This window comes from Lutibacter sp. (genome assembly GCF_041555395.1).
In the GTDB taxonomy this organism is placed as follows: Bacteria; Bacteroidota; Bacteroidia; order Flavobacteriales; family Flavobacteriaceae; genus Lutibacter.
On record NZ_JBFFKM010000012.1, the window covers coordinates 1 to 54288 of the forward strand.

The following is a 54288-nucleotide window of genomic DNA, read 5'->3' on the forward strand; positions in this document are numbered from 1 at the left end:
AAAAATAAGTCTGAGAATGACAACCTTAAGAGATTTAGACGGAACCGTTCACCATATTCCACATGGAGAAATTAAAGAAGTTTCAAATTATGCCAAAGATTTTGCCCGTGTAATTCTGGATATTGGTATTTCTTATGATGCCAATCTGGAACATGTAATTGGTGTGGTGAATGAAGTTGGAAATACATTGGCACAAGACACCCAATTTAGAGCATATATCATTAGTGCTCCCCAGTTTTTGAGGGTAAATAATTTTGCGGATTCCTCCATTATGATAAAGATTTTAGGAGAAACATTGCCACTTAAACAGTGGGAGGTAACAGGTGAATTGCGCAAAAGACTAAAAATTGCATTTGACAGGGAAGGAATTGAAATTCCGTTTCCTCAAAGGGTTATTCATCAAAGTTAAGAAGCTTAATTTTTAATTAAACAATAAAAGAGGGCATGCGCAATCAGAAAAAAATAGTCATAGAACAACTGGACCGCAAACTCAAACCATTTTATGAAATAAAAAACATAGAGGTTCCTGAGCGGGGATGGGTGTATACCATCAGAACTGCCCTAAATATGACTTTACAACAACTTGGACACAAATTAAAGATTACCATACAAGGCGTTAAAGACATCGAAAAAAGAGAATTATCAGGTTCAATTTCAATAAAATCGCTTAAAGAAGTCGCTAAGGCATTAGACATGCAATTTGTATATGGTTTTGTGTCAAACCATAACTCCATTGAAAAGTTCATCGAATTGAAAGCCATGGAATTGGCTAAAAAAATGGTGTTAAATAGTTTAAATGCCGCCAGTGAAAATAAGGAACTTAGTGAAGCGGACATACAGCGGGAAATTGAAGATTTTGCCAGTGAAATAAAAAGAGAAATTCCCAAATCTTTATGGGACTAAAAGTTTAATATTTAAATTTGCGCTTAAAGAAATTAAAGGTTGATAAAGTAAAAAATCAGGTTATGAAAATGGCCTGATTTTTTAGTAAAATTTAAGATGTAAGAATTAATTATTCTTACATAAACATTAACTTTTTGGTCAATAAAGTTATCCGTAACTTTGCAAACTAAAATTTGTTAAAAATGAAACGTGTAATTGTTGGACTTTCGGGCGGTGTTGATAGCAGTGTGGCAGCCTATTTGTTAAAAGAACAAGGCTATGAGGTGATTGGCTTGTTTATGAAAAACTGGCATGATGATTCCGTAACCATTTCTAATGAATGTCCCTGGCTGGAAGACAGTAACGACGCGATGCTGGTTGCAGATAAATTGGGAATCCCGTTTCAGGTAGTAGATTTAAGTGAAGAATACAAGGAACGGATTGTTGATTATATGTTCAATGAATATGAATTGGGGCGTACGCCTAATCCTGATGTGTTGTGCAACAGGGAAATAAAATTTGACGCTTTCTTAAAAATTGCCTTGGAATTGGGGGCCGATTATGTGGCAACAGGTCATTATTGCCGAAAAGGCGAGGAGTTGGTTCATGGAGAAACGGTGTGCAAATTGTTGGCTGGAAAGGACAAAAATAAAGACCAGTCTTATTTTTTATGTCAGTTGTCGCAGGAACAATTGTCGAAAGCCTTATTTCCAATCGGCGAATTGACAAAGCCTGAAGTTCGTAAAATAGCTGCCGAACAGGATTTAATCACTGCAGAAAAGAAAGATTCACAAGGCCTGTGTTTTATAGGAAAAGTGCGTTTGCCGGAATTTTTACAACAGAAATTAAAACCAAAAGAAGGTGTCATAGTTCAAATAGCACACGACTCGGAAATTTACAAAAGAGAAATACCAACTTTTGAAACAAAAGAGGAGGAACTGGCATTTTTCTCTAAAAAACACCGTTACCAAATTTCCGACGGAAAAATAGTGGCGAAACATCAGGGTGCCCATTATTTCACTAAAGGACAACGAAAAGGCCTTGCAGTTGGCGGCACCAAAGAACCCTTGTTTGTGATTGATACCGATGTAAATGAAAATGTAATTTACGTGGGCGAAGGCAAAGACCATCCGGGATTGTACCGCAATGTGTTGTTTGTAACCAATGAAGAATTGCATTGGATCCGACTGGATAGAACGTTGAAAAATGGAGAAAAGATGGATGTATTGGGGCGTATCAGATACCGTCAGGCCTTAGATGAAGCTGTTTTGTATAAAGCGGAAAGCGGCTTATATGTGGAGTTTAAAAACATGCAATCTGCCATTACTGAAGGTCAGTTTGTTGCCTGGTATATTAAAGATGAATTATTGGGCTCTGGCGTAATATCATAACTTTTAAAATTATACTTTCAATAAAAAAGAGTAATTTCGAATTGCATAAAATTTTTATTGTGAAAACAAAACTGCTTCTAACATGCTTATTTTTATTTACGCTCAATAATGCCATGGCTCAGGTTGAAGATGCCTGGATATATTTTAAGGACAAGCCAAATCAAACTGTATTTATTGCTTCGCCTTTAATGATGTTGTCGCAACGCGCTTTAGAAAGAAGAATGCGTTATCATATTCCACTCGATTTTAAAGATGTTCCTGCGGAAGCCACCTATATTACACAAATTAATAATGCCTCCGGAATTTCGGTTAAAGCCAAATCTAAATGGTTAAACGCGCTGTATATCCAAGGGACGCAAACGGATATCGCCAATCTGTTAGCCTTTAATTTTGTCGAGAGAGTTGACTATGCCAATAAATCTTTAAATACTTCAGGCAAAAACAGAAAGCAACAAATAGTCGTTCAAAAAGCAAATAAGTTAGATTTTACTACCGATCTTGACTATGGAAATGCTGCCAATCAAATAGAAATGTTGAAAGGAGAGGTACTTCACAAAAATAATTTTACCGGTGAGGGAATGCAAATTGCCATTATTGATGCCGGCTTTCCAAATGTTGATAATTTTGTGGCCTTTAAGCGGTTGCGTGACAACAATCAAATTTTAGGGGGCTACGATTTTGTAAATAGAAATGAAAATTTTTATACGGGTTCTTATCACGGAATGGCGGTGTTATCAACCATTGCTGGTTATGTGGACAATCAGTTTATTGGCACAGCACCGGATGCGAAATTTTATTTGTTTATTTCTGAAGATGCCGTAAAAGAAACACCTTTGGAAGAAAGTTTGTGGGTGGAAGCTGCTGAAAAAGCAGACAGTTTGGGTGTTGATGTGATAAACACTTCTTTGGGATATACCACATTTGACAATCCCAATTACAATTACGCGTATAGCGATATGGATGGCAAAACAACTTTTATTTCCAGAGGTGCGGAAATTGCTTTTTCTCGTGGAATGATTGTGGTAAACTCTGCTGGGAATGAAGGGAATGATCCTTGGCATTATATCAGCGCGCCGGCCGATGCCGTTTCTGTGTTAAGTATTGGTGCCGTGAATGCAACGGGTGCAATTGCCAGTTTTAGCTCTTTTGGACCAACGGCCGACAAGCGTATAAAGCCCGACATGTGCGCGCAAGGAGCAGGCGTTTATATTATTAATGCATCAGGAAGCATTGCGACATCAAACGGAACTTCATTTTCATCGCCCGTTTTGGCGGGGGTGGTTGCCTGTTTGTGGCAGGCTTTTCCAAATAAAACCAATGCCGAAATTGTTCAGCTTATAAAGGAGTCAGCACATTTATATGCAAATCCAACTGCGCAGGAGGGGTATGGAATTCCGAATTTTGCAACTGTTTTTAACATGCTGAATATAAATATAGAAGATGCAGAAGAAATTTTAGAAGTTGTGATCTATCCAAATCCATCAGAAAATGAAATAAGATTTAAATTTCCTGATCAGGTAACTGAAATGGAATTTGTTGTTTTTAGTGTTTTGGGGAAAAGAATAAGCTCAGAAAAAATTACGAGATCAAGTCCGGTAACAAATATTTCAAATTTACCCCAGGGCTTGTACTTTGTGCAATTAAAATTTGACGATAAAACAAAAACTTTTAAAATCCTGAAAAACTAAATGGAAAATAGCATCACCAAATTGTTCAACATTCAGTATCCTATAATTCAGGCCGGAATGGTTTGGAACAGTGGATGGAGATTGGCTTCAGCAGTAAGTAATGCAGGCGGATTGGGATTAATTGGCGCAGGCTCTATGTATCCTGATGTATTGCGCGAACACATTCAAAAATGTAAAAAGGCCACCCAAAAACCTTTTGGTATTAATGTGCCGATGTTGTACCCGAACGTTGAAGAAATTATGCAGATAATTGTGGAAGAAGGGGTGAACATTGTGTTTACTTCTGCAGGAAATCCGAAAACGTGGACCTCCTTTTTGCAAGAAAAAGGGATTACTGTGGTACATGTGGTGAGCAGCGTAGCTTTTGCTTTAAAATCAGAATTGGCGGGAGTAGATGCCGTGGTTGCTGAAGGTTTTGAAGCGGGCGGACATAATGGAAGAGAAGAAACAACCACTTTTACTTTAATTCCTATGGTAAAAGAAAAATTAAAGATTCCTTTAATTGCCGCAGGCGGCATTGCAACAGGAAGAGGAATGCTGGCCGCGATGGTTTTAGGTGCCGATGGTGTTCAGATTGGAAGCCGGTTTGTGGCGAGCAATGAATCTTCGGCACATATGAATTTTAAGGAAAAAGTTGTAAACACCAATGATGGAGAAACCTTGTTAACACTGAAAGAATTAGCACCTGTCAGGCTGATTAAAAATAAATTTTTCAATGAGTTACAAGAGTTGTATCAACAAAAACCAACGGTAGAACAATTAAAAGAAAAACTAGGGCGCTCAAGAGCTAAAAAAGGGATGTTTGAAGGTGATTTAGATGATGGAGAACTGGAAATTGGCCAAATTGCCGGATTGATACACGAAATAAAACCAGCCGCTGAAATAGTTAAAGAAATTATGGCGGAGTTTACTGAAGCAAAGAAATCTTTTTGTTAAAAGATAAAAAACACAGACTTATTAATAAATTAGGCCTCTTGTTCTTTAATTTTAAATTGCATTTGCTTTACAGTTAATGTTGCAGCATTATGACTCCAGCCAGGAGGTCCGAAAACGTACATAAATTTATGATACCAATTTTTAGACTTTTTTGTATCATGCCAAATATCTTTGTATTCATGGGTTAATATTACCCATGGATTGTATGAGTTTGGTGCAGTTGTAACACCAAATTCTATTTTTATATCTTCATCAAATTCTTTCCAGGTGCCAAATATTTTATCAAATATATTAAGAAACCCTCCGTGATTTTTATCCATATATTCCGCATTTTTAGCATGGTGAACCTGATGCATGGTATGGGTATTGAATATTTTTTCAATAATACCCATTTTAGGAATATAAACGGAATGAAGCTGAAATTGCCATAATGCTTCAATCCCTAAACATACAATGACCATTTCTGGCTGAAAACCAATTATAGGAAGCCATATGTAAAAAAACGGTTTGTATAAAACAGTAAACCAACCATTACGAACCGCTGTCCCTAAATTAAAATCTTCAGAAGAATGATGCACAATATGTGCGGCCCAAAAAAACCGCACCATATGATTTTGTCTGTGAAACCAGTAATAGGTAAAATCATCTAAAAGTTGGCATATTAACCAAACATACCAGGCATAACCAAAGGATTCCCATCCCAGAATATTTGTTCGGATACCATTAATTTCGGGATTAAATACTTCAAAGGCATAATTAAAAATGACAATTGCCGAAACGGTTTTAATTAATGCTGCAATTATGGCCGATCCAATCCCCATAATTAAGCTTGCTTTTAAATCCTTCCAATGATAAAGGTTTTTGTAATGATGAGTTTTGCTGTAAGTGAGTTCAAGTAAAATTAAAGCTAAGAAACAAGGAACTCCATAAACTAGAGGGTTGGTAAAATTCATTTATTTTTTTATTGGGTTGGAATATACTAATAATTTTAGGGAACCTCTAATGAATCATGAGTAATTGGAAAAAATGTCAGTTTAATACACGAAATAAAACCGGCCGCTGAAATAGTTAGAGAAATTGTGGTGGAGTTTACTGAAGCTAAGAAATATTTTTGTTAAAAAAGCACGATGTTTTATCATGCTGAACCTGCCGGCAGGCAGGTTTACTCAATGTTCTTTATTATTTGATTTTAAAAGTGTTCGTGAATCTTCGATTTCAGCATCTGAATATTTTAATTTTTGAATAGCGTGACTTATTTGTATTTCTTAGGAGGTGAAGTTTCCGGAACTTTTTTCGGCATGGGGCCTCTTAAATGAATAATCAATCCGTTTAAGAAATTTCGCAAAATTTGATCGCCGCATTCTTTGTATTTCTCATGGGTTTCATTTCTGAAAAAAGCTCCCAATTCACTTTTTGTAATTTCAAAGTCGACCAAGGCACATATTTTTACAATATCATCATCGCGTAATTTATGCGCTACACGAAGTTTTTTAAAAATGTCATTATTATTTAGTCCCATAGTTGCAAAGGTACTTGTTTTTTCGAATGGTTTTTATAAATTATTTATTTGGTGAAAATTAATTTAATGGCGACTAATAACATTAAAAATCCGAATACTTTTTTAAGTGTGCGCTGGTCTATTTGCAATGCTATTTTTGAACCTATAAATCCGCCAATAACAAAGAGTAAAGACACGATAAGCGCCACCCTCCAATCAATGCCTCCACCAGCTTTTTGATAATTATAAACAGCCAGAAATGTTACGGGAGGCAGCATGACGGCCAAACTTAAACCTTGGGCATTGTGCTGTGTCAATCCTAAAAATAACACAAATAAAGGAACCATTATGATACCGCCGCCAACACCAACCATGCCACTTAAAATTCCTGCCGACAATCCAATAATAATTAAAATGAGTATGGTAGTTACTGTCATTTTCATCAGTTTAAATTTTATTTTTTAGTGGTAACAGCTGCTGCCTGCCTGCCTGCCTGCCTGCCTGCCTGCCGGGAGGCAGGTTCGCTTTTATGTCAAAATTTGTTGTGCTCGTTTCATTTGATTTCAACTGGAATTTTTAATTGATAGGACTTTCCGGATTTATTGTTTAATGAATTTTCACGCAACCATGGATTGTGTAATTTCATAATTTTGTAATTAATGCCTAGGTCTTTCGAATACTGTGCAATATCAGTAATTGGCGTGTTCACCTCAATAATTTTGGTAGGTATTTCGGTATATAAATCTTCTTTTTCAAAGATAAATCCGTATTTCTCAGGATTTGACATGATTTCTTTAAGAGCAACGATTCTTAAAATATAGCGTTCTGTTTCATCTCCAAGAAGCAAATCGTAATAGCTGCTAACTTTTTGGGTTTCCATTTTGCTTGAAACACCTCTGTTTCCGGCATTGTATGCAGCAGCAGCCAATGTCCAGTTGCCAAAATTTTCTTTAGCGGCTTTTAAATAATTACAGGCAGCCTGTGTTGATTTTTCCATATGGTATCGTTCATCAACGTTGTCATTTACTTCCAATCCATTTTCTTTGGCAGTAGCATCCAATATTTGCCAAAAACCTTTGGCTCCGGCAGGGGAAGTTACGTTTTGCAAGCCACTTTCAATAACGGCTAAATATTTAAAATCGTTCGGTATACCATTTTTTTTAAGAATGGGTTCTATCACAGGAAAATATTTATGAGCCCTCTTAAAAAGTAGCATCGTATTGGATTGCCAATAGGTATTTACCAACAATTCTTTGTCTATTCGCTCTTTAATATCATCATTTTCAGTAGGCACACGTTCTCCTGCAAAATCTAAATTTTCAGGAATTTTCAACGCTTTAATCTGGTATGTTTCGCTGGTGTTTTTATCACCTTCTTTAAGATAATTCTTATTTTTTGAATCTGATTTTTTGACTGCAAAAATTAGCAATGAACTTATCATTATCACCGCAACTAATCCTAAAAGTTTAATTGACTTGTCCATGTTATTTTCGTTTTAAGGGATTGAAATGGTAAATTACAAATTAATTTGATGGGAACACAATGCACATGTTCATTTTAACATTTTAAGTGAATCGGTAATTATTTTACTGATTGTTTTTGCCTTGTTAATTACCATAATATGTGTGCCTTTTTCAACAGGAATACAGTTTTGTATATATTTATATGAAAAAATGGCGTCGTAAGTCCCGTGTATTTGCAGTACGTTCTCTAAGGGTTTGCTTTGCTGCCAATGCAATACATTGTAAATAGACCAGTTTAAATACTTCCTGTCTCTTACTGAAAAATATTTTTTGTATAATTTTAATCGTGTTTTGGAAGTATTTCCAAAGGCAAAAAACGAAAACAGTTCAATGTTTTCAATGACTTTTGAGGGAAATAATTCATAGATTTTTAATTTCTGAATGAATTTTAATGATTTTGATAATTCATTCCTGCTTTTTATGCTTGAGATGATAATCACTTTTTTAGGTTTAAGGAATTTACTCATTTCCTGAACCATAATTCCTCCAAAAGAAACACCCACCAAAACCGGATTTTCTTCAAGTACCAATTCGGACATTCTTTTAGCATATACTTCAATTGGCTCGTCTTCAGTAAAAGGAATCAGCCATTCCAGAAAATGAAGTTCAAATTCATCAGGAAATTGTAAAAATTCAAAAATATCCGGACTTGCAGCCAATCCGGGGACAAAATATATATGGGTTTTTGAGGTTTCCATTAACCGTTTAGGATCTCTAGAATGATTGGTTTTAATCCGCTAAAGAAAAATTCAACAGCAATTACCATCACAATTAATCCCATTAAACGCATCATAACCTTATTTCCTGTAACGCCAATTTTTTCAGTAATTTTACTTGCTCCTACAAGAATTATATAGGTTAAAAATAATATAAAAGCAATCGTAGAAATTAAAACTGCTTTTTGTGATATATCTGTTGCATCTTCCATTAAAATAATGGCATTGGTTATCGCCCCAGGTCCGCATATCATTGGAATGGCTAAAGGTGTTATGGAGATATCATCAACATATGCATCAATTTTTTGTTCATCATCGGTATGTTTTATGGATCCCAGTCGTGCCTGTAACATATCCCAACCCATTGCAAAGAAAATGACCCCACCAACAATCCGAAAGCTGTTTACTGAAATCCCAAAGAATTTAAATAGAATCTGACCCGAAAAAGCAAAAGCAATAATGGTGAAAAAGGCCACTAAAGTTGCTTTTTTAGCGGTTTGTTTACGTCGCTGTTTGCTTAAAGAGGCAGTCATCGACATAAATATAGGCATCGTGCCTAATGGATTTATCAGGGTAAAAAATGAGGTAAAAACCAGTAAGGCAAAAGGATATAAATCGGTCACAATATTTTTTTTAGGAGATAAATTTAGTCAACAAAAGTAGGGACTTTAATCCAATCAAAACGCACAATTCCGTCTTCATCTATCGCGGTCAGTTTTATTTCATGCAGTGTATTTACCAATTCCGGGTTCCATGGTGTTTTTACTTTAACGTAATTTTCTGTAAATCCGTAGATAAATCCGTCTTTGTTTTCACTTTCAAATAAAACAGTAAAGTCATTTCCCAACTGACTTTCATAAAATGCTCTGCGCTTTTTTACGGACAAACCTCTAAGCATTTTACTTCGTTTATTGCGGACATTTTTGGGCACAATACCATCCAATTCAATAGCTTCGGTATTTGGCCTTTCGGAATAGGTGAACACATGCAAATAGGAGATGTCCAATTCGTTTAAGTAATTGTAGGTTTCCAAAAATAATTCGTCTGTTTCTCCAGGAAATCCAACAATCACATCAACGCCAATACACGCATCCGGCATTTTGCTTTTAATGGATTCAACTCTGTCAGTGTATGTTTCCCTTAAATAACGACGCTTCATTAATTTAAGCAGGTGATCGCTGCCACTTTGCAGCGGTATATGAAAGTGTGGCACAAAACTTTTGGAATTGGCCACAAAATCGATGGTTTCTTTCTGAAGTAAATTGGGTTCAATGGACGAAATTCTGAAACGATGAATTTCGGCTACATCGTCAAGGGCTTTCACCAGGTCAAGAAAAGTGTTTTCATGCTTTTTATCCCCAAATTCTCCCTTGCCGTAATCTCCAATATTTACACCTGTCAGCACAATTTCCTTAATCCCTTTTTCTGAAATTTCTCGGGCGTTTTCCAACACATTTATCAACGTATCGCTTCTGGAAATTCCTCTTGCCAGCGGAATAGTGCAATAAGTGCATTTATAATCGCATCCGTCCTGCACTTTTAAAAAGGCACGCGTTCTGTCTCCAAAAGAGTAAGATCCTACATAAAAATTGGCATCTTCAATTTCACATGAGTGAACCTCGCCTATATCATTTTTGGCAAGATTGTTAATATAATCAGTTACTTTGAATTTTTCTGTAGCGCCCAAAACCAAATCAACTCCGTCAACGGCAGCGAGTTCTTCCGGTTTTAACTGGGCATAACACCCAATGGCAATTAAGAACGCTTTTTCGTTTAATTTTAAAGCGGATTTTATGATGGTTTTAAATCTTTTATCGGCATTGTCGGTTACTGAGCAAGTGTTAATGACGTAAATATCAGCCACTTCACTAAATTCAACACGTTCAAAACCTTCTTTTTGAAAGCTTCTGGAAATGGTAGAAGTTTCAGAAAAATTTAGTTTACACCCAAGTGTATAAAATGCGACTTTTTTTTGTGCGCTCATTCTTGTACATTTATCGGGTGCAAAAGTACAGAATTTTATTTTTATAACAATGATTGCAAAAATACCAAAACCACCTTATGATGTCTTAGTTTTTACCTCAATTAGGACTAAATTTAGTTTTTGGTTGTTGGTTTTTGGCTGTTTGTTGTTGGTTTCTTGTTCAACAAAAACAAAAGAACATAAAGATAATTTAGTTTTTAGGTACAATGAGCATGCCAATATTACCACATTAGATCCCGCTTTCGCAAAAGATTTACGAACTATTTGGGTTACAAATCAACTATTTAATGGATTGGTACAATTAGATGATCATTTAAATGTTCAACCTGATATTGCCCATTCCTGGGCCATTTCTGGTGAAGGGAAAACGTATTCATTCAATTTAAAAAAAGGAATTAAATTCCATAAACATATTTTGTTCGGTAAAGATTCTACAAGATCAGTAAAGGCAAGTGATTTTGAATACAGTTTTAATCGTTTGCTTGACCCTAATGTAGCTTCTCCAGGGAAATGGGTATTAGACTTTGTTGAAAAATTTGAAGCAGAAAATGACAGTACTTTTGTGATTCAATTAAAACAATCTTTCCCTCCATTTTTAAGTTTATTAAGTATGAAATACTGTTCGGTTGTTCCAAATGAAGCCATAACTTATTTTGGAGATACATTTAGAGCCAATCCAATAGGAACCGGACCTTTTCAATTTAAATTATGGGTTGAGAATACAAAGTTGGTTTTTCGTAAAAATATAGATTACCACGAAAAAGATGAAAACGGAGATCGCCTGCCTTATTTAGAGGCTGTTGCCATCACTTTTTTACCTGACAAACAGAGTGAGTTTTTGCAATTTATTCAGGGAAATATTGATTTTATGAGCAGTATTGACGCTTCTTATAAAGATGATTTATTGACTTCAGAAGGGCTGCTTAAGGAACATTACAAAGATCAGATTGATATGGTTTCAGGTCCTTATTTGAATACAGAATATTTAGGTGTTTATTTAGATGCAGCCGAGAAAGAAGTAAATGCCATAAAAATAAGGAAAGCAATTAATTATGGTTTTGATCGGGTAAAAATGATTAAATATTTGCGAAATGGCATTGGAACGCCTGCAATAAATGGTTTTATACCTAAAGGTTTACCATCATTTAATACAATGGAAGGCTATACCTATCAACCGGAAAAAGCGAAGGAATTGTTACAATCGTATATAGAAGAAACTGGAAATTTAAATCCGTCAATTACCATCAGTACAAACAGCCAGTATTTAGATTTGTGTGAATATATTCAACGTGAACTGGAGAGAATAGGGTTGCATGTGAATATTGATGTCATGCCGCCATCTACCTTAAGACAAACAAAAGTAAATGGACAGTTGAGTATTTTTAGGGGTAGTTGGGTTGCGGATTATCCTGATGCAGAAAATTACCTTTTTATATTTCATAGTAAAAATTTCTCGCCAAATGGTCCGAATTATACACACTACAGTTCAAAAGAATTTGATGCGATGTATGAAAAGGCAATTCAAACAACTGATAATCAAAAACGATTTGTGTTGTACCAACAAATGGATAGCTTAATCATGGAGTCTGCCGTTGTAATTCCGTTATATTACGATGAAGTAGTCCGGTTTTCAAGAAAAAACATAAGTGGATTGGGAATTAATCCCATTAATTTGTTGAGTTTGAAAAGAGTGAGGAAAGAATAAAAAAAAAGCAACGTCATTCTCAATTGGTCACTAAGCAAAGTAGAAGTGTTACTTCAAAATCTTATGATATTAATTATTGTTTTTAAAAAGGCTTTGAAACTGTTTAATCTCTTCTTTTTAACCGGGTTTTTCAAAATGACTATTTAACTTCATTAATGGTAACTGAATTTACTTAAAAAAAACAGAAACATCTATTTCAAAATGATGCTGTTTATGACTAGAATGTTAGAAATTATCTAAAGTTTTGAAGTGTCAATTTTAAACAGTTTTGCAGCATTTTTCCAAAGTATCAATTCCTTTTTTTCGTCTGGTAATTCTAATTGGTTCATAAATTTCAAATATGATTTCATGTTAGATATTGGCCAATCTGTACCGTACAACAAGTATTTTGGGTCGCCAGCATAGGTAATCATTTCTTCAATTTCCTTCTTCATATAACGCTCAAACTTATCGGAAAAATCACCAAGCACCAATCCGGAAATATCAGCATGTACATTTTTGTTTTTATACACCACTTCCATACAGTCTTTAATCCATGGGTTACCAACATGGCAAATAACGATTTTTAAATCTGGATAATCCACTGCCAAATCGTCTATATGTAAAGGATGCGAGAATTTTATTTTTCCTGTTGGTGCATAAGTATCACCAGAATGAAACATGACTGGGACATCAAATTCTACAGCCATATCGTACATCACTTTTAGCCTAATGTCATTGGGATAAAAAGGTTCGTAACCTGGATAAAACTTTAATCCTTTTATGAGTCCGGCTTCCAGATATTCACTAATTTCTCGTAAGTCTTTATAATTATAATTAAGATAACTAATACCTGCAACCACGCCAAGATTGTCTCTGCCACTGATAGCTTCTACCACTTTTTGAGTACTTGGTCTATTTTCGTTAACCTTGTATGACGAAAGAACCAAAGAATAATTAACTTTGTTTTCGAGCATGGTATCAGTTAGTTTGTTTAAACAATCTTCTAGGGAGGTTACTCTTTCTTCATGGTAGTTGTTAATGTGTGTGTGCACGTCTATAATCATGTGTGTTATGTTTTTTTTATTGCATTAAATGGTTCGTACTATAGGAGATTGCTGTTTTGTAACCTTAATTTTCCTATGTTTAAATATTGTATTTTAAGTTTTAGAAATGTCCAATATGATTAAATTTAGTTAGCATCTTAAGCTTAAAAATCATTTCCATCGTTTTTGTAAAACAATATACAAATTTAATGGTTGTATTTTATAATTTTTATTTTAACACGCTATTTTTAAAAGCATTTCAATTCAACTACAAACTCCCTATTAAATCTTGTCAAGTAAGCGTATAAATTTGTCATTTGTACGGTTAAGTGTTCTCACTAAAGTACATAATAGTTCTAAATAATATACTATAATAGATAATGTGCATTTTAGTTGAAAATAATGTAGTATGTTTAGGAAGTATAGATTAAAATATAGTTGTTAATTTCATAACTAAATATAGTTAAACACCCTAATTAGTTAAAAGGGGGTGATCACAACTTCAAAAAAATCTTTTCCATTTGAAATATTAAATAATTCTTTAGAAAGTGGTGGTTCTCCTTCTGAATAGGGATAAGCTGTTATTGGTTCAATACAAAGCATATTGGGAACTTCTGTCCATAACATAAAATTGTTGAATCCTCCTGTTTTAATGTCAATATTAAAACCTTTGGTTTTAATCAGCTTAATTTCTTGGGTATTTAAAACAGGATAGGCAGTTGAGCCGCCATCCATTATCTTTTGTAGTGAAACTTCTTCAGTTTTAGTTTTGCAAATTTCGGTTTTGTTGCCTGATAATTTAAAGGCGGGATGGTAACCTAACATAAATGGCATTCCTTTTTCAGCACCAACCTCAAAAGTAATTTTTAAGGAATGGTTTGTTAATTCGTATGTTTTTTTGAAACTGAAATTATAAGGCCAAAACAGTTTTTCCTTAGTAGATTTTTCGGGAAATTTTGAATTTTTCAGGAATGAATTAGCAGTATATTCTTTTTGGAAAACGGCAAAATCAGCGCCGTTTTCCATCAAGCTGTAAGTTAATTCTCTTAAAAGTCCGTGTTGATCCTGGATAGCATCACCTTTAGGCGTTGAAACCATAAAATCATTTGCTTCGGTTGGCCCAATGACAGGGAACATTTCTGTGTCCGAATTTCGCCATCCTGGTTGTCCTTTTTGATGAATCAGTTCTTCCTTATTTTTAAAAAAGCTGATCAATTCGCCTTTGTCAATTTTAACAGTGGAATTCTTGTCAGGGCTAATTAAAATTAGGGGTTTCATTATAAATTAATAGCTTCAGATTCCCTTTTATTATTTTCAACAATATAATCCATCATTTTTTTTATCAGGTGAGCCCTGTCGACACCGCGAACATTATGCTCGTGCATAGGATACGTAAAAAAGTCGATTTGAACTTTTTGTTTTACGGCTTCCTCCAATAAAGTCATACTGTGCTGAGGAACCACAGTTGGATCAATACTTCCGTGAATCAGCAACAATTTGCCGTCTAAATTTTTTATATAATTGTGAACTTTCGCTTTTTCATAACCTTCCGGGTTTTCCTGAGGCATATCCATATATCGTTCACCATACATCACTTCATAATATTTCCAGTCGGTTACCGGTCCTCCTGCAACAGCAGTGGAAAAAATACCCGGATTTCGCAACATTAAACTTGTTGTCATAAATCCGCCATAGCTCCAGCCATTTACTGCAATTCTTTTGCTGTCTACAAAAGTTAGCGATTTCAAATAGTCAATACCAGTTAATTGGTCTTCAATTTCTGCATCTCCTAATTTGCGGTGAATCACACTTTCAAATGCAAAACCTCTATTTGCTGAACCTCTGTTGTCGAGCGTAAAAACAATATAGTTTTCTAAAGTGGCAAAGGCAGTCATCCATAAACTAGAGCCTCCCAACCAGGAATTTGTAACCAATTGCGCATGAGGGCCGCCATAAACATATACCATAACAGGATATTTTTTTGTGGCGTCAAAATTGGCAGGTTTTGTGATTTTCGCATACAAATCGGTGCCGTCATTTCCTTTTAAAGTAATAAATTCGGTTATCCCAATTTTGTAATTTCTTAGCGGATTTTCAGCAGTGTGTATAGAAGTAGATTTTACTTGTTTTGTGGCAACAATTTCAATGTTTGTTGGGATGTTTAAACTGCTGTAGCTGTCAATTAAATAATTTCCGCTGGTGCTTAATTGCACTGAATGCGTGCCGTTTACTTTAGAAAGCTTGGTGTATTTACCTGTATTTAAATTTACTTTAAAGGCATGCATTTCTCTTGGGTCAGCTCCAGTTCCTGTAATAAATACATTATTTCCGCTTTCGTCAAAACCTAAAATTCCGGTCACTACCCAATTAAAACTGGTGACTTGTTTTAAGAGTTTCCCATCGGTTGTGTAGTGGTACAAATTCATAAACCCGTCTCGCTCGCTAAACCATAAAAAGTTGGTATTGCTGTTGGGTAAAAATACGGCATCGTGTTCTGGTTCCGTCCATTTGTCGTTGGTTTCTTCAAATAGCGTATTCACTTTTTTACCAGTTGAAACTTCGTACATATTGTACCAAACATGATTTTGACCTCTGTTAATTTCTGCGGTCAATACATATTTTTCATCAGGTGTCCATGATAAATTTGTCAAATAATGTTCATCTGAAGTGTCAATAGCTAAGTAAATTTTTTTTTGAGTTTTTAAATGATAAATACCAATTTTGGCAATTTCACTTCCTTGTCCGGCCATAGGATATTTAATATTTTTTAAAGAAGCCGGATACGCAGTAATATCAACCAATGGGTAATCCGTAACATGGCTTTCGTCTTTTTGGTAAAATGCCAGATAATTTCCTTCAGGACTCCAGAAAGTTCCTTTCACAATGCCAAATTCACTTCTGTGAATGGCTTGTCCGGAAACAATGTTTTTATCAACAATGCTGGTTACTTCAATTTTTGGGCTTGAAGATGTTCCAATATATAAATTGTTGTTTAATGTGTAAGCGATTGCTTTTGCTTTGGAATTGTATTCCGTATTTTCTGCAGCTTCATCAAAAGAAATGGAAGCGCTTTTTGATTTGGTATTGTAATTAAAAGTTTCAATGAAATTATTATTCCTAAACACCAGTTCATTGGTTGAGATTTCCATTAATCTAGGGAATCGCGTTAATTCTGGATAGCTTTTTTGAAGATCGGAAAGCGGAATTTTTTGGGTCACGTTTTTCGAAGCAGCGTCAGTAAAAATCAATGCGTTGTCTTTTTGAAAAACGTAGGTATTGGAATTAGTCACCCATTGAAGGCCGTTTAATGAGGAAGGATTCAGTCCTTTTTGATAGCCTAAAACAGCATCTTCAAGACTTAACCTTGTTTGCTGTGAAAATCCTAAAACAAAGGTACATAAAAACAGAAATGAAACTATTTTTTTCATAAGGAGTATTGGTTTTTTTTAATGAATGCTAAAATATGGAATTATAATATTTTTAGTGCTGACACTTATCAGTTTAGCCTAAAAATCTAATCTGGCCATGATAGGAAAATGATCTGAAAACTTCACATCATAAGTCTTAAAATTATTGACTTCAATTTGATCATCGACTAAAATAAAATCGATTCGTACAGGCAATTTATAATCGAAGGTTCTTCCAAACCCCTTTCCGGCGACTTCAAAGGCATCTTTTTTTTCTTTTATTAATTGATGATATGCCCAGGAAAATGCAGTGTTGTTAAAATCTCCGCAAACAATGGATTTATGAGTGGTTTTTTGAATATGTTCCGAAATTAATGTGGCCTGATTTGCTTGAATCCTAAACGCATTTTGCACCCTGATTTTAAATTTTTCTGAATTTTCCTGCGTGAAATAGTCGTCCTTCGGATTTAAATTTAGACTCTCCATGTGAATATTATAAACGCGAACGGTATCGTTGTTTCTTACAATATCGGCAAAAATGGCGTTGTTTCCGCTTTTTGAAAAATTTAGGGATCCTGAATTTATGATTTTAAATTTTGAAAAAATCGCATGCCCAAAATGGTTGTTCTCATTGCTTATTTTTATATACTCATAAGGATATTTTAATCCCTTCTTTAAGGATGGATGAAATTCCTGAATGCATAAAATATCCGGTTCTTTTGAATTGATGAAATCATATATTTTTTCATCCACATTTTTTTCGTTAATCCATTTGTAAAGGTTAAACATCCTTACGTTATAACTCATAATCCTTACATCATCAGTCAACATTATTTTTTTTTCCTTCAAGGAATAAAATTTAGTAACATACTGATAGCCTACAGCTAAAACAAAAACAGAAAGTAAAAATTGTTTTTTTAATCGGACAATCCAATAGAGTGCAAAAACACCATTTATTATAAGTAAAACAGGTATTATCAAACTTATCAATGAAAAAATTGAAATGGTATTTGGGGAAATAAAATAACTGAGATAGGATAAAAGCAGCAATGTTGCGAAAAGCGAATTCAGGATAAAAATAAATTTATCGATAAGGGATAATTTTTTCATAGTTTACTCTTTTCCGGATCTAAATAAAAAATCTTTTTCTTCTTGCGATAAACTTTCGTAACCTGATTTGCTTATTTTGTCTAAAATATCGTTAATCTTTCTTTGTTTTGTTTTCGAAACTTCTTCAGAAGTGCTTCTTTTTCCCGATTTATAAACTGTTTTTAAAGGACCTGATTTTTTTGTTTTGAAGGCATTTGCGAAAAAATTCACAATACTTTCAATCCATCTTCCAATATCGTTTCCTTTTTCCATCTGCTTTGCATAAATGAAACCAAAAATGGCACCGCCCAAATGGGCAATGGCTCCTCCGTTATCTGCAGTTGCCAATTGCAAAATACTTAATACTACCCAAATTGCTGCCATCACCCATAATTCAACGCTGCCAATGAAGCGCAGTCGGATTGCATAGCGAGGAATTTTGGTGGCCAAAGCCACAAAGATGGCACTTACTGCCGCTGATGCGCCGCCAAGCGGGGCTCCAGTTTTAGAGGTGAAATAATAGTTTAATAAAAAGGCCATAGCCCCTGCTATTATTGCTGAAAAGTAACAATTTAAAAATTGTTTTTTGCTGTAAAAATCTAAAAATAAATTTCCAATATAATATAAAACCAGCAGATTTGACAATACATGAAATAAGCGTTCATGAATAAAGGCATAGGTAACCAGTGTCCAGGGTTTTGATAAAAAGCTGTCAAAATTTGCGGGCAATGCAAGCCATTCCAGACTGAAAGCTGTAAACAAAACGGTTAGCAAAAAGAAAAATACATTGAGATATATTATTTTTTCAACGGCGTTTGCGTTGTTGTAAGCGTGTTTTATGTCGTTTATGATAGTCAACTTAGTTCCATCGTTTAAATTGGTTCTGTTTCCAATACCAGGCAATTATAAATCCGATTAAAGCGCCTCCAACATGGGCAAAATGGGCGATGTTTCCAACAGAATAATTTGTAAATCCGAAGAATAAATCGCCCAAAATAATTACGGGAATAAAATATTTTGCGGCTATAGGCACCGGGAAAAATATCAATGCCAATTTTGCGTTGGGGAATGACAAGCCAAATGCCACCAAAATACCATAAACAGCGCCTGATGCACCGATGGCAGGGGTGTGGTAGGTTCCGTAAAATTTAGAAAGATCGGCACTGGAAATCGTTTCTAAAATTTGATTGTTATAACTTCCTGTATTCAAAATGCTTTGAATATCGGTGCCGGTTAAACCAATGCTGACCAATTGGTCATAAACGGAATTGAATTGATAATAATTTACCAAAGTATAAATTATTCCTGCACCCAAACCTGCTGAAAGGTAGAAAAAGATGAATTTATTTCTTCCCCACATTTGTTCCAGAGGCGTCCCAAATGCCCATAAACCGTACATGTTGAATAAAATATGGGCGAACCCGCCGTGCATAAACATATGCGTTAAAAATTGCCAAAACCCAAATTTGTCATTTTCGGGAAAATACAAGGCAAACAAGCTTTGTAAATTTAAGTTGGGCATTAATTGCGGTGCAATAAATAATATTACGTTTAAAATAATGATATGTTTGACAGCTTCTGTTAATCTTCCCATAATTTTATTTTATCAACAAGGGTTAGTTGTTGAATTTTTTATCAATTTCATCAATATTTACCGTGATAAATGTCCTTTTTCCAAATGGAGAGCTATCCGGCTGTTTGCACAAAAATAGTTTATTTACAATATCTTCCTGCTCTTTTAGGTCAAGTTTTGTGCCTGTTTTTATAGCCAAACTTTTTGAAAGGCTTTTTGCCATCATATCAACATGGCTAAAGCTCGTGTCAGGAATGTCGTTTTTAATGTCTTCCAGCAGATCTTCAATGAGAGTGGTGATTTGGCTTTCAACAATATTCACGGGCATTCCCATAACAACAATGGTGTCGTTGGATATTTTACCAAACAAAAATCCGATGCTCTCTAAATCGGCTTTTATTTCCTTGATTGATGCAATATCCGCTTTGTTGAAAGACAATTCTAATGGAAACAGCAATTGCTGACTCATAGCATCTTTAATAGTGATATTTTCTAAAAATTCTTCATAGAGAATTCGTTGGTGCGCCAAATGTTGGTTAATATAAACAATGCCTGATTTGATGCTGCTGACAATATATTTTTTGTGAACCTGATAGGTTTTGCTGTTCGCTGTTTCTTCTGAAAATAAACTTGTATCAGCAGTTTCGGATTTAAAATCGAGACCAGTGCTGTCAAGGCCGTTGTACAAGCTTTCCCATTCCATTTTTTTCTCTCTTCTAAAGGGAAATTGAATGGGTTTTTGCTCCTCTGATTTAAACGGATTAAAATCGTGATTCACGATCACCCTTGGATTTGGAGAATTTGTACCTTTTAAATTGTAGGGGGTGTCAAGTGTTGCATCACGGTTAAAATCCAGAATTGGCGCAACATTGTATTGGCCCAAACTATGTTTTACGGTAGATCGTAAAATGGCATACAGCGTTTTCTCATCATCAAATTTTATTTCCGTTTTAGTTGGATGAATATTGATGTCGATGCTGTTTGTTGGCACTGTTAAGTACAAAAAATAGGTAGGATAGTGGCCAGCCGACAGTAAATTTTCAAAAGCGCTTGAAACGGCGTGATTTAAATAGGCGTTTTTTATAAAACGATCGTTCACAAAAAAGAATTGCTCATCTCTTTTCCTTTTGGCAAATTCGGGTTTGGTTACAAAACCTTTTATTTCAACCAAATCGGTAATCTCGTGAATCGGGACCAATTTTTCATTCGTTTTTTTTCCTAAAATGGCCACAATGCGTTGGCGTAAATTGCCGATAGCTAAATTATAGACTTCATTTTCATTGTGATAAAATGAGAATGCAATATTGGGATGCGCTAAGGCCACGCGCTGAAATTCATTTACAATATGACGCGTTTCAATGGTGTTCGATTTTAAAAAATTTCTTCGGGCAGGTATGTTGTAAAATAAATTTTTTACGGCAACAGAAGTTCCTGTGGGCGTTGCAATATTTTCCTGGGAAATCAACGTGCTGCCCTCAATTTTTAAACACGAACCCAACTGTTGGTCTTCTTGTTTTGTTTTGAGGTCCACATGCGCAATCGCTGCGATAGAAGCCAATGCTTCACCCCGAAACCCTTTTGTATGCAAATTGAATAAATCCTCCGCTTTTTTTATTTTTGAAGTGGCATGGCGTTCAAAACTTAGCCGTGCATCAGTCTGGCTCATTCCTTTGCCATTATCGATAACCTGAATAAGAGTTTTGCCTGCATCTCTGACAATCAGTTTGATAGCCGTGGCTTCTGCGTCTATGGCATTTTCCAACAATTCTTTTACAACAGATGCGGGTCTTTGAACAACTTCACCTGCCGCAATCTGATTTGCAACATGATCGGGCAATAACTGAATGATATCTGGCATTAAAATAATTTATGTAATTCGAGAATGTAGGCGGCGATACCTACTAAAATAGCAATGATTAAAGCCAATCGTAAATTTGCTGACCGGTTTGTTGCGCTTCTTTTATTTTTTACCCAATCGTTTTTTAAATTATTTTTTGTAAGACTTATTTTTGAAATTTCGATATTGTTTTCATCAGGATGATGATATTTCTTTTCTAAATTTCGCAAACGTTCTTTACGCTCGTCATAATAACGAGGCTTATAATTAAAAATATAATGTGAGCTAGGCTTAAATAATTTACCAAACATAAATTTAAATTAATCAGTAAATATCAAAATTACTGAATTAAAAAGTTGTGGTCAAGTTTTGAGGATAATTAGCGCGTTAAAACGTTGTTAATGCTGCCATTTTTATGGCTGCAATAGCACATTCAACCCCTTTATTGCCATGTTTACCACCAGAGCGGTCAATAGATTGTTGTTTGGTATTGTCGGTCAACAAACAAAAAACAACAGGAATATCGTATTTAATATTGAGGTCTTTGATGCCTTGCGTAACGCCGTCACAAACAAAATCGAAATGTTTTGTTTCACCCTGAATCACATTTCCAATGGCTATTACGGCATTTAATCTTTGTGTTTCCAGCATACGTTTACACCCAAAAATGAGTTCAAAACTTCCGGGAACATTCCAGCGTATAATGTTTTCTTTCAGGATTCCGTTTTCTAGCAGCGTTTTTTCGGCGCCGAGATATAGGTTTTCCGTAATGTCTGGATTCCATTCAGAAACAACAATCCCAAACCGGAAGTTTTCCGAGTTTGGGATTGTTGCTTTATCGTAATCGGATAAATTAGTTGTAGCCATTTATAGCTTATTTTTTAGATCCAAAGGCCGCTTTACTGATATAAATGTCAATGTTTTTAGCCTCATCGGAATTTGGATAATCGTTTTTAATTCTTTCAAATAATTCTAAAGCTTTTGGATATTTCTCCAATTCCATCGCTGTATTTCCTGCTTTGAAAAGAAATAATGGCGTAGAAAAATTATTGTCTTTTAATTCTGCAGCCTTCACGTAATAGTCAAAAGCGTCTTCAGGTTGGTTAATATCGGCAAAAGCATCACCAATAGCGCCTTTTGCGGTTGGACCCAACAATTCATCTTCTGAAGAAAATTCTTCCAAATAATCTATGGCTTCTTTATATTTTTTTAATCTCAGGTAAGAAATTCCAGCATAATAGTTTGCTAAATTTCCGGCTTTCGTGCCGCTGTATTCATCTGAGATATCTATAAATCCGTATTTTCCTTCGGCACCATTCAGTCCCAGCGTAAATAATGAATCTGCAGCCACAGTATTGTTTATGGCATTTTCGAAATAAACTTTAGGGTATGCCAATTCATTTGCGGCTTCTTTTTCTTTAGGCGCTTTCACGTATTTTTGATAAGCCAAATAGCCCAAAATGGAAGCTACTACAATACCTAAAACAATAAAAATTACATTTTGGTTTTTTATGATAAATTGCTCTGATCTTGAAGCTGTTTCGTCTAAAGTATTAAATACTTCAGCCGTAGTGGACTTATCTTCAATATTCTTGTGAGCTTCTTTAGCTTTACTTCCTGTCTTTTTGTATGTTGCCATTTCTTAGAAATTTGTAGGCGCAAAAATAGAATTTTTAATTGGAAAGTAAAAATGCAATTGTGTCTAAATTTTCATTTATTTTCAATAATTTTAGACTTTCAAAAAAAATAGATGCATTTACAAAAAATTACACTGGTAAATTTTAAAAATTTCGAGTCACAAACATTTGATTTTCAGGAAAAAATTAATTGTTTTGTAGGAAATAACGGTGTTGGAAAAACCACTGTTTTAGATGCCATTTATTACCTGTCTTTTGCAAAGAGTTACTTTAATCCGGCGGCTACGCAGAACATTAAACATACGGAAGATTTTTTTATCATTGAAGGAGAGTATCAGATTAATAATAAAATTGACCTTGTTGTTTGCAGTTTAAAACGCGGAAATAAAAAAGTGGTGAAGCGAAACGGAAAAGTGTATGAAAAATTTTCTGAACATATAGGTTATTTGCCCTTGGTAATTATTTCGCCGGGTGACAGTGATTTAATTGTGGATGGCAGCGATACGCGGAGGAAATTTATGGATAGTGTAATTTCACAATCCGATAAAATGTATCTGCAAACTATCATCAAATATAATAAAGTGTTGACGCAGCGAAATTCATTGTTGAAATATTTTGCCGCAAACCGTGTTTTTGATGCCTTAAATTTAAAAGTGTACAATGAGCAATTGGAATCGTATGGAAGCATTATTTTTAAAAAGAGAACCGAATTTTTAGAAGCTTTTATACCTATTTTTAAAGAACGCTATGCTGCGATATCCTCAAGCAAAGAGCAAGTGAATCTGGTTTATAAAACACAGTTGGATGAAGCGGACTTTTTGGAATTGTTTGAACAAAATATAGAACGCGACAGAATTCTTCAATACACAAGCGCTGGAATTCATAAAGATGACTTATCGTTTGAAATTGATGGATATCCAATTAAAAAATTCGGATCGCAGGGACAGCAAAAATCCTATTTAATTGCCTTAAAACTGGCGCAATTCGATTTTATAAAATTACATGCCAACATAAAGCCAATTTTATTGCTGGATGATATTTTTGATAAATTAGACGATTTACGAGTGGAGCAACTTATAAATTTGGTAAATAATGATGAATTCGGACAATTGTTTATCAGTGATACCCACAAACAGCGAACCGAAGACGTGGTAAAAAAAACCAATCAACCCTATAAAATATTTCAATTATAATGGCCAAAAGAGCGGGAAATGAATTTCAGTCAATGGAAGATTTGATGAAAGATGTAATCAAAAAAAACAAGCTGACAAAAGGAATGAACCAGATTTCCGTACAGGAAGCTTGGGCGAAATTGATGGGAGCTGGTGTTGTTTCTTATACCAGCAAGGTTGAATTAACCGGGAAAACATTGGTGGTAAAATTGAAATCTTCTGTTTTACGGGAAGAATTGAGCTACGGCAAAGAAAAAATCATTAAAATGATGAACGAAGAGTTGGGGGAAGCGCTGATTTCTAAAATTATTTTGAGTTAATAATAAAAACCCCATTATTATAACAATGGGGTTTTTAGTTAAAAGCTTAAACTTAGGCCTAAAAATTTAAAATATTTCTCTTCCGGAAAAATGGAAAGCGCCTTCAATAGTGGCGTTTTCATCACTGTCTGAACCATGAACTGCATTTTCTCCCATAGAAGTAGCGTATAATTTACGAATAGTGCCTTCAGCTGCATCGGCCGGATTGGTTGCGCCAATTAAAACACGAAAATCTTCAACGGCATTTTCTTTTTCTAAAATAGCGGCTACAATTGGACCGCGTGTCATAAATTCAACCAATTCACCAAAAAATGGACGTTCGTTGTGAACTTCATAAAATTTTTCAGCATCAGCCATGGTCATTTGTGTCATTTTTATTGCCGCAATTCTAAAACCTGCAGCGTTAATTTTTTCCAATATTGCTCCAATGTATCCTTTTTCCACGGAATCAGGCTTTAACATTGTAAACGTTCTGTTTGTTGCCATTTCTAATTGTATTTAATTTTTTAAATCCGTGCAAAGATACTATTTTCTAAATAAAGTTATTTATAATTTTGGGTAAAGGTTTCGTAAAGAACATTGTCTTCACCCCTAATTTCCATGGCAATAGAATTGGAATTAAAATCAAATTTTAAAATACCAAAACTCTTTTTTGAAACTACATTGCCCAATCTGAATTTATTGGGTTCTCCTTTAAAATCTGTATAGGAATGCGTAAGTCCGCTCGACGTAAAATCGACTAAGGGATAAGCCAAAGTGGGTATTTCATTTTTTGAAATTTCTGAAATATGCCTGTCTCCGGAAAGGATGATGGTGTTTTTTGCGTTAGTTGATTTAAGAAGATTAATCAGTTTTTCAACTTCATGAGGCATATTTCCCCAAGATTCAAATCCATGCGCATTCGATAAAAACTGAATGCTGCTTACAATAATATTGTAGGATGCTTTTGAGTTTTGAAGTTCGTTTTTTATCCATTTCCACTGCTTTTCTCCTAACATGGTTCCTTCTCCGTACACATTTGGCTTAAATCGCTTTTCAGTTTCGTCATCGGCAGTTAAAGCGGTTCTGAAATAGCGGGTATCCAATAAAATAATTTTTATAATTTTATTATTTATAGTATAATCTTTAGAAAAATAAACACCTTCTTGTTTTCTTCTGTTGTCATCTTTCGCGACATCAAAAAAGTCTAAAAATAATTGTTGTGCTTCGGCTTTTTTCGGATATTCTGCTCCACCATCGTTTAATCCATAATCGTGATCGTCCCAAGTGGCAAGTACATCCACTTTTTTAATAAAATCAGCATATTCCACATTGTTTTTTTGTTTCAGATAGTTTTCCGCCATATATGCCATATCATTGGTATCGGTATAAATGATGTCACCACCCCAAATCCATACATTAGGCTTATTTTTTTCAATTTCTTTCCATAAAAGATTGGGAAGTGTTTGATTGTTGCAGGAACCAAAGGCAATTATAAAATCACTGCTTGATTCCTTTGAAACAGAAGACTCTATTTTTTGTTTCTCATTTGTTTTACAAGAAGAAATGAGTAAAAGCAGAAATATGATTGATTTAAAATAGTTCATTTTTTTTTGCCATTATGTTCAATTTTAACAAATATACAGTTGTTAATGAGACTTACAAGATTAAAAATAAAATTTAAAAAACGCGTTATTATAAGGTTATTCCACCAGGACAGGTTAAGTATAAAAAAAATAAAAGGTATAAACAGATAAAATAATATTTATTATAAAATCGTATATTTGCCCGCATATGAATAAAAGTGAAATTAAGGAAATAAAAGAGTTACTTGCTACGCCTAAAAATGTAGTGATAGTACCGCATAAAAACCCAGATGGGGATGCTATTGGCGCAAGTTTAGCGTTGCATTATTATTTGGAAAAAAAGGGGCATAAAGCAACGGTTGTTTCACCAAATGATTACCCTGATTTTCTGAAATGGTTGCCGGGATCACAAAATACCTTAAAATTTGATATGCAAAACAGGCAGTCAAAAAAAGCGATTGCAGAAGCTTCCATCATTTTTTTATTGGATTTTAATGCATTGAACAGGGTGGGTGATGATATGGAAAATACCCTAAAGGAATTTACGGGAATTTTTATGATCATAGACCATCATCAGCAACCTGAGGATTTTGCAAAATATTTATTTTCAGACACTTCAGTTTGTTCAACGTGTCAAATGCTCTATCATTTTTTAGAAAAGCTGAATGATGTTGAAGTAATTAATGAGGATATTGCCACATGTATTTATACAGGAATTATGACCGATACTGGATCGTTTCGATTTCCATCAACCACGAGTACTACACATAGAATAATCGCTGATTTAATTGATAAAGGAGCGGACAATGCCAAAATTTATAACCATGTGTACGATACCAATTCATACGCGCGATTGCAGCTTTTGGGAAGAGCTTTAACCAATATGGTGGTCATCGATAAACTAAAAACTGCTTACATTACCTTATCACAGAAAGAATTAGATGAGTTTAATTTTCAAAAAGGAGATACAGAAGGCATTGTGAATTACGCATTGTCTGTTGAAAATATTATTTTTGCGGCTATTTTTATTGAAGATGCCGATCAAAAAATCATAAAAATTTCGTTCAGATCAAAAGGTAGTTTTTCGGTCAATAAATTTGCACGTGAACATTTTGAAGGTGGAGGTCATGACAATGCCGCCGGAGGAAAATCTAAAATTAGACTGAATGCTACAATTTCAAAATTTTTAAAATTGCTTCCGGTTTACGAAAACGAATTGCTAACCTCTTATGAAGTATAAATATTTTCTTTATATTTTTTTAGTGCTTTTGGTTTCGTGTGCAAATCCAATCCCGCGCAAACCTGTTTTAAGAAAAACGAGTACTTTTTTGAACGAATCTGTTACTTTAAATAAAGCGATGAACGCTTCCGAAGAAAATGGTTTTAGGACGCTTATGGAAAAGGATTCACTTAATAAATATTTGGCTTCACCAAACGGATTTTGGTATACCTTTAACCGAAAAAATGAAGATTCGTATTTACCTAAAATTGGCGATCAGCTTTTTTATACCTATGATGTTTTCGACACAAACAATCATTTAATTTATAGTGCAGAAGAAGTTGGAGAACTAACCTATATTGTTGATAAGCAAGAAATAGTGGAAGGCCTTCGGAACGGATTAAAACTGATGAGCGCCGGAGATGTCGTAACTTTCCTGTTTCCATCACATAAAGCATATGGATATACAGGAGACAGTAATAAAATAGAAATAAATCAACCATTAATATTTAAAATTCAATTAATAAAAATCAATAAGAAAAATGAAAGCAATTAAAATTTTAACAGCAATTACATTAGTTTCAGCGATGTTGTCCTGCAACAATAAAGGGACTGCACAAAAAGCATTAAAAACCGAAGTGGATACGGTAAGTTATTCATTAGGAATAGACATTGCTTCTAAATTGAAGGGCAATTTCCCTGAAATTGACAAAGATCTTTTTATACAAGGAGTTATGAATGGAATAGATTCAACAAATATTCTGATTACCCCAGAAAATACTGACGCTATCTTAAGAAAATTCTTTCAAAAAAAGCAAGAGGAAGCTCAACAAAAACAAAAAGAAGAAGCCTCAAAAAAAGTTGAAGCAGAATTTGGTGATACAAAAGTAGAAGGCATTAAATTTTTAGAAGCAAATAAAACAAACAAAGGTGTTCAGGTTACTGCAAGTGGTTTGCAATATATTGTTTTAAAAGAAGGAAAAGGAGAAAAACCAGCTGAGACTTCAACTGTAAAAGTTCATTATCATGGAACTTTAATTGACGGTACTGTTTTTGACAGTTCGGTTGACAGAGGTACTCCAGCTGAGTTTCCTGTAAACAGAGTGATAAAAGGATGGACTGAAGGTCTTCAATTGATGAGTACTGGTTCAAAATATAAATTTTTCATCCCTCAAGAATTGGCTTATGGTGCTTTTCCACGTGAAGGAGGAGCAATTAAACCTTTTATGCCATTAATTTTTGAAGTGGAGTTATTGGAAATTAAAAAATAAACGATTATTTGTTGCGGTCAACTAAACCGTTATAAAATGGATGTATGAAATGCCTTTTAAAACATATTTAAACTTATCTTTATGTTTTTAAAAGGTATTTCTTTTTGATTAATTAAACAGATAAAATCTACCCATGAAAGTTAAACTTATAATTATAGTGTTGTCACTGCTTGTTATTTCTTGTAAGCCAACCAAGTATGCAGATTTAGATGATGGTTTGTATGCAAACATGGAAACAAATAAAGGGGACATATTATTGAAACTTGAATTTGAAAAAACGCCGGTTACGGTGGCTAATTTTGTTTCTATGGCAACAGGCACAAATAAGTATGTTGTTGGCCCCTTAAAAGGAAAAAAATATTATAATGGCCTTATTTTTCATAGAGTCATAAAGGATTTCATGATTCAATCCGGTGATCCAAAAGGTACAGGAGAAGGAGGTCCAGGATACGAATTTAGTGATGAATTTCCTGTAGACAGTATTGGAAATATTTTGTTGAAACATGACAAAGCCGGTGTTTTATCGATGGCAAATTCAGGTCCGGCCACCAATGGAAGCCAGTTTTTTATCACGCACAAAGAAACATCCTGGTTAGATGGCAAACATACCGTGTTTGGAAATGTTGTTTCCGGACAAACTGTGGTCGATTCCATCATACAAAATGACACCATTAAAAATATTGAAATTATTACTATTGGAAAAGTCGCTAAAAAATTTGATGCGCAAAAAGAATTTTCCACATTTTACGACAAGTATCTGAAAGACATAAAAGATAAAGAAGAAAAAATGCAGTTTGCTGCAGCGAATACTTTGGCTAAAATAAATAAGTATGCAGCTGAAGCAAAAGAACTTCCTTCCGGATTAAAATTGGTAATAACCGAAACAAAAAATGGCGAATTGCCACCTAAAGGCAGCAATGTAAAAGTGAATTATGCTGGGTATTTTACGGATGGAAGATTGTTTGATACCAGTTATAAGGAAGTTGCAATAGCTTATGGAAGATATGATGAAGCAAAAGATAAACAAAACGGCTATGCGCCTTTCACCGCAATTTACGGTCCGGATGCGCGCTTAATAGCGGGTTTTAAAGAAGGTTTGCAAAAAATGAAAATCGGAGATAAAGCGATGTTGTTTATACCTTTTCATTTAGGTTATGGAGTGCAGGGAGCAGGCAATGTTGTTCCGCCGAATACTGATTTGGTGTTTGAATTGGAATTGGTTGGCTTGGCAAATTAAACCTATAAATAAACTTGGGTAATGCAATGATAGATTCGCTTATTAATAAAGACATTGAATTACTGATTTACCTAAATAATTTAGGATTATCCCAATGGGATGGCATTTGGCTGTTTATTTCAAATAAGTACAGTGCCATTCCATTTTATTTTTTGTTACTTTATTTTACCTACAAACAATTCGGATTAAAGAAAACTTTTGTTGTGGTATTGTTTGTTGTTTTAATAATATTGGCGTCAGACCAAACCAGCAATTTATTTAAATACGGTTTTAAGCGATTGCGCCCTTGCCACAATGAAAATATCTCCCATTTAATTCGTTTGGTGGGCGGACGTTGCGGAGGTTTATATGGATATTTTTCAGCGCATGCAGCCAATTCTACGGCAATTGCAGTCTTTTTTGGATTGCTTTTAAGAAGAAAAATTAACTATTTATTTTCCATCCTAATTTTGTGGGCTTTGGTAGTTTCCTATAGCCGTATTTATTTAGGGGTACATTTTCCTTTGGATGTGTTTACGGGAATGCTTATCGGACTTATTTATGCTTCTTTATTTTATGCTGTTTTTAAAGTTTTTTTGAAAAAGTTTATGAACTAAGCCGTGTAAATCTCCTTATTGAAAGGTTTTATAAATATCAATAAGAATATGACACTAAAAGCCAACTCATAAATTTCCCATTTTCTGTTTGATGAAATAAAGACAAGTAATAGGGTTCCGATCAAAAATGAAATGGTATGATGCCACTGTACAATTGGCACAGCAAACTTATTCGCTAAATTTTTAATCCATTCAAATTTTCTGTATAAAAAAGGAGCGATGATTAAATAAATGACCAAAACAACGGTTAAAAGCTGACTGAAAATTAACTTGTTTATTTTAGTTTCCCCAACAACCATATTGTGTAAATTGGTTTCTCCTTGTGCGTTATTTTCTATAAAATATTGGGAAGATTCTACATTAAAAATACGCTGTCCCCATGAAATTTCTTCACCTGCACCAAAAAAGAAAACCAAGGCCATCGCCAAAACCCCAATTTTCCAAAACAAATCTTTATGTTTAAAAAGTTTAAAAAATCGATATAGCAAAATCATGCTTGAACTTAATAGAAATATTGCCGATCCGTTTTCAACAAAACCATCTTCAACAGTATAAACTTCATCAAAATAGGTGAGATCTGTGTTTGCATAATATATGCCCAATCCGAATATGACGATTAAAAATAAATAGGCTGCTTTATCAATATTGGTTAGTGCTTTCATAGGTATTTGCATTTTGGTTGCTGTGATGCTTAATTGGTATTAAGGTTAAAAGTACTATTTTTTTGAAACTAAATAAAATTTTCTGATTAGTCGTTCTTTCTTTTTTGAGCCAACATTTAAATCATAGGTTTCAATTAACTTCATGTTGTAATCTTGGTTCAATTGAGATTCAATATTTTCTTTATCATCATTTGTTACCAACAACCCGAAATTTGATTCAGAAGGAATTTCTAAGGACTCATTTTTATAAATATCTTTTAGAATGCCTTTATAATCCCAAAGCAACTCGGGGGCAGTTTCACCAATTGAGTAAGTGATTATTTTGTTGCTTTTTTCAAATTGATGTAAAGAATTAATGGATTCAAAAGTTGTGTTTTTATTAAGGCTTTCTGATAGCGGTAATCCAAAAGCGCCTAAAGAAACAACAAACAAAACGGTTAAATAAAAAACGGATTGAAACTTTTTAGCGTACAGGTTTTTAAGGAGAAAAACACCAATCAATAGCGTTGTTGCGGATGTTAACAAATAACTTATCAAGTGTTGATGAAATCCATCTTTTAATAAAAAGAACAAGGCAAATGGCACTGAGATACTTATGAGGGCAATTAAGCCGAAATTAAAATAAACTGGAATTGCTTCTGTTTTTCGTTTTAAATTAGAAAAATTCGTGAGTAAATATTGAATATAAAATCCGGTATTTATGGCCAGCGGAATAAGTGCCGGAACCAAATAGCGTGCCTTTTTTTCAGGGATTACAGAGAGTAAAATAACAGCGGCAATAGTCCACCAAAATGAGAATTGATAGGCCTTTTTATTTTCAACGCGTTTTATTAAATACGGATACAGCAAACTTATAAATGCGGGAATTGCCCATAAACCAGATTGGATAAAAAAGTTCCAATAATAATAAAATGGCTTGATGTTGTAGCTGCTCCAATTTTCTGTTTCTTTTGTGGCAATTTCCAAAAATGCTTCGGGATCGACCAATCTTACATACAAAAACCACCAGCCGCCAATCACCAAAAATAAAATGATTAAAGCCAATATTGGAATAAATCTGGTTTTCATGTCTTTGAATTTGAAAACCATTCCGTAGGAAATTAAAAATGGCAAAAACAGGGCATAAAGTGACACCGGACCTTTACTCAAAATAGAAAATCCAACAAACATGGTGGCCAGTAAAGCGTTTTTCCACAATGACTTATTTTCTTCAAAAAAGATAAATAAAAAATAGAGGCCGGCGAGCATAAATCCGTGAGCAAAAATATCCCAAGGCGCTTCAATAATTATGGCGAAAATATAAAATGAAGTCACTAAAATTAAACTGTTGTTTATACTTTGTTTTTTTTGCAGCTTTAGTTTTAATGATAAAAAATAAATGCAAATACCCGAAAATAAAACCATGAGTGCTGCCGGAAGTCTTAATGCGAAAACATTGTTAATGCCAAAAAGCATTCCTGAAATCGCCGTTAACCAAGTGGGTAATGGCGGTTTTTGATAACGGGCTTCTCCATTCATGGTTGTTAAAAGCCAGTGGTTATCCTTTACCATTTCATGTGCCGTAATAAAATTACGGGCTTCCATAATGGTGATATTTGGCACATCCAAATGAACCAGCAACATGGATAAAACAACAATGGATAATAGGGCTAAAGGATATTTTTCCAAGATTTTAATCATCGGTACCTGAATTTTGTATGTTATCTAATTTTTCCTTTTTCAATAAAACAAGATTTCTGAAATAGATTACGGAACCCATTAAATGGCCAATTAATAATACAGGATCTTTTCTTAATACCGCATAAATTAAAATCATAATAGAGCCAATTAAACTCAATAGCCAAAATCCGTATGGCAATATGGATTCCTTATTTTTTTCTGAATACATCCATTGGTAAACAAACCGAAATGCAAAAATAGTTTGCGCAACAATTCCCAAACTTAATAACCAAAATGGAATATCTTCATTTTTAAGTAATTTGGCCAAATCGTAGGTGTTGTTGTTAAAATAATAAATAACAATAAGTAATGGAAAAATCCACAAGAAAAAACGGAGAAATTTTGGCGCTTTTTTCCATTCGCCCTGCAATTGTAAATTCCGGATATAAATGAAATAAGTAAGCGCCTGGCCTAGCATAATGGAGAAATCCTCACGCAGATAACCATAAACAAATAGAAGAAAAGAAGCGAACAGACTCAATTTCCAAAAAAGGGAAGGTGTCAAAACTTTTTTGCTTTTTTCGGATAAAATCCATTGCAAAATAAGTCTGCCCGAAAATATCAGCTGCGCTAAAAAACCAATTGAATAAATAAGCCAGTTACTCATTACCCCTTTTTAGCTATTTTGTAATTCAGGTATTTTTTCTTCATCCATAAATAGGCAAAACAATCAATGAGCGGACCAACCAATCGGTTCCATAAACCATATTTTGCTTCCCCGGCAATTCTTGGAAAATGTTGCACGGGAATTTGTTTTATTTTACCGTTTTGCAACAAAATCATGGCCGGCAAAAAGCGGTGCAACCCATTAAACATCGGAATATTTTTGGCGTACTCAGTTTTAATTACTTTCAACGGACAGCCGGTATCATCCATACCGTCGTGTGTAAAAGAACGTCTTATTCCGTTGGCAATGGTGGAGGACATATTTTTCACAAAGGAATCTTTTCTATTGGCTCTAACGCCCGTGACTAAATCATAATCACCAATCTCTTTCAGTAATAAATTAAAATCTTCAGGAGCTGTTTGTAAATCAGAATCTATGTAACCAACCAATTCCGCATCAACATTTTTAAATCCCGCAGAAATGGCGGCACTTAATCCGCAGTTTTGTTCAAATTCAATATAAGAGAAATCGGGATTGTTTGTGCAAATTTCTTTAATCAATAGCTGACTATTGTCGCTGCTTCCGTCATTTACAAAAAGAATATTGGTTCTTTTAGTCGCGATTTTTATATAGTTGGAAAGTTCTTGTTCCACCCGTTTCAAATTATCTTCTTCATTGTAAACAGGAACAATAATGGTAAATTCGTATTTCATTATTTATGGGCTAATTTGAGTAATTCTTCAGCAGCTTTAAAAGGCGTTGTTTTCAATTTTTGGATATCTTCCATATATTTTTTTAAGGCTTCTTTAATGCCTGGCTTGTTGTAAAAATGACTTTTCAATTGCTGGTTTATGGTTTCCAGCAGCCAGTATTTATTTTGTTCATTTCTTTGTTTTTCAAAATAACCGTTCGATTTTGTTAAACGCAGATAGTCCTCAATTATTTTATGGACATCATCAATTCCTTCATTATAGAAAGCGCTGCATGTGGTTACTTGAGGCTGCCAGTTGCTTTCTTTTAAAGGATAAAGGTGCAATGCCCGGGAAAATTCGGCTTTTGCCAAATTAGCTCGTTTAATGTTATCTTGGTCGGCTTTGTTAATGACGATGGCATCGGCCATTTCAATAATTCCCCGTTTAATTCCTTGCAATTCATCGCCGGCTCCGGCCAATTTTAATAATAAAAAGAAATCAACCATAGAATGTACGGCAATTTCACTTTGTCCAACGCCAACAGTTTCAATAATAATAGTGTCAAAACCTGCGGCTTCACATAAAATGATGGTTTCACGGGTTTTTTGTGCCACGCCACCCAAAGATTCGCCACTTGGAGAAGGACGAATATAGGCATTAGGATCTTTCACCAATTCGTCCATACGGGTTTTATCACCCAAAATACTTCCTTTATTGATGGAGCTGCTTGGGTCGATGGCTAAAACTGCCACTTTTTTTCCTTTTTCGGTGAACTGTTTTGCAAACACTTCAATAAAAGTGCTTTTGCCAACTCCTGGAACTCCTGTAATTCCAATTCTTGCCGATTTATTTGCATAAGGCAAACAGTGTTCTATAATTGAAGTAGCTTTTGCCTGATGTTTTGGATTTGTGCTTTCAATTAAGGTAATGGCACGGCTTAAATAGGAAATGTCTCCCGCCAATATTTTTTCGACAAAAACAGTTTCAGAAGGTTGTTCACTTCTTTTGAGCTTTATTTTTTTTATGGAATTGTCACTAACAGAAGAAGGAGCTTTTACGCCTTCAACCTCATGCAAGGCAGATTCTAATGACTTTTTTTTGCGCATTTATTGAAAATTCAATATTTGAGGTAAATTTAAAATATTTATTCGGAAAAAATACAACAAATAAAATTAGGTATTCTTTTACGATATCATGTCATTTATCGAATTTTTATTCAGGTTTCAATAAATAAATAGAACTTTTAAAATTAGCATCCAGAAGCTTCATTTTTGCAAGGTAGACCTTGGGAATATCTTTCTTCTTTTTGTTTAACACCACAAAATAAAGTTTGGTATCAAGGCTTAAAATGGAATCCATTTCCTTTGTGTTGGTTACTGTTTTTGCATTTCCGCTGGAATAAAACTGCCCGGAATAGGATTTGTCTTTCCAATAATAAAGGGCTTCGTTTTTGTTGAAATCGATATGTTGGTTTTCGATAAGATATTTATCGGAATTCATATAGTAATCCAATTTCCCGGTTAGAAAACCGCCAAAAAACAGAAGAATAACCACTGCCGGAAAAATAGAACCAATCACCAACAATGTATTTTTCTTTTCATAATTTTTCCACCAATGCACCATCAATAACGCAATTGGAATGGTTACCGGAAGAATATAGGTATGTAAAATATTTTTTGAAATGGTAAAAAACAGCGGGGTCCAAAATAACCAAAACACCAAATAAGAAACATATTTGTCTTTAAAAATTGTTTTTCTTTCCTTCCAAAGTTTATATAAAACTATTTGTATCCAGGGAAACGCAAACGCGAGTAAAAACACCCAAATCATTCCAAGAGGCTGAGAGTGGCCGCTTCCGTATAAATCGCCTTTCCATCCCGGAACTAAAAATCGTTTAAAATGTTCTCCTATGATAAAATAATCCAGAAATCCGGGTGATCGTTGTTCTGCAAGCACGTACCAGGGAATTGAAATAACCGCAGTAATTAACAATCCGGTAAACCATGGCAATTTTAAATAAATGGATTTAAGCGATACTTTTTGAAGTAATATCCAAAGAAAAACGGGAGGAACTGTTAAAACCAAAATGATAGGTCCCTTGGCTAAAAATCCCAACCCAAGTGCAATAAAAAACAAATAATTCCAAACAGTATATTTTTCGTTTTGCATCGCTTTCCAAAAAGAAATCATAATTAATGCAATACAAAAAGCCAAAGCGCTATCGGTTGAAACAACGCCGGCGTGAATCAAAAATTCAGGCATGGTCAACAAAATAAAAGCGGGCAAATAAAATGAAGTACCTTCTTTCCTTGTAAATTTTCCAAGGACAATCAGCAATACAATTGCCAATAAAAAGGACGGAAATCTTGCAGCCATTTCACTTACTCCAAATGTTTCAAAGCTTAATGCTGAAATCCAGGTAGATAAAGGCGGTTTTGCCCAAAACGGAATCCCGTAATCTATCTGCAGCACCACCCAATTTTTGGTTTCGTACATGATTCTGGCAATTTCGCCATACCTTGATTCCGTTTTGTCCAATAATGGAATGGCGGCCGTAAGAATAAGTCGGAATATAGCAAGTACAACAACAGAAATTACCAAATAGAATGAGGTATTTTTATAGTTTTTTAAGGACATTTTTTTCAAATTTTGTGAGTTGCCTAAATTATTTTTTCGAATTGCAAATTTTGTTAATTCGGTATAAATCTATCCATAATTTTAAAAAATAACTGGCTTTTACTTTTGAATCGCCTTTATCAATCCATTTTACCAAAGGCACTTCCAGCATTTTTTCCAGCACTTTATCTCTGCCGTAAAATTTAATGATTCTATTAAAAATTTCCACATCAAACAGCCATTTGGAAACAAAGGGATCTTTAAAAACTTCTTCAGCCAATGCTGTCGAAAAAACTTTACATCCGCATTGTGTGTCGTAAACATTCAAATTTAAAATAAAGGAAATTACAGTGGCTATAATTCTGCCGATAAAAAAACGGTAGTGACTTCTTTCAATAACAGCACCAATTCTTTTTATTCTGGAGCCGAAAGCAAAAGTTATTTTATCGTTTAAATGGGCTGTCATTGCCAAACATTCTTCTAGTGAAGTTGCCAAATCGGCATCTAAATAGGCTATATAATCGAAATTGTAATGATAATGACAATAGTGAAAACCGCTTCTTATGGCTTCTGCTTTTCCCATATTTTTAATATAGGAGTGTACAATGACCTGTTTTGGAAAACTATTTTTCAAACCTTCAAGAATGTCTAAGGTATTGTCTGAAGAACCGTCATTGACAAAACATATCAGAACATCCGGATTTTCTTCAAGAAAGTGACTGTATTCCCACACTGCCAGACCCTTTTCTTCATTAAAGCAGGGAATTACGATGCAAACATTCTTTTTAACGCCAGATGGATTGTTCATTAAGGGATAAACTTTGTTGAAATTAGGTACGTATTAAGCTGTCAATATTTGGTGTAAATTTAAAATATTTATTTTGATAAAATCGGCTCAGCCCAAATTATGTTTTGGCCCTTGTCAAGCGATTGATTAAAGGAATGATAAAATATAAATGATCAATTAACACTTATCAATTAATGATTATCAATTACATCCCGAACGTGCGGGGTCATTCATTTTTCATTATTCATTCAATTTCCGTTCAGGATTTTTAGTATATTTACGTTTTTAAATTAAGTGACCTTTTAATGGAATTATACAAAACAAATCAGCTAAAAATATACAACTCTTTAAGCAAATCTAAAGAAATTTTCAAACCCATTGTTGAAGGAAATGTTGGAATGTATGTTTGCGGACCAACGGTTTACAGCAATGTGCATTTGGGAAATGTGCGGACTTTTATGTCGTTTGATTTGGTTTTCCGTTATTTAAAACAGTTGGGCTATAAAGTGCGTTACGTGCGGAATATTACCGACGCCGGGCATTTAGAAAATGACGCCGATGAAGGGGAGGACCGAATTGCCAAAAAAGCGCGGTTGGAAAAAATTGAGCCGATGGAAGTGGTGCAACGCTACACGGTCGATTTTCATGAAACGCTGCAGAAAGTTAATAATTTACCGCCGAGTATTGAACCTACTGCAACCGGACATATTGTGGAGCAAATTGAAATTATTAAAGATATATTGGACAAAGGAATGGCTTATGTAGTGAATGGGTCTGTTTATTTTGATGTGTTAAAGTATAATGAAACAGATCGTTACGGAATTCTTTCCGGCAGAAACATAGAAGATTCCATTCACAACACACGTGAGTTGGACGGACAATCAGAAAAGAAAAATCCGCAGGATTTTGCACTTTGGAAAAAAGCGGAAGAAAGACATATTATGCGCTGGCCTTCGCCTTGGAGTGACGGTTTTCCTGGCTGGCATTTGGAATGCACGGCCATGAGCACGAAGTATCTGGGTGAAACATTTGACATTCATGGCGGTGGAATGGATTTAAAATTTCCGCATCATGAATGTGAAATTGCACAATCTAAAGTAAAAAATAAAGTGAATCCAGTGAATTATTGGATGCATGCGAATATGCTGATTTTGAATGGCCAGAAAATGGCAAAGTCAACAGGGAATTATATTTTACCCAATGAAATTTTTACGGGAGATAATAAAATATTAAGCAAAGCTTTTTCGCCAAGTGCCACACGTTTTTTTATGATGCAGGCGCATTATCGCAGTGTGTTGGACTTTTCAAGCGATGCCTTGGAAGCTTCTGAAAAAGGCTATATAAAGTTGATGGAAGCCTTAAATAATTTCGATAAAATTGAAACAGGTAAAGAATCCTCAATAAATATTAGCGATTGGAAACAAAGATGTTACCAAGCTATGAACGATGATTTTAACAGTCCGGTGTTGATTGCCAATTTATTTGAAGCGGTAAAATTCGTGAATTTGCTGGTTGAAAAAAAGGAAACCATTTCGGCAATTGATTTTGTGGAACTTAAAAATACAATGAATACTTTTGTTTTTGATGTTTTAGGACTTAAAAATGACTTGAAACAAAATGCTTCCGAGAAATTAAACGGTGTTGTTGAAATGCTGATCAATATGCGTAAAGAAGCACGTGATAACAGAGATTGGGCACTTTCCGACAAAATTCGTGATGAACTTGCGGTTTTAGGAATTCAACTTAAAGACGGAAAAGAAGGAACAGCATTTTCCATAAATTAAATTGAAACGAGCATACCAAATTTTGATGCAAAAGGGAATGATTAATGGCGAATAGCATCTGTACCGCTAAAAAATAAAATTTAACAGATTAAAGCATTCACAAAAATATTGGCAATTCCATTTATTTGGCTGGTTCGATTTTACCAGGCAGCAATTTCGCCTTATTTGCCATCAAGTTGCAGATATTCGCCGACTTGCTCAAGTTATACCATAGAAGCTTTAAATAAACATGGGATTTTTAAAGGAGGTTGGTTGTCAATCAAACGAATTGTGAGCTGCAATCCTTGGGGTGGACATGGATATGATCCGGTTCCATAAAAAAACAATTGACAATTAACAATTAACAATTGATAATTAGCAACTTAGGAAAAGAGAATAGACAAAAGTTAAGAAATAGGGATAAACAAACTTTCAACTTTCTAACTTTCAACTTTTCAACAAATAAACAGTTAAACGATTAAACAAATATACAACAATGATGTTACTTCAAATAGATTGGAATCCTGCACCGGAAATTTTTAAAATAGGCTCATTTGCCATTCGTTACTACAGTTTAATGTTTGTCATTGCTTTTATGTTGGGACTGTATTTAATGAAAAAGATATTCATTAATGAAAATATTGAGATTGAAAAATTAGATTCTTTATTTATTTATACCATCATAGCAACGCTGGTAGGTGCAAGAATTGGGCATTTTCTATTCTATGAACCTGAATTTTTATTCAGAAAGCCATTGGAAGTTTTGCTTCCTGTCCGTTTTTCGCCGAAATTTGAATTTACGGGTTATGCCGGCTTGGCAAGTCACGGTGCAGTTATTGGGATTATTACCGCCATGTATTTTTACAGTAAAAAGGTGTTGAAAAAACCAATACTTTTCATTTTAGACAGAATTACCATTCCCGTTGCCGCTGCAGGTGTTTTTATCCGATTGGGGAATTTAATGAATTCTGAAATTATTGGAAAACCGACAAACTCAGATTATGGGTTTATATTTAGAAGATTGGGAGAAGATTTCCCGCGCCATCCCACACAAGTTTATGAGGCAGTTGGCTACTTATTCGTATTTCTGATCCTATGGTTTGTGTACTGGAAAACCGATAAAATGAAAAAATCAGGCTATCTTTTCGGATTGTTTTTTGCGCTGCTTTGGTCGGTTCGGTTTTTTGTTGAATTTTTTAAGGAAAAACAGGTTGAAGGTGGTGAAAATTGGATGTTCGGATTTAATACCGGACAGGTTTTAAGCATTCCACTTATTATTATGGGTCTGTATTTTATGTTTCGTAAAACAAAAGAGGAAACTAAATAAGGGTGAAGATTGCTAAACTATGGACGATTTTATTGAAAATGAAGTCTTTGAAAAAATCGATTATTCAAAAGTAAAATTGGTGAAGGGAGAATATGATGGTTGTTCTTTTAGAAATTGCCTGTTTTTGAACGCTGATATTTCGGGGATTACTTTTATAGATTGTGAATTTATAAATTGTAATTTCAGCATGACCTGTTTCAAAAACACTTCATTTAGATCCGTAATTTTCAAAAATTGTAAATTATTGGGACTTCATTTTAATGATTGCAATCCTTTTTTATTGGCACTAAGTTTTGAAGAATGTCATTTAAATATCGATTCTTTTTATAAACTGAAACTCAAAAACACGAAATTCAACAAATGCAAACTCCAGGAAGTTGATTTTTCAGAAACTGATTTAACCAATGCAACATTTAACAATTGCGATTTAATTGGGACCATTTTTAAGACTACAATTTTAGAAAAAACCGATTTTAGAACTTCGTTTAATTACAGCATTGATCCAGAAATAAATCGCATAAAAAAAGCAAAATTTTCCTTGCAGGGTGTGATAGGTTTATTAGAGAAATACCGGATAGAAATAGAATAATATTAATAAAAAACGTCGCAATTGCGACGTTTTTTATATCTTGTCTTATATGAATTAACTTTTCTTTTTAATTGATCCTGATCCAATAGATTTTGATTTTTCAATAGTCGGATTTCCAGTATAAATGACATCTCCTGACCCAACAATTTTGGCATGTATTTCAGAAATTGCATGGATTTTTACATTTCCCGATCCGGCAATATTTATATGGGAAGCAGTTGCTTTCAAATCAGAACCCTCCATGTTTCCGGAACCTGCAATTTCACAATTTAAAACATCAGAATTTCCTGATAACTTGATATTGCCTGACCCTGCAATTTGTGAAGTCAGGTTTTTGGTTGAAACCGGCAAATCCAATGTCCCGGATCCAGCCAGATTTAAATCTAAATCCGAAGAATTTAATACATCTTTTGAGCTCACATTCCCAGATCCTGCCAATGAAATAGCATCAACCATTTCAAAAGAAACTGTGATTACAATAGTTTTGGTTGATCTTAACTGATAACCTTTTTTTTGCTTAATTTTTAAATGGCCATTTTTAACTTCTGTTTCAATATATTCAATTAAATTTTCATCTGCTGTAATGGAAACAGCGCCTTCTTTTCCTTTTACCAATATGACATCAAAAGAACCTGCGACACCAATTTTATCATAATCGGAGAGGCTTCTGTTCTCTGTGATGAGCTTTCCGTTTCCTTTTATATTTTTAGTAAATACCTGAGCGTTTAGGTGAGTGCTAATAACTAATAATGTCAAAATACCAATAAATGTTCTCATATTTTTGTTTTTAATTGTTATTAAATGAAATACTTCCATAACTGGATTTTATTGAAATTTGGGCGCCTGAATTTGGCGAATTGTAATAACCCTCATAATATTTTGAAGTGGATTTTTCAATTTCCTTATTGAATGTAAAACGATCTCCATGCTTAAATCCACAATAACTTAATGCAGCCGTAATATCAAATGAGCCATTTGGATGTAAACCAAGTTTTATTTGGGTGTAGGACGATTGGACATTTAATTCCTTCAAATTCTGACCCAATTCCTCAATTTTTAACGAACCATAATCCAAATTAAATACTCCGGTAATAAGCAACTTGTCAATGGTTAAATTCATATAATCACTTGTTCCATTTAAATTTTTAGCATCGCCAATTTTTAAACTGCCGTAATCACAAGAGTAATTTAATCGGTCAATTGTTCCAAAGGCCAAGTGAGAAAAGTCTGCATTTAAATCGATGTTTCCTGACTTGTCAATTCTTAATGTGGAATAATCAGCATTTACATTACCGTTTTTCATATAGGAAATAGTTGAATTGTTGGTGTAATCAATATTGATGCTATTTGATGCATTTAACAATTCTCCAATATTTAATTTGCCATAATCACAGTTTATTTTTGCTTTTCCCTCCAGTTTGTTGAGGCTAATTGCGCCGTAATCATTGGTTAAATTCACATTGTTGGTTAGGGGCATTTTAATTTGGTAATTAATTTCCATATTTACATTGTTATTCTTTCCCCACAAATTCCAGGAAGACGAACTTTTCTCAATCATTGTTTTTGCGGAAACATAAGTTGAATTTGAATCGAATTCAACAGTAATTTCTTCTAAACGCTTTTTAACTTTGTCCTCATCATCACCTTTGGTTGTAATTTTTATGGTTACTGTTATTTTATTTTCATTCCAGGTTACAATATCAATATTTCCATACTTATTTGAAACATTTAAAGTGGCTTCTTTGGTCACATTGAACGTTTTGTCAATCACTTTGGTTTTCTTGTATTTCCCTTCTTTTTCAGTAGCAAAAATAGCAAGCGGAATGAGTAAAAAAAGAAGAAAAAGTTTAGCTGTATTTTTCATTGTTTTGTGTTTTTAGTTGTTTAACATCTTCTATTTGAATCAATAAATTTTGCAGCACTTCAATCCGCTGTTGAAAATTAGAAATCATTGCATATATAATTCTTTTGTCGGTGGTACTTTCTTTGAGTTCTAAAGTAAGCACTTGGTATTGCTTTTCAAGTTTATTTAATTGTTGCAATCCATCAGAAATTAATTGTTCCGTGTCGGGATTTCTTTCTTTTTCAATTAATGTAAGTTCATTTTCAATGGTTGCCACAAAGAAATTTTGGGTTTCTCCCATTTCTGGAGAAATGCTGGCCAGTTCCATTCCTGATTTTGAAAATGACATCCCAACCCAAATACCAAAGATTAAGATTATGGAAGCCGCAAAGGCAATGAGAGGCCATAGTTTAAAAAGAATATTTGGCTTTGTGCCTTTATTCAATTTTTCTTCAAATCTTTTGAAATGGCCAATATTTGGCTCTTCAACATCAAATTTATTTTCCAGTTCTTTAAATATTTTTTCTAAATTATCTTGCATAAGTTTCAGATAAAAGATTTCTTAATTTATTTTTTGCTCTTGAAATAGTAGTTCGTGTATTTTCATAACTAATATCCATAATTTGGGCAATTTCTTCACAATCATACCCTTCAATTAAATTTAAGGTCAACGCCACTTTATAATTATTTTTAAGCGCTGATATTTTATTTAAAACTTCACTTGCATTCGGTTCTCTATAATCGTAAGAATCTTCCTCAATTTCTTTTAGGGCAACTTTTTCAAGAGGAACCTTTTCAAATTTATGCATCTTTTTTAATGAGGTAATACTCTTGTTAATTACTATTTTTTTCAGCCAGGCACCAAAAGCTACCTTTTCGCTGAAGGAATCTAATTTTGTAAAAGCCGATAAAAACGATTCTTGCATCACATCTTCAGCTTCAAAAGAGTCATTCACAATTCTAAAAGCTGTATTATACATCGCTTTGTAGTAAAGTTTGTAAATTGCAAATTGTGCTCTGGTATCACCTTTTTTACAACGTTCTATAAGTTGGTTAATATCTTGATTCACTGTGTTCAAAATCGATTACTATTAAAAAGACATCAGTATTTTTAAAATGTTACACTTTTATTTAAAATTACTAAAAAATAATAAGGGCCAATAGGATTTTTGGCATAACAATTGAAATTTATTAAGAGATAACGCAGTTGTTATCTGTATAAAATATTGAAAATCAGAAATATAAATTAATTTTGCGTGAATCATTTTTTAAGTTAAGAAATTATTAATGACAAAATGACCCAATAAGATACTATGAGTAAATCGAAATTTTTTAAACTGGACAATCTGTCATTACAGCACATTTTAGAGGATGATGCTGATTTGATACCATTGATGACTCCAGAAGATGAAGAAGAAATAAATAATGAGGATATTCCGTCTGTTTTGCCAATATTGCCTTTGCGAAATACAGTCTTGTTTCCGGGTGTTGTAATTCCTATTACTGCCGGCCGGGATAAATCAATTAGGTTGATTGAAGAAGCCTACAAAGGAAATAAAATTATTGGCGTTGTAGCTCAAAAAGATGAAAGTATTGAAGATCCTACAACCAACGATATTTATAAAGTGGGTACTGTGGCTCGTATTTTACGGATGCTGAAAATGCCCGACGGTAATACAACAGTAATTATTCAAGGTAAAAAGCGATTTGAAATTGATAGCTTTGTTCAGGAAAAACCGTATTTACAGGCAACCACAAAAGCAAGGGTTGAAGATAGATCAGAAGAAAAAGAGCCTGAATTTAATGCCATCATTGATTCCATCAAAGAAATGGCGGTTCGTATCATTAAAGAGAACCCGAACTTGCCTTCTGAAGCCACATTTGCCATTAAAAATATTGAGAGCAATCCGTTTTTAATCAATTTTGTTTCTTCAAATATGAACCTGAAAGTTGATGAGAAGCAAGAATTATTGCAATCTGATAACTTAAAGGAAAGAGCGCTTCTTACTTTAAAAAAGATGGATATTGAGTTGCAAAGATTGGCTTTGCGCAATGATATTCAGTCAAAAACACGGACTGACATGGATCAGCAGCAACGTGAATATTATTTGCATCAGCAATTAAAGACAATTCAGGAAGAATTAGGTGGAGTCTCTTATGATGAAGAATTGGAAGAATTGCGAAAAACTGCAAAAACAAAAAAATGGAATGATGAAGTAAAAGAGACTTTTGAAAAAGAATTAGGCCGTTTGCAACGCATGAATCCGCAGGCAGCTGAATATTCTATCCAGCGCAATTATTTGGACTTATTGCTGGAATTGCCTTGGAATGAATATTCAGTAGATAAGTTTGATTTAAAGCGTGCGCAAAGAATATTGGATAGGGATCATTTCGGATTAGAAAAAGTAAAAGAACGTATTATTGAGCATTTGGCTGTGCTAAAATTGAGAGGTGATATGAAATCTCCAATCATTTGTTTGTATGGTCCTCCGGGAGTTGGAAAGACATCCTTGGGAAAATCAATTGCCGAGGCACTTGGAAGAAAATATGTTCGTATGTCTTTGGGTGGTTTGCGTGATGAAGCCGAAATTAGAGGCCATAGAAAAACATATATCGGTGCTATGCCGGGTAGAATTATTAAAGACATTAAAAAAGCAGGAACTTCAAACCCTGTTTTTGTGCTGGATGAAATCGACAAACTGGCTTCATCAAGTCATAATGGTGATCCATCTTCAGCAATGCTGGAAGTACTTGATCCTGAGCAAAACACAACTTTTTACGACAATTATTTAGAGCTGGATTACGACCTGTCCAAAGTGTTGTTTATAGCCACCGCAAATAGTTTATCAACCATTCCTTGGGCTTTGCGTGACCGAATGGAAATTATAAATGTTTCAGGCTATACTACCGAAGAAAAAATTGAAATTGCAAAACGTCATTTGTTGCCAAAACAATTAAAAGAACACGGACTAACAAGTGTTCATTTACAAATTGGTAAGAAACAATTGGAAAAAATAGTGGAAGCTTATACCCGTGAATCGGGTGTAAGGGGACTTGAAAAACAAATTGCAAAAATTGTGCGTTACGCAGCGAAATCAATTGCAATGGAAGAAGAGTATGTGGTAAAAATCACCTCAGAAATTGTTGAAAAAGTACTGGGAGCTTCTCATTTAGAAAGGGGAAAATATGAAAGCAATGAAATTGCAGGTGTTGTAACAGGATTGGCCTGGACAAGTGTTGGGGGTGATATATTGTTTATTGAATCTATTATTTCAAAAGGAAAAGGCCTTACCATTACCGGAATGTTGGGTGATGTCATGAAAGAATCTGCAACAATTGCCATGGAATACATCAGGGCAAACGCAACCGATTTTGATATTGATCCCAAACTGTTGGATGAATATAAAATTCATATTCACGTGCCGGAAGGCGCTACACCAAAAGACGGGCCTAGTGCCGGGGTTTCTTTGTTAACATCTATAGTTTCCGTATTTACGCAACGTAAAGTCAAGGCTAACTTAGCAATGACAGGTGAAATAACACTTCGTGGAAAAGTATTGCCGGTAGGTGGAGTTAAAGAAAAGATTCTGGCGGCAAGACGTGCCAATATTAAAGAGATAGTGCTTTGTGCCGAAAACAAAAAGGATATTGAGGAAATTAAGGAATCCTACTTAAAAGGGTTGACATTTCATTATGTAAACAATATGAAAGAAGTGATTGAAATTGCTTTGACCAACCAGAAAGTGAAAAACGCAAAGAAATTATAAAAATAAAAATGATAAAAAAATAGCCGAAAGGCTATTTTTTTTAAACATTTCTTACATCTAAAATGCGTCCGTTTTTTAATTCGCCGTCAACATCCAAATGATAAATTTTTTTCGCAACCTGTTCCGGTGAAAGTAAATCGCCATGTTTATAGAAATCAATGAAACGTTGTACAGCTTTAAATTGTTCTTTTGGCGTATTTCTTACTTTTTCCTGCATATTTGTATCAACAATTCCCGGGTAAATCGAAACAATACTTACGCCGTATTGAATTTCTTTTTGTTCTTTGGAAACTACTTTGGTCATCATATCCAATCCGGCTTTTGAAGCGCAATACATCACCCAACTTTCATACGGATTTACGGCGGCACCCGATGAAATATTAAAAATTTGCTTTTTGCAGTTCCAGTCTTTTGACAATTTTATAAACTGGGAACTTAAAACCAAAGGCGCAGTTAAATTTACCTGAATGGTATAGTTGATATCCGAAGGGGTCAGATTTTCTGTCGTGTTGACCGTACCCAAATCTCCTGCATTGTTTATGAGCGTTAACTGCAGGGTGTTTTTTTTGTCGAGATGGGAGAAAATTTCTTTAAGAACACTTTCAATAGTTTCTGTTTTGCTTAAATCGCATTGGTATTGTTCTTCAAAATATAATTTTTTTGCCTTGCTTCTTGAAATTGAAATGACCCTGTAACCATTTTTGTGATATTCTTTTGCCAGGCCAAGGCCTAAACCCTTACTACCTCCTGTTATGATAAGTATTTTTTCCATTTTGCTCAATTGAAATACCAATTTAGCAATTTTTGAGAAAAGAGGAAGCTAATTATTTATATAATTTTTTAGATTCGTTCCAAAACACATCCATTTCGGCAAGTGACATGTCGTGAAGCGATTTGTTAATTTTTTTGGCTTCACTTTCTAAAAACTGAAAGCGGTTTATAAATTTTTTATTGGTACGCTCCAACGCATTTTCCGGATTTACTTTAATAAAACGTGCGTAATTAATCAGGGAAAACAGGACATCTCCAAACTCTGATTCTATGGCGTCGGTATTTCCTTCTGTGAGTTCTGCATTTAATTCGTTCAGCTCTTCCTGAACTTTTTCCCAAACTTGCCCGGGTTTATCCCAGTCAAATCCAACTCCGGCAACTTTATCCTGAATTCTGCTCGCTTTTACCATAGCAGGAAGTGCTTTTGGAACGCCTTCCAGGACAGAATTCTTGCCTTCTTTCAACTTTAATTTTTCCCAGTTTTGTTTTACTTCTTCATCATCTTTTACAACAACATCTCCATAAATGTGAGGATGACGGTAAATGAGTTTTTCAGAAATTGAATTGGCAACGTCGGCAATGTCGAAATCATTGGTTTCAGAACCGATCTTCGCATAAAAAACCAGATGAAGTAACAAGTCACCCAGTTCTTTTTTAATTTCGGGAAGGTCATTATCCAAAATGGCATCACCCAATTCATAGGTTTCTTCAATGGTTAAATGCCGAAGCGATTCAAATGTTTGTTTTTTGTCCCAAGGGCATTTTAAACGCAACTCATCCATAATATCCAGTAACCTGCCAAAAGCATTGAGTTGTTGTTCCCGGGTATTCATAACTTATGCTTCTTCGGTTTCTTCTTCAACTTCTTTAATGGAAGCAAAATCGAAATTTTTTGAAGTCAATAAATTATACCATTGCACTATTTTTTTAATATTTGAAGTATAAACGCGTTCTTCATCAAAATTTGGTAAAACTTCTCTAAAATAGGAAGTTAAAGCTTTTCCGTTTTCCTTGTGGCTTAAGGCTTCTTTCCCGTTTTCTTTTTCAAAAATGCTTTTAAAAACAATGCGTAACGGAATTTCTTCTTCATAGGTGTAAATGGCAATTTCATTTAAAGCACTGATATTGTGTGTTGCGGTGATGGGAATTCTTTTTGCATCAATTAATGATTCTACAATGATTCCGCCTTTTGACTGCGCTTTAATCTCATACAATCCCGGTTTTCCGTTGATGGCTACAATGTCTTTTAATTCCATTCTTTTATTTTTTTATTAACTGTTTAATCGTTTATTTGTTGAAAGTTATTTATTTCCTTTTTTTGAACTTTTGTCTCTTCTCTCTATTCTATTTTCTTTAATTGGCTTAATGATTTTAGCCTTTAACCTTTAAACTATTTATTAGGGAGCCTTACCTTTTTTTCAATAAAGGAAATTTCATTTTGTAATCGGTACTAACGAGACCTTTTGAAATATTTTCCAGTTTCTTTTTAATCAGTCGTTTTGTTAGGGATGCAATTTTATCAATAAATAAAATGCCTTCGATGTGATCATATTCATGCTGCACAACTCTGGCGGCCATACCTTCAATCACCTCAATATGTTTTTCGAAATTTTCATCGAAATATTCAACCGTAATTTTTTCTTGTCTGAAAACATCTTCTGTAATGTTCGGAATACTTAGACATCCTTCATTAAAAGCCCATTCATCACCTTCTTCACTAAGCATTTTGGCATTGATAAATGTTTTTTTAAAACTGCCTAGATATTCGCGCTCTTTATCACTTAAATCTTCATCTTCCCCAAAAGGCGAGGTGTCAACAATAAAAAGCCGTATTGCTTTGTTAATTTGTGGCGCTGCCAATCCAACGCCACGGGCGTTTATCATAGTCTCCTTCATGCTTTCAATAAGCTCGGTTAAATTTGGATAATCTTTATCAATTTCAACACCTACTTTTCTTAAAACCGGATCTCCGTATGCAATAATTGGTAATATCATATTCTTTTTTTGGTTTGCAAAATTACAAAAGTTTTTCTAAAACAAGTAAAATTAATGCTTTAACCAGTGGGGAATATCAAAATATAAAAAGGAAAGCTTAAACAGTTTTACGCCGTTTGGGACGGTTTCCCCTTTATTTTTGTGGGATTCCTCAATTTTGATGTGATTTTTATTTTGTAGCGAAGGGAAATTTCGAACGCCAAATGAAACTTTATTTTTGAAGGGAAGTTCATGAAATTTTTTTAAAACACTTTCACTTCCGTTATTCAAGTCACATATTTTAAAAAAATAGTTATCTATATTTGATTCTTCAAGCATTCTGGAAGTCCTGCGTGTCCATTTTTCCCGGGCTTCATTTTCCGATTTATAGTGTAAAAAATGTATTTCAACATCATCTATTTTTGCCACTGGATAATTTGGTTCTGTAGCTGTATACGAAGTGGAATTAACAAATATTAATTCCTGGGACATGTAATGATTGAAATTTGAAAGCAACTTTACGAAGCAGGGGCCATGCAAATAAAGCCCAACAAAAGGGGAGTTGTAAGGCCTTTTAAACCAGTGATAAATTTCTCCTCCCCAGCAATTGTTTGCAATGATGACGAAATTTTTATTCTTTAACAACAAGATATCTTTTTTGCAGAGTTGATTCTGGAAAGTTCTTCTAAATTTTCTTCTGATAAATACATTGATTTTCCGAATCATTTTTTTTCTGAATATAGATAAGTTTGTAAAATAATGGTAGCACTAATTTCATCAATTAGAGCCTTATTCTGGCGTTGTTTTTTTTTCAAACCGCTGTCAATCATAGATTTGAAGGCCATTTTTGAAGTGAAACGTTCATCAACGCGTTTAATGGGAATTTTAGGGAAAGTCTGACTTAATTTTTCCACAAACGGCTTAATAAATTGCTCACTCTCACTTTCGGTATTGTTCATTTGTCTGGGTTCGCCAACCAAAAATAATTCGACTTTTTCTTTTTTTAAATACGCTGTTAAAAATGAAAAAATATTTTTGGTATCAACAGTAGTCAAACCCGAAGCAATAATTTGCAATTCGTCCGTTATGGAAATTCCCGTTCTTTTCTCACCGTAATCTAAAGCTAAAATGCGCGCCAAAATGTTAACATAATTTATAAAGTTGTGCAAATTTAGTTATTTTGAATGGTAATTTTTTTAAAAGCAATATATTTGTGCCAAACAGAAATATAAAAGAATGAAACGAGCATATCAAATTTTGATACATATGGTAATGATTAATGGCGAACAGCAGCTGTTACCGCTAAAAAATAAAATTTAAACAGATGAAGGCACTTAAAGAAATAATAGCGAGAGCTTGGGAAAACAGGGAATTGTTAAAAGAGGAACTCACCCAAAATGCAATTCGTGAAGTTGTTGATTTGTTGGATAATGGTGTGATACGGGTTGCAGAACCTGTTGAAAACGGATGGCAGGTAAATGAATGGATAAAAAAAGCGGTTGTGCTGTATTTTCCCATTCAAAAAATGGAAACCTTTGAAGTGGGAATTTTTGAATATCATGATAAAATACCCTTAAAAAGAGGCTACAAAGAAAAAGGAATTCGCGTTGTGCCACATGCAGTGGCACGTTACGGTTCATACATTTCGGCAGGAACCATATTAATGCCAAGTTATGTAAATATTGGAGCTTATATAGATGAAGGGACTATGGTGGACACCTGGGCGACCGTTGGAAGCTGTGCGCAAATAGGCAAAAATGTGCATTTAAGCGGCGGCGTTGGTATTGGCGGCGTTTTAGAACCTTTACAGGCAGCGCCTGTTATTATAGAGGACAATGTTTTTGTGGGATCTCGTTGTATTGTTGTTGAAGGAATTCGTGTGGAAAGAGAAGCTGTTTTAGGTGCCAATGTGGTGCTTACAGGTTCTACTAAAATAATTGATGTTACGGGCAGTGAACCTAAAATAATTAAAGGGGTTGTTCCGGCCCGCTCTGTAGTAATTCCCGGAAGTTATACCAAAAAATTTCCTGCGGGAGATTATCAGGTTCCTTGCGCCTTAATTATTGGGCAACGCAAAGAAAGTACCGATAAAAAAACATCATTAAATGACGCCCTTCGTGAAAATGATGTGGCGGTATAATGTTATATCTTTGCATATAACTCTTACTATAAAATGAAACGATTTTTAATTCATATTTCACAGGGATACAGTATTCCTATAGGTAAACCGCTGCAAAAAGAAATAAGGGAACGGGGTTATGAAGTAAAATGGTTTTCTGAATCGGAAAACGCTAAAAAATATTTAACAGACGAGGAAGAATTATTGGAATCAGTGCAAGAGGTTATGGATTACAATCCTCATATTGTTTTGGTGGCCACAGATTCGGTTCCTCATTTTTTTCCAGGAATCAAGGTTGAAATTTTTCACGGTTTTTTGGTTAATAAATGGAGTTTTAAAAAAGGACATTTTAGAATCAGGGGATTTTTCGATTTGTATTGTACGCAAGGGCCGTCCACAACAGGTCCTTTTAATGAGTTAAAAAGGAAACACAAATATTTTGAGGTGGTTGAAACCGGCTGGTCAAAAGTGGATCCGTTGTTTGAGGCAACCAACAAACTAAAAAGAATTAGCGCTAAGCCTACAGTACTTATTTCTTCTACCTTTACAACACGTTATAGCTTGGCCAAAATCCCTGAAGTTTATGAAGAAATAAAACGATTGTCTTTACTTGGAAAATGGCAGTTTTTGGTGATTCTTCATCCGATGATGGATCTTGCCATAGTTGAAAAATTCAAAAATTTGGAAAACGAAAATCTGAAATATTTCGACACAACAGATATAATTCCAATTTTAAAAATAGCAGATGTGATGTTTTCAGATACCACTTCGGCCATTCCTGAATTTATATTGCAACGTAAGCCTGTGGTCACTTTCAGAAATAACAAACCGATGCCTCACTTAATGAATATTGAAAGCGTAGAGGATATTGAGAAAACCATTGAAAAAGCATTTTCTTACCCTAATGAAGTGATGAAAGAAATTGATGATTATATTGAATTTACACATCCTTATAGTGATGGAAAATCGAGTAATAGAATTGTGGATGCAACTTTGGCTTTTTTAGAGAAAGACAGGTCTTATTTAAAGAGAAAACCACTAAATTTAGTAAGGAAATTTCAAATGAGAAAAAAGCTGAATTACTTTAAGTTTTAAATTAATTTTCTATGTATTACAACACGTTTTAATTAAAATTTATACCATTAAAAACCATGTTTCAGCATTATATTCTTACGCGATTCAATCTTAGAGCCACAGATTGGACAACAACAAAAAACAAGGAAAAAGTATTGACTGAAGAATGGTTGAAAGAACGATTTGATTTGTTTGAAAATTATTGCTTTAGTTCGGTAAAAAATCAGCGCAACCAAAATTTTAAATGGCTGGTATTTTTTGATGTAAATACTCCGGAAAACTATAAACTTAAAGTGGAAGAATATCGAAAGTCTTATGATAATTTCTATCCGTTTTTTATCGATGGAATGCCTAATTTTTTGCCGGAAATCATCAAAAACATCAAGCAGCTTGATACTGAAAAATTCATCATAACCTCACGATTAGACAATGACGACTGCATTCATGAAGATTATATTAACGTGGTACAAAGTTATTTCAACAAACAAAATCACCTTGCCATTGATTTAATTGACGGATATACACTTCAAACAGGAAAAAAGATACGTTTGGGTTTTCAGAAGCATTTGTACAATCCCTTTATTAGTCTGATAGAAAAGAAGGATGATTTTAAAACCGTTTGGTTCAGAAGCCGTCATGGTTCCTGGAAATATGAAAAAAACATCATTCGGGTAAAAGATAGAAGACTATGGTTAGGCATTATTCATTCAAAAAATAAAGTAAATCAGTTTGAAGGTTATGGCAGAGTGGATGCTGAAATAATTAATAAATTTCACATTGCTAAAATTAAACGAGATGAAATTCTAAATGGGCTATCAAATTATGACTCTTGGAGATTGTTAAGTTTTGCCAACAAATTAAGTTCGCTTTCTGCATGTTATTATAAGGATTTTAAAAAGTTTATTGGTCTTTATAAGTAAATTTTCGTAATTTAATTCCTCCTAAAATTGAGTTTACTGTAGCATGGATATTGAAATCAAGAACAGCCTTAAAATACTGAAACAAAAAGAAATTTTACTTTATCCAACCGATACGGTTTGGGGAATTGGCTGTGATGCCACATCCCAAGAAGCGGTTTCAAAGGTTTTCGAAATTAAACAACGTTCAGAAAGCAAGAGTTTGGTTATTTTGGTTGACAGTATCGAAATGATTAAAAAACACATTCCTACAGTTTCGAAAGCAGTTTTAGAGATCCTTGCAAATCCAAAAACACCAACAACCATTATTTATGACAATCCTATTGGTTTGGCTAAAAACGTGGTTGCAACGGACAATACAGTTGCTATTAGAATTGTGCAACATGAGTTTTGCAAAGAATTGATTTATCAATTTGGAAAACCATTGGTATCAACTTCGGCAAATATTAGCGGAAAACCTACACCAAAATGCTTTAACGAAATCGAGAAATCCATTGTTGACAGTGTACACTACGCTGTGAATTTGGAGCGAGAAGAAGTGAATGAAAAATCATCGACTATTTTAAAAATAGATGAAAAAGGCAACATAACTGTACTTAGAAACTAATCTTTTAGTATATTAGTATTACTAAAAAATTAGGAAATGCTTGAAAAAGATTATTTTAAAAGCGAATTATTCGTGAGTTTTTTATTGAATCTTATTATTGTGTTTTTTATTTCTTCAACCTATCTTAAGTTTATTGAAAGTCCCAATTATTTACTAGCCAAAACATATGTCTTTCTGTCCACT

Annotated in this window: 58 protein-coding genes; 22 read left to right on the plus strand and 36 right to left on the minus strand. The window is 34.2% G+C overall.

What is annotated here, in order from left to right:
- From ABY285_RS04330 to ABY285_RS04350, 5 genes are all read left to right on the plus strand, one after another.
- Window positions 1-409 (plus strand): mechanosensitive ion channel family protein (locus ABY285_RS04330; RefSeq protein ID WP_372767387.1); only part of this gene is annotated, 409 nt, incomplete at its 5' end.
- A gap of 35 nt (window positions 410-444) precedes the next feature.
- Window positions 445-903, plus strand: coding sequence for a helix-turn-helix domain-containing protein (locus tag ABY285_RS04335; RefSeq protein WP_372767390.1), 459 nt, complete (start codon window positions 445-447; stop codon window positions 901-903).
- A 182-nt stretch (window positions 904-1085) separates the two neighbouring features.
- A complete protein-coding gene (gene mnmA, locus ABY285_RS04340) occupies window positions 1086-2273 on the plus strand; it encodes a tRNA 2-thiouridine(34) synthase MnmA (protein WP_372767392.1) in 1188 nt (395 codons plus the stop codon).
- A gap of 59 nt (window positions 2274-2332) precedes the next feature.
- Window positions 2333-3961 (plus strand): S8 family serine peptidase, encoded by a 1629-nt coding sequence (locus ABY285_RS04345; RefSeq protein WP_372767394.1) that lies wholly within the window; start codon window positions 2333-2335, stop codon window positions 3959-3961.
- On the plus strand, window positions 3962-4897 hold the full coding sequence (locus ABY285_RS04350; RefSeq protein ID WP_372767396.1) for an NAD(P)H-dependent flavin oxidoreductase: 936 nt from the start codon (window positions 3962-3964) through the stop codon (window positions 4895-4897).
- 29 nt (window positions 4898-4926) lie between these two features.
- On the opposite strand, the gene ABY285_RS04355 is transcribed toward ABY285_RS04350, so the two are convergent.
- From ABY285_RS04355 to mtaB, 7 genes are all read right to left on the minus strand, one after another.
- Complete coding sequence (locus ABY285_RS04355; protein WP_372767398.1) at window positions 4927-5850, minus strand: sterol desaturase family protein; 924 nt, start codon at window positions 5848-5850, stop codon at window positions 4927-4929.
- A 299-nt stretch (window positions 5851-6149) separates the two neighbouring features.
- On the minus strand, window positions 6150-6416 hold the full coding sequence (locus ABY285_RS04360; RefSeq protein ID WP_372767400.1) for a DUF1456 family protein: 267 nt from the start codon (window positions 6414-6416) through the stop codon (window positions 6150-6152).
- Between the two features lie 44 nt (window positions 6417-6460).
- Complete coding sequence (locus ABY285_RS04365; RefSeq protein ID WP_372767402.1) at window positions 6461-6838, minus strand: TSUP family transporter; 378 nt, start codon at window positions 6836-6838, stop codon at window positions 6461-6463.
- A gap of 110 nt (window positions 6839-6948) precedes the next feature.
- Entirely contained in the window at window positions 6949-7878 is a 930-nt protein-coding gene (locus ABY285_RS04370; RefSeq protein ID WP_372767404.1) for a lytic transglycosylase domain-containing protein, read from the minus strand.
- 69 nt (window positions 7879-7947) lie between these two features.
- The gene (locus tag ABY285_RS04375; RefSeq protein ID WP_372767406.1) at window positions 7948-8616 is read right to left on the minus strand and encodes an alpha/beta hydrolase; all 669 of its coding nucleotides are present in this window, start codon (window positions 8614-8616) and stop codon (window positions 7948-7950) included.
- Window positions 8616-9257, minus strand: coding sequence for a MarC family protein (locus ABY285_RS04380; protein WP_372767408.1), 642 nt, complete (start codon window positions 9255-9257; stop codon window positions 8616-8618). Before ABY285_RS04380 ends, ABY285_RS04375 begins: the two co-directional genes overlap by 1 nt.
- A 23-nt stretch (window positions 9258-9280) precedes the next feature.
- Window positions 9281-10618 carry a tRNA (N(6)-L-threonylcarbamoyladenosine(37)-C(2))-methylthiotransferase MtaB gene (gene mtaB / locus ABY285_RS04385; protein WP_372767410.1) on the minus strand — a complete coding sequence of 446 codons (1338 nt, stop codon included), beginning with the start codon at window positions 10616-10618 and terminating at the stop codon, window positions 9281-9283.
- Window positions 10619-10667: 49 nt separating this feature from the next.
- Between mtaB and ABY285_RS04390 the strand changes: the two genes are divergently transcribed.
- Window positions 10668-12323: an ABC transporter substrate-binding protein gene (locus ABY285_RS04390; RefSeq protein ID WP_372767412.1), complete on the plus strand. Its 1656-nt coding sequence runs from the start codon at window positions 10668-10670 to the stop codon at window positions 12321-12323.
- A 236-nt stretch (window positions 12324-12559) separates the two neighbouring features.
- Here ABY285_RS04390 and ABY285_RS04395 read toward each other — a convergent pair whose 3' ends face one another.
- The 10 genes from ABY285_RS04395 to ABY285_RS04440 form a co-directional block, all read right to left on the minus strand.
- Window positions 12560-13369, minus strand: coding sequence for an amidohydrolase family protein (locus tag ABY285_RS04395; RefSeq protein WP_372767414.1), 810 nt, complete (start codon window positions 13367-13369; stop codon window positions 12560-12562).
- A 459-nt stretch (window positions 13370-13828) separates the two neighbouring features.
- Window positions 13829-14626, minus strand: a complete 798-nt coding sequence (locus ABY285_RS04400; RefSeq protein WP_372767416.1) for an aldose 1-epimerase — start codon at window positions 14624-14626, stop codon at window positions 13829-13831.
- Window positions 14626-16776, minus strand: coding sequence for a DPP IV N-terminal domain-containing protein (locus ABY285_RS04405; RefSeq protein WP_372767418.1), 2151 nt, complete (start codon window positions 16774-16776; stop codon window positions 14626-14628). The genes ABY285_RS04400 and ABY285_RS04405 overlap by 1 nt, the downstream gene beginning before the upstream one ends.
- A gap of 78 nt (window positions 16777-16854) precedes the next feature.
- Window positions 16855-17865, minus strand: a complete 1011-nt coding sequence (locus ABY285_RS04410; RefSeq protein WP_372767420.1) for an endonuclease/exonuclease/phosphatase family protein — start codon at window positions 17863-17865, stop codon at window positions 16855-16857.
- A gap of 3 nt (window positions 17866-17868) precedes the next feature.
- Window positions 17869-18747 (minus strand): rhomboid family intramembrane serine protease, encoded by an 879-nt coding sequence (locus ABY285_RS04415; protein WP_372767422.1) that lies wholly within the window; start codon window positions 18745-18747, stop codon window positions 17869-17871.
- Complete coding sequence (locus tag ABY285_RS04420) at window positions 18704-19438, minus strand: rhomboid family intramembrane serine protease (protein WP_372767424.1); 735 nt, start codon at window positions 19436-19438, stop codon at window positions 18704-18706. Before ABY285_RS04420 ends, ABY285_RS04415 begins: the two co-directional genes overlap by 44 nt.
- A gap of 22 nt (window positions 19439-19460) precedes the next feature.
- The gene (gene mutL, locus ABY285_RS04425) at window positions 19461-21275 is read right to left on the minus strand and encodes a DNA mismatch repair endonuclease MutL (RefSeq protein WP_372767426.1); all 1815 of its coding nucleotides are present in this window, start codon (window positions 21273-21275) and stop codon (window positions 19461-19463) included.
- Window positions 21275-21565 (minus strand): hypothetical protein, encoded by a 291-nt coding sequence (locus ABY285_RS04430; protein ID WP_372767428.1) that lies wholly within the window; start codon window positions 21563-21565, stop codon window positions 21275-21277. Before ABY285_RS04430 ends, mutL begins: the two co-directional genes overlap by 1 nt.
- Window positions 21566-21641: 76 nt before the next feature.
- The gene (gene ribH / locus ABY285_RS04435) at window positions 21642-22121 is read right to left on the minus strand and encodes a 6,7-dimethyl-8-ribityllumazine synthase (RefSeq protein WP_372767430.1); all 480 of its coding nucleotides are present in this window, start codon (window positions 22119-22121) and stop codon (window positions 21642-21644) included.
- A gap of 7 nt (window positions 22122-22128) precedes the next feature.
- Window positions 22129-22893, minus strand: a complete 765-nt coding sequence (locus ABY285_RS04440) for a tol-pal system YbgF family protein (RefSeq protein WP_372767432.1) — start codon at window positions 22891-22893, stop codon at window positions 22129-22131.
- A gap of 111 nt (window positions 22894-23004) precedes the next feature.
- On the opposite strand from ABY285_RS04440, the gene ABY285_RS04445 reads away from it, so the two are divergent.
- Both ABY285_RS04445 and ABY285_RS04450 read left to right on the plus strand, forming a co-directional pair.
- A complete protein-coding gene (locus ABY285_RS04445; protein ID WP_372767434.1) occupies window positions 23005-24084 on the plus strand; it encodes a DNA replication/repair protein RecF in 1080 nt (359 codons plus the stop codon).
- Entirely contained in the window at window positions 24084-24383 is a 300-nt protein-coding gene (locus ABY285_RS04450; protein ID WP_372767436.1) for a DUF721 domain-containing protein, read from the plus strand. The genes ABY285_RS04445 and ABY285_RS04450 overlap by 1 nt, the downstream gene beginning before the upstream one ends.
- Before the next feature lie 66 nt (window positions 24384-24449).
- Here the strand turns inward: ABY285_RS04450 and ABY285_RS04455 are convergent, their stop codons facing one another.
- Together ABY285_RS04455 and ABY285_RS04460 are read right to left on the minus strand one after the other, a co-directional pair.
- Window positions 24450-24869, minus strand: coding sequence for a nucleoside-diphosphate kinase (locus tag ABY285_RS04455; protein WP_372767438.1), 420 nt, complete (start codon window positions 24867-24869; stop codon window positions 24450-24452).
- A gap of 56 nt (window positions 24870-24925) precedes the next feature.
- The gene (locus ABY285_RS04460; protein ID WP_372767440.1) at window positions 24926-25969 is read right to left on the minus strand and encodes an alkaline phosphatase D family protein; all 1044 of its coding nucleotides are present in this window, start codon (window positions 25967-25969) and stop codon (window positions 24926-24928) included.
- Between the two features lie 187 nt (window positions 25970-26156).
- On the opposite strand from ABY285_RS04460, the gene ABY285_RS04465 reads away from it, so the two are divergent.
- The 5 genes from ABY285_RS04465 (at window position 26157) to ABY285_RS04485 (ending at window position 30271) form a co-directional block, all read left to right on the plus strand.
- A complete protein-coding gene (locus ABY285_RS04465; RefSeq protein ID WP_372767442.1) occupies window positions 26157-27188 on the plus strand; it encodes a bifunctional oligoribonuclease/PAP phosphatase NrnA in 1032 nt (343 codons plus the stop codon).
- Entirely contained in the window at window positions 27178-27723 is a 546-nt protein-coding gene (gene gldI / locus ABY285_RS04470; RefSeq protein ID WP_372767444.1) for a gliding motility-associated peptidyl-prolyl isomerase GldI, read from the plus strand. Before ABY285_RS04465 ends, gldI begins: the two co-directional genes overlap by 11 nt.
- Window positions 27710-28438, plus strand: coding sequence for an FKBP-type peptidyl-prolyl cis-trans isomerase (locus ABY285_RS04475; RefSeq protein WP_372767446.1), 729 nt, complete (start codon window positions 27710-27712; stop codon window positions 28436-28438). Before gldI ends, ABY285_RS04475 begins: the two co-directional genes overlap by 14 nt.
- A gap of 133 nt (window positions 28439-28571) precedes the next feature.
- Window positions 28572-29675, plus strand: a complete 1104-nt coding sequence (locus tag ABY285_RS04480; protein WP_372767448.1) for a peptidylprolyl isomerase — start codon at window positions 28572-28574, stop codon at window positions 29673-29675.
- Window positions 29676-29701: 26 nt separating this feature from the next.
- Window positions 29702-30271, plus strand: coding sequence for a phosphatase PAP2 family protein (locus ABY285_RS04485; RefSeq protein ID WP_372767450.1), 570 nt, complete (start codon window positions 29702-29704; stop codon window positions 30269-30271).
- Here ABY285_RS04485 and ABY285_RS04490 read toward each other — a convergent pair.
- From ABY285_RS04490 to ABY285_RS04520, 7 genes are all read right to left on the minus strand, one after another.
- Entirely contained in the window at window positions 30268-30933 is a 666-nt protein-coding gene (locus tag ABY285_RS04490) for a hypothetical protein (RefSeq protein WP_372767452.1), read from the minus strand. The two genes, ABY285_RS04485 and ABY285_RS04490, sit on opposite strands and share 4 nt — an antisense overlap.
- Before the next feature lie 54 nt (window positions 30934-30987).
- Window positions 30988-32613: an ArnT family glycosyltransferase gene (locus tag ABY285_RS04495; protein ID WP_372767454.1), complete on the minus strand. Its 1626-nt coding sequence runs from the start codon at window positions 32611-32613 to the stop codon at window positions 30988-30990.
- Window positions 32606-33259: a lipid-A-disaccharide synthase N-terminal domain-containing protein gene (locus tag ABY285_RS04500; protein WP_372767456.1), complete on the minus strand. Its 654-nt coding sequence runs from the start codon at window positions 33257-33259 to the stop codon at window positions 32606-32608. The genes ABY285_RS04495 and ABY285_RS04500 overlap by 8 nt, the downstream gene beginning before the upstream one ends.
- On the minus strand, window positions 33259-33972 hold the full coding sequence (locus tag ABY285_RS04505; RefSeq protein ID WP_372767458.1) for a glycosyltransferase family 2 protein: 714 nt from the start codon (window positions 33970-33972) through the stop codon (window positions 33259-33261). Before ABY285_RS04505 ends, ABY285_RS04500 begins: the two co-directional genes overlap by 1 nt.
- On the minus strand, window positions 33972-35057 hold the full coding sequence (gene meaB / locus ABY285_RS04510; RefSeq protein ID WP_372767460.1) for a methylmalonyl Co-A mutase-associated GTPase MeaB: 1086 nt from the start codon (window positions 35055-35057) through the stop codon (window positions 33972-33974). Before meaB ends, ABY285_RS04505 begins: the two co-directional genes overlap by 1 nt.
- 106 nt (window positions 35058-35163) lie before the next feature.
- Window positions 35164-36588, minus strand: coding sequence for an ArnT family glycosyltransferase (locus tag ABY285_RS04515; protein WP_372767462.1), 1425 nt, complete (start codon window positions 36586-36588; stop codon window positions 35164-35166).
- A 28-nt stretch (window positions 36589-36616) separates the two neighbouring features.
- Window positions 36617-37375 (minus strand): glycosyltransferase, encoded by a 759-nt coding sequence (locus ABY285_RS04520; protein WP_372767464.1) that lies wholly within the window; start codon window positions 37373-37375, stop codon window positions 36617-36619.
- Between the two features lie 284 nt (window positions 37376-37659).
- Here ABY285_RS04520 and cysS point away from each other — a divergent pair, with 284 nt between their 5' ends.
- The 4 genes from cysS (at window position 37660) to ABY285_RS04540 (ending at window position 41033) form a co-directional block, all read left to right on the plus strand.
- A complete protein-coding gene (cysS, locus tag ABY285_RS04525; RefSeq protein ID WP_372767466.1) occupies window positions 37660-39138 on the plus strand; it encodes a cysteine--tRNA ligase in 1479 nt (492 codons plus the stop codon).
- 87 nt (window positions 39139-39225) lie between these two features.
- A complete protein-coding gene (gene yidD, locus ABY285_RS04530) occupies window positions 39226-39456 on the plus strand; it encodes a membrane protein insertion efficiency factor YidD (protein WP_372767500.1) in 231 nt (76 codons plus the stop codon).
- A gap of 157 nt (window positions 39457-39613) precedes the next feature.
- The gene (lgt, locus tag ABY285_RS04535; protein WP_372767468.1) at window positions 39614-40444 is read left to right on the plus strand and encodes a prolipoprotein diacylglyceryl transferase; all 831 of its coding nucleotides are present in this window, start codon (window positions 39614-39616) and stop codon (window positions 40442-40444) included.
- A gap of 19 nt (window positions 40445-40463) precedes the next feature.
- The gene (locus ABY285_RS04540; protein ID WP_372767470.1) at window positions 40464-41033 is read left to right on the plus strand and encodes a pentapeptide repeat-containing protein; all 570 of its coding nucleotides are present in this window, start codon (window positions 40464-40466) and stop codon (window positions 41031-41033) included.
- Window positions 41034-41087: 54 nt separating this feature from the next.
- On the opposite strand, the gene ABY285_RS04545 is transcribed toward ABY285_RS04540, so the two are convergent.
- Genes ABY285_RS04545 through ABY285_RS04560 form a run of 4 tightly spaced genes read right to left on the minus strand, consistent with a single transcriptional unit; the run spans window position 41088 to window position 43955 of the window.
- A complete protein-coding gene (locus ABY285_RS04545; RefSeq protein ID WP_372767472.1) occupies window positions 41088-41810 on the minus strand; it encodes a head GIN domain-containing protein in 723 nt (240 codons plus the stop codon).
- 10 nt (window positions 41811-41820) lie between these two features.
- Window positions 41821-42897 (minus strand): hypothetical protein, encoded by a 1077-nt coding sequence (locus ABY285_RS04550; protein WP_372767474.1) that lies wholly within the window; start codon window positions 42895-42897, stop codon window positions 41821-41823.
- Entirely contained in the window at window positions 42881-43417 is a 537-nt protein-coding gene (locus ABY285_RS04555; protein WP_372767476.1) for a hypothetical protein, read from the minus strand. The genes ABY285_RS04550 and ABY285_RS04555 overlap by 17 nt, the downstream gene beginning before the upstream one ends.
- A complete protein-coding gene (locus tag ABY285_RS04560; RefSeq protein WP_372767478.1) occupies window positions 43407-43955 on the minus strand; it encodes an RNA polymerase sigma factor in 549 nt (182 codons plus the stop codon). Before ABY285_RS04560 ends, ABY285_RS04555 begins: the two co-directional genes overlap by 11 nt.
- Window positions 43956-44189: 234 nt before the next feature.
- Here ABY285_RS04560 and lon point away from each other — a divergent pair, with 234 nt between their 5' ends.
- On the plus strand, window positions 44190-46643 hold the full coding sequence (gene lon, locus ABY285_RS04565) for an endopeptidase La (RefSeq protein WP_372767480.1): 2454 nt from the start codon (window positions 44190-44192) through the stop codon (window positions 46641-46643).
- Window positions 46644-46683: 40 nt separating this feature from the next.
- Here the strand turns inward: lon and ABY285_RS04570 are convergent, their stop codons facing one another.
- From ABY285_RS04570 to ruvX, 6 genes are all read right to left on the minus strand, one after another.
- Window positions 46684-47415: an SDR family NAD(P)-dependent oxidoreductase gene (locus ABY285_RS04570; RefSeq protein ID WP_372767482.1), complete on the minus strand. Its 732-nt coding sequence runs from the start codon at window positions 47413-47415 to the stop codon at window positions 46684-46686.
- A gap of 52 nt (window positions 47416-47467) precedes the next feature.
- A complete protein-coding gene (gene mazG, locus ABY285_RS04575; RefSeq protein WP_372767484.1) occupies window positions 47468-48247 on the minus strand; it encodes a nucleoside triphosphate pyrophosphohydrolase in 780 nt (259 codons plus the stop codon).
- A 3-nt stretch (window positions 48248-48250) separates the two neighbouring features.
- Window positions 48251-48670 (minus strand): DUF5606 domain-containing protein, encoded by a 420-nt coding sequence (locus ABY285_RS04580; protein WP_372767486.1) that lies wholly within the window; start codon window positions 48668-48670, stop codon window positions 48251-48253.
- A 151-nt stretch (window positions 48671-48821) separates the two neighbouring features.
- Window positions 48822-49409 (minus strand): peptide deformylase, encoded by a 588-nt coding sequence (def, locus tag ABY285_RS04585; protein WP_372767488.1) that lies wholly within the window; start codon window positions 49407-49409, stop codon window positions 48822-48824.
- A 51-nt stretch (window positions 49410-49460) separates the two neighbouring features.
- Window positions 49461-50114, minus strand: coding sequence for a DUF1919 domain-containing protein (locus ABY285_RS04590; protein ID WP_372767490.1), 654 nt, complete (start codon window positions 50112-50114; stop codon window positions 49461-49463).
- Window positions 50111-50527: a Holliday junction resolvase RuvX gene (ruvX, locus tag ABY285_RS04595; RefSeq protein ID WP_372767502.1), complete on the minus strand. Its 417-nt coding sequence runs from the start codon at window positions 50525-50527 to the stop codon at window positions 50111-50113. Before ruvX ends, ABY285_RS04590 begins: the two co-directional genes overlap by 4 nt.
- A gap of 185 nt (window positions 50528-50712) precedes the next feature.
- On the opposite strand from ruvX, the gene ABY285_RS04600 reads away from it, so the two are divergent.
- From ABY285_RS04600 to ABY285_RS04615, 4 genes are read left to right on the plus strand one after another with little or no spacing between them, the layout of a single operon-like run.
- On the plus strand, window positions 50713-51528 hold the full coding sequence (locus ABY285_RS04600) for a 2,3,4,5-tetrahydropyridine-2,6-dicarboxylate N-succinyltransferase (RefSeq protein ID WP_372767492.1): 816 nt from the start codon (window positions 50713-50715) through the stop codon (window positions 51526-51528).
- A 33-nt stretch (window positions 51529-51561) separates the two neighbouring features.
- Window positions 51562-52602 carry a CDP-glycerol glycerophosphotransferase gene (locus tag ABY285_RS04605; protein ID WP_372767494.1) on the plus strand — a complete coding sequence of 347 codons (1041 nt, stop codon included), beginning with the start codon at window positions 51562-51564 and terminating at the stop codon, window positions 52600-52602.
- A 56-nt stretch (window positions 52603-52658) separates the two neighbouring features.
- Entirely contained in the window at window positions 52659-53501 is an 843-nt protein-coding gene (locus tag ABY285_RS04610; protein ID WP_372767496.1) for a glycosyltransferase, read from the plus strand.
- Between the two features lie 43 nt (window positions 53502-53544).
- A complete protein-coding gene (locus ABY285_RS04615) occupies window positions 53545-54105 on the plus strand; it encodes an L-threonylcarbamoyladenylate synthase (protein ID WP_372767498.1) in 561 nt (186 codons plus the stop codon).
- The last annotated feature ends 183 nt before the right edge of the window (window positions 54106-54288 follow it).

Coding starts and splice junctions, on each gene's coding strand:
- ABY285_RS04455 (WP_372767438.1), bottom strand. CDS start 24,869: ATGGCAACAAACAGAACGTTTACAATGTTAAAGCCTGATTCCGTGGAA.
- ABY285_RS04445 (WP_372767434.1), top strand. CDS start 23,005: ATGCATTTACAAAAAATTACACTGGTAAATTTTAAAAATTTCGAGTCA.
- ABY285_RS04350 (WP_372767396.1), top strand. CDS start 3,962: ATGGAAAATAGCATCACCAAATTGTTCAACATTCAGTATCCTATAATT.
- lgt (WP_372767468.1), top strand. CDS start 39,614: ATGATGTTACTTCAAATAGATTGGAATCCTGCACCGGAAATTTTTAAA.
- ABY285_RS04590 (WP_372767490.1), bottom strand. CDS start 50,114: ATGATTCGGAAAATCAATGTATTTATCAGAAGAAAATTTAGAAGAACT.
- ABY285_RS04605 (WP_372767494.1), top strand. CDS start 51,562: ATGAAACGATTTTTAATTCATATTTCACAGGGATACAGTATTCCTATA.
- ABY285_RS04365 (WP_372767402.1), bottom strand. CDS start 6,838: ATGAAAATGACAGTAACTACCATACTCATTTTAATTATTATTGGATTG.
- ABY285_RS04500 (WP_372767456.1), bottom strand. CDS start 33,259: ATGAGTAACTGGCTTATTTATTCAATTGGTTTTTTAGCGCAGCTGATA.
- ABY285_RS04360 (WP_372767400.1), bottom strand. CDS start 6,416: ATGGGACTAAATAATAATGACATTTTTAAAAAACTTCGTGTAGCGCAT.
- ABY285_RS04370 (WP_372767404.1), bottom strand. CDS start 7,878: ATGGACAAGTCAATTAAACTTTTAGGATTAGTTGCGGTGATAATGATA.
- ABY285_RS04520 (WP_372767464.1), bottom strand. CDS start 37,375: ATGAACAATCCATCTGGCGTTAAAAAGAATGTTTGCATCGTAATTCCC.
- ABY285_RS04505 (WP_372767458.1), bottom strand. CDS start 33,972: ATGAAATACGAATTTACCATTATTGTTCCTGTTTACAATGAAGAAGAT.
- ABY285_RS04460 (WP_372767440.1), bottom strand. CDS start 25,969: ATGAACTATTTTAAATCAATCATATTTCTGCTTTTACTCATTTCTTCT.
- ABY285_RS04600 (WP_372767492.1), top strand. CDS start 50,713: ATGAAGGCACTTAAAGAAATAATAGCGAGAGCTTGGGAAAACAGGGAA.
- ABY285_RS04410 (WP_372767420.1), bottom strand. CDS start 17,865: ATGAAAAAATTATCCCTTATCGATAAATTTATTTTTATCCTGAATTCG.
- ABY285_RS04580 (WP_372767486.1), bottom strand. CDS start 48,670: ATGGAATTAAAAGACATTGTAGCCATCAACGGAAAACCGGGATTGTAT.
- ABY285_RS04420 (WP_372767424.1), bottom strand. CDS start 19,438: ATGGGAAGATTAACAGAAGCTGTCAAACATATCATTATTTTAAACGTA.
- ABY285_RS04480 (WP_372767448.1), top strand. CDS start 28,572: ATGAAAGTTAAACTTATAATTATAGTGTTGTCACTGCTTGTTATTTCT.
- ABY285_RS04485 (WP_372767450.1), top strand. CDS start 29,702: ATGATAGATTCGCTTATTAATAAAGACATTGAATTACTGATTTACCTA.
- lon (WP_372767480.1), top strand. CDS start 44,190: ATGAGTAAATCGAAATTTTTTAAACTGGACAATCTGTCATTACAGCAC.
- gldI (WP_372767444.1), top strand. CDS start 27,178: ATGAAGTATAAATATTTTCTTTATATTTTTTTAGTGCTTTTGGTTTCG.
- mnmA (WP_372767392.1), top strand. CDS start 1,086: ATGAAACGTGTAATTGTTGGACTTTCGGGCGGTGTTGATAGCAGTGTG.
- ABY285_RS04390 (WP_372767412.1), top strand. CDS start 10,668: ATGATTGCAAAAATACCAAAACCACCTTATGATGTCTTAGTTTTTACC.
- mutL (WP_372767426.1), bottom strand. CDS start 21,275: ATGCCAGATATCATTCAGTTATTGCCCGATCATGTTGCAAATCAGATT.
- ABY285_RS04355 (WP_372767398.1), bottom strand. CDS start 5,850: ATGAATTTTACCAACCCTCTAGTTTATGGAGTTCCTTGTTTCTTAGCT.
- ABY285_RS04335 (WP_372767390.1), top strand. CDS start 445: ATGCGCAATCAGAAAAAAATAGTCATAGAACAACTGGACCGCAAACTC.
- ABY285_RS04395 (WP_372767414.1), bottom strand. CDS start 13,369: ATGATTATAGACGTGCACACACACATTAACAACTACCATGAAGAAAGA.
- ABY285_RS04430 (WP_372767428.1), bottom strand. CDS start 21,565: ATGTTTGGTAAATTATTTAAGCCTAGCTCACATTATATTTTTAATTAT.
- mazG (WP_372767484.1), bottom strand. CDS start 48,247: ATGAATACCCGGGAACAACAACTCAATGCTTTTGGCAGGTTACTGGAT.
- ABY285_RS04555 (WP_372767476.1), bottom strand. CDS start 43,417: ATGCAAGATAATTTAGAAAAAATATTTAAAGAACTGGAAAATAAATTT.
- ABY285_RS04475 (WP_372767446.1), top strand. CDS start 27,710: ATGAAAGCAATTAAAATTTTAACAGCAATTACATTAGTTTCAGCGATG.
- ribH (WP_372767430.1), bottom strand. CDS start 22,121: ATGGCTACAACTAATTTATCCGATTACGATAAAGCAACAATCCCAAAC.
- ABY285_RS04400 (WP_372767416.1), bottom strand. CDS start 14,626: ATGAAACCCCTAATTTTAATTAGCCCTGACAAGAATTCCACTGTTAAA.
- ABY285_RS04440 (WP_372767432.1), bottom strand. CDS start 22,893: ATGGCAACATACAAAAAGACAGGAAGTAAAGCTAAAGAAGCTCACAAG.
- ABY285_RS04550 (WP_372767474.1), bottom strand. CDS start 42,897: ATGAAAAATACAGCTAAACTTTTTCTTCTTTTTTTACTCATTCCGCTT.
- ABY285_RS04570 (WP_372767482.1), bottom strand. CDS start 47,415: ATGGAAAAAATACTTATCATAACAGGAGGTAGTAAGGGTTTAGGCCTT.
- meaB (WP_372767460.1), bottom strand. CDS start 35,057: ATGCGCAAAAAAAAGTCATTAGAATCTGCCTTGCATGAGGTTGAAGGC.
- mtaB (WP_372767410.1), bottom strand. CDS start 10,618: ATGAGCGCACAAAAAAAAGTCGCATTTTATACACTTGGGTGTAAACTA.
- ABY285_RS04515 (WP_372767462.1), bottom strand. CDS start 36,588: ATGTCCTTAAAAAACTATAAAAATACCTCATTCTATTTGGTAATTTCT.
- ABY285_RS04375 (WP_372767406.1), bottom strand. CDS start 8,616: ATGGAAACCTCAAAAACCCATATATATTTTGTCCCCGGATTGGCTGCA.
- ABY285_RS04610 (WP_372767496.1), top strand. CDS start 52,659: ATGTTTCAGCATTATATTCTTACGCGATTCAATCTTAGAGCCACAGAT.
- ABY285_RS04450 (WP_372767436.1), top strand. CDS start 24,084: ATGGCCAAAAGAGCGGGAAATGAATTTCAGTCAATGGAAGATTTGATG.
- ABY285_RS04545 (WP_372767472.1), bottom strand. CDS start 41,810: ATGAGAACATTTATTGGTATTTTGACATTATTAGTTATTAGCACTCAC.
- ABY285_RS04540 (WP_372767470.1), top strand. CDS start 40,464: ATGGACGATTTTATTGAAAATGAAGTCTTTGAAAAAATCGATTATTCA.
- cysS (WP_372767466.1), top strand. CDS start 37,660: ATGGAATTATACAAAACAAATCAGCTAAAAATATACAACTCTTTAAGC.
- ABY285_RS04615 (WP_372767498.1), top strand. CDS start 53,545: ATGGATATTGAAATCAAGAACAGCCTTAAAATACTGAAACAAAAAGAA.
- ABY285_RS04405 (WP_372767418.1), bottom strand. CDS start 16,776: ATGAAAAAAATAGTTTCATTTCTGTTTTTATGTACCTTTGTTTTAGGA.
- def (WP_372767488.1), bottom strand. CDS start 49,409: ATGATATTACCAATTATTGCATACGGAGATCCGGTTTTAAGAAAAGTA.
- ABY285_RS04465 (WP_372767442.1), top strand. CDS start 26,157: ATGAATAAAAGTGAAATTAAGGAAATAAAAGAGTTACTTGCTACGCCT.
- ABY285_RS04495 (WP_372767454.1), bottom strand. CDS start 32,613: ATGATTAAAATCTTGGAAAAATATCCTTTAGCCCTATTATCCATTGTT.
- ABY285_RS04490 (WP_372767452.1), bottom strand. CDS start 30,933: ATGAAAGCACTAACCAATATTGATAAAGCAGCCTATTTATTTTTAATC.